Origin of the sequence: Acidovorax sp. LjRoot129 (assembly GCF_964253765.1) — a bacterium.
Classification (GTDB): domain Bacteria; phylum Pseudomonadota; class Gammaproteobacteria; order Burkholderiales; family Burkholderiaceae_C; genus Acidovorax.
The window spans coordinates 113,706-169,461 of sequence record NZ_CAXUSE020000002.1; the positions used below are offsets into that span (position 1 = coordinate 113,706).

Genomic DNA, 55,756 nt, shown 5'->3' on the forward strand with positions numbered 1-55,756 from the left:
TCCGATCAGTCGCCTGTCGGTCAGTCCAAAGAGATCGGAGACAGCGGCACATGGTCTGTAGCTGGCCTCGACTACGGCGTTTTGCATTCCGCTCAATTGGTTGCTGTTGCGCGTTCCGTTCCTCCCATCGGCGTGACTCTTTTCACTCCGCTGGAATTCGCAAGCGCTGCGTTTGTGTTGCCTGTGCAGTCGCCCTTGTCGGTCGTCGCAACAGATGGCACGCGGGAGAACGACGTTCAGGTAACTTGGCCAGCCATCGCTACGGGCAGCACTATCCGCTACCGGGTGTTCCGTGATGCCACAGAGATCACACCGAGCAGCGGCATCACCGCTCTGGAAGTGGTCGACGTCCCACCGGTTCGCGGCACCACTTACAGCTATAGCGTGAAGACGCTGATCAACAACGTAATGAGCCAGGCTGATGTGTCTGACACAGGCTTCGTCCCTGCTTGCCGCGCTGCGCGTTTGATTGGTGCCTCCATGGACGCGAGCATGTCGGCGATCAACGGCTTGGTGGAGAGCTGGGAATGCCTGCTGGGTCTTGCTGGTGTTGGCCGGATAGACGCTTTGGAAGCTTCGGAAATCCTTCTTGCAGGGCAAAACCCAAAGTACCGGCGATTCACTTTCCCGCTGCCCGCAGGTCTGGTGGACGGAGCTCACGTGATGCGTGCAACGCTCGACTCGGCGGGAGTTGTTATCAACGCATCGCGAACATATGAAATTCCTTTTGTGGTTGATCGGGCCGCGATCACGGTCAATAACTTGTCCATCCTCTATGACGGCTCACCGGCCCAGTCCGGCCTTGAAGCATCGTCCATCGGCCGCTTCGGCGTGAAGATGGATGGTGGCTCCGGCATCGGTTTTGCCGAAGAGTTGAAGTAGCACGAGCTGGGATCAACCACATGCCCGATATGAACGTTTCGCGCCGCGCCACACTCAGCTGCCTTGCAGGCCTGTCGCTCGCTCCTGCTTCAATGCTTTCCGTCGCCGCTCCGGCCCAGCCTAAGGGCGGGATGACTGAGCTGCAGAAGCAAATGATCACAGCCTTGCCAGTCTTGCCTTGGCTGTCGCTGGGTGAGACCACCATCACCCAGGTGAGGGCACCTATACAGCAGCTGATAGCTTCCCACAGAGGCTATGTCATGGTCACCGATGGCACTTCGGTTGAAACCGGTGGAGCCTTCATCAACCTTGCCTCATCCAGCAAGTTCGGACTGATGGGAGTGGCGGGCTGCAACATGGTCACGCTGGACTTTGAAGGTTCTCGCAAAGCTCAGCTTGTCGCATTGACCGTGGACCGCGGCTGGGCAAACAAGAACGAGGCCCCGTTGCTGGACAGCCTGACCAGCCGGTACGCAAGCATCACTCCACCCGTAACTGTCCGAGATGGCGATTCCGAGGCCTCCGACAAAACCATGCTTTTCGACATTGGCCGTTTCGTTGTCGAAGCCCAGGTGCCGCAACACGGCACTTTCCTGACGGTGACCTTTACGACGAAAGAGCTTCTCAAAAAGCTTCGGACCATGGACGGCACCGTAAAGATGCTCTTGCCATACCTGAAAAACTCTGTTTCCTGAACTCAATTAATTGACGTGAATTGCAAATACACCGCAATCGGTCATACAATTACTAAAGCAACCTTCTGAGCAAATCAAAATGCAATTGTTTTCCATCAACATGATCAAAATTCGCACCGCAGCATTGAGCTGTTTCGTCGCCCTTGCAGCAGCCAGTACGCTCTTTGTGAGCGGAGGTGCGTCAGCCGCGCCCCCCGCAGAGAAGGCGCTGAGCGTCGAACGGAAGGCCGAAACCGAAGCCCTTGCAGCCAAATTGCGCAAAGCAATGCCTGGCCTGGTGATCGACGCTATCCGGCCCGCGCCAATACCTGGCCTGTGGGAGTTGGTTTCCGGTGGGGACGTTGCCTATTTCACGGCCGATGGGGTGTACATGATCCAGGGCACGCTCTTCAACGTGCAGGATCGGCGCAACATCAGCGAAGAAGCGCTGACTGTAGGCCGCGCGCAAGCCCTGGCTTCGATCTCAAAAGCTGCTCTTGTGGTCTACCCAGCGAAGGGAAAGTCCAAGCACACGATCACCGTTTTCACCGATCCATCGTGCCCCTTCTGCCAGCGCCTGCATGCCGAGATTCCCGCTCTCAATGAGCTGGGGGTGACGGTGCAGTACGCTCCTTACGCACGGTCTGGGAACGGCACGCTGACGAATCGTCAGATGCAGGAGGTTCTCTGTGCTGACGATCCAAAATCATCCATGGAATCGTTCATGGCGAGCCCCAACAAAAACTCCTCTGGTGGTGACTGCAAGGGTGCCCAAGAGTTGGTTCTGGTCTCCAAGGTCGCCAATCAGGTTGGCCTCAAGGGTACCCCGCACATCGTGACCGATTCCGGCAAGTCCATGTCCGGATACATGCCCGCCAAAGAGCTGCTCGCTACCCTCCAGGCAAAGTAAGCAGCTGCCCTTTTTTTAGACTCCCTCCGCCTCGCAAGAGGCTTGCCGCTCCTTGGGGGCGGTTTTTTTTGGGCGGTAAAAATTACGCTATGTAGAACTGCTTATATACAAATTGTTTGATCGTATGCAAAAATGTCACATATGAAATCGGCTACTAATACGTCTTTAGCCGCATGTGATGAACTGACCTTTTCGGTCCCAACTGATGTGTCTTTCGCTGATCTCCACCTGCGATGGCATGGGGGTGGGATCATCCACTTTGACTGGTTTCCCATTGAGCGCCTGTGCGAAGCCTCTGCCATTAACGCAGAGCTGATTCGCAACAGTGGTCCTGAAAACGTGGCCAAGCTCATCAACTACTGGTACATCGTCCATCGCCTCAACGGTGGCGCACCAGATCCAGTCAAAGAGGAGGCCATGAGTCTCGTGGCCACGGGCCACTGGGGAGAGATCCAGTTCATCCATGCTCCCGGCCATGCCTAATCCATCGTCAACCCATAAAAAAGCCTCATGGAAATGAGGCTTTTTTTTGGTCTGGAAGAACTACTTCGCTAGCAGCATCTTCTTCCACTCAGACGCGCCTAGCGGCAGCATGGCGTTGGTCATCTTGCCACCGGCGCCCTCATAGAGCAGGGGCAGGGTATCGAGCTTGGCCAGCAGCGCCTGCGTGCTGTTGTTGTCGAGTTTGAAGATGCCGGTCCCGAGCATTTGCTTGGTCGCAGCGTCAGCGGTCAGCTTTCGTGGCTGCAGCCACGCGGTTTTCTCGGCGTTACGCGCGTATTCAATGGCCCGCTCGATGCCGTCCTTGCTGGCAGCGTGGGAGCCGTAGGCGATAGCCATCGCTGCGCCTGCCGTTTCGCTCTTTGCGTTGCTCACAAAGACGAAATTGATGGTCCTCGGGTTCTCGCCCGCGGCCTTCAGGGAGCGGTGCAGCTGAACCACGTTCAGGAAGCTGTCTTTGCCTGCCTGCGGGCCCAGGTCAACGACAAAGGTCAAGGGGGACGCCTTGGTTTTGCCTCCAGCCAGCTCGATGCTGTGCATTTCTTGAGGGCGCAGGGCTTTGGCCGGGGTGTCTTCAAGCTGGCCGCGCAGGTACCGTTCAAGGTCCATGCTCACGTCTCGGCCGCGCTTCATGTCAATGGCCATGCCGATGAACAGATATTGCTGGGCCGGGTCGGAATAGAAGAAGTAAAGGGTCTTCTTTCCGTCAGGGAAGTCGTCGTTGTACTCGGTGCCCTCAACCACGTAGGCGTCGAGCCCAGGGAAGGCGTTTGCAACCTTGTGGATGACCTTGGGGTTTTCGATCCTTACCTTCGGGTCGCTGCCCAGCAGCTCCTGCAGCCTGCGCGAATCCTTGAGCCATTCGGGCAAAGCTTCAGGTGCTGGAGCGGTGATCTTCGGGGCCTTGCCGTTCGGCCCACTGAAAAAATCACTGATGTTGCCGGCGTTCGCCATGCCCACATTGAAAGCTAGGAAGGAAGCGAACAGGGTGGCAGCGAAAGTTTTAGAGCGCATGGCGATCCCCTTGAATGATGCGGCTGGTGATGCCGTTCATGAGCAACAGCATGTGTTGGGGATTGCCCTGCACATGGTCTGGGTTGATCACGTAGCGACCAGCGATTGCGACCGAAGGCGTCGCTGTGAGTTTGTAGTTTTTGACCACGTTGGCATGAGCAGGGAGCCGGGCTTCGATACTCTTGCCCTTTGTACGCACGTACTGTTGAATGTCCTTTGCATTGGCTCCAGCCTCAACCAGAGCGCGCAGGACGTAATCCATGTCCAGGTTGGCCCGAGGCGGCAGGGCATTCTCTGCATCGCCTTGAATGGCCATGTACATGGAGTAGTCGAAGGCGGGGAGGGCTTTCGGAGCCACAGCCTGGCCAATCATTCGGCCCATGACCGCGGCGATCAGCTTGGGGTTGTCGCCGTTGGTGATGACCGGGAATGCCTCAAACGATAAAGAGGCGGGCAGGGTGGCACCCCAGCCGATCAGGCCGTTGTGATATCGCAGGCAGAACGGGCAGTCGTAGGTGAAAAGAAGTCGGACCTTCTTGCCGTCCTCGGGGATAGGGTTCTCCAGGACGTCGTACGGCTTGGCGTCGGGATTGGCAGGGCCATTGTTTGGCTTGAGCGCTTGCGCAAAGCTTGGCGCTGCTACAGACGCCAAAAGGGAGAGCGCGAGACGGCGTTTCATTGGGATTCCTCTTCAGTTTCGTCAACGGAATGAACCATTGCGGAGCCGGTGACGGCCATGGCCTCACCAACGGTTGTAACGCCCTGAGCGACCAGCCTGTAGGCGTCGTGCGTCAGGGTTCGGTATTGGGGTTGCAAAGCTGCAGCTGCCCGCAGTCCCTTCAAGTCGCTTCGCTCTACGGCAAGACGAACTTCAGGCGATGCGACAACGATTTCAAAAACGGGGGTTCGGCCAGACCAACCGTCGCGGCATTTGGAGCATCCGTCCGGGTTGTGGGTGTAGATCGTCCCGATGGCACTGACTTCTTCCGGGCTCATGCCGCAGGAATGAATCTGCTTGCTGACGTAGCTGTCTATTGGCTGGGGAATGCGGCAGTGTGGGCAGACCGTTCGCACTAGGCGCTGAGCAAGGAATCCGGCCAGCGCAGCTGATAGCGCGTTGGGATCGACGTCGAGGTCGAGCAATCGATTGAGCGTGATCGTGGCGGAATTGGCATGCAGCGTGGACAGCACAATGTGCCCAGTGAGAGCGGCTTGTGTGGCCAGGCCAGCGGTCTCGGCGTCCCGGATCTCGCCAACCAAGATCACGTCCGGGTCTTGCCGAAGCATCGACTTGAGCGCTTTGGCGAACGTCAGTTGGCGATTGGTAGCAGCCTGGACGATCCCCTGAATGCGGAATTCGATGGGATCTTCAATGGTGATGATCTTGACCTGCTCGGTATGCAGCTGCTGCAAGATTCCGTACAGAGTCGTGGTTTTGCCCGAGCCGGTGGGTCCGGTCACGAGAAAGAGCCCCATCGGCTGGGCGATGATGTGTCGGATAGCGGCACGAATGTCCTCCGGCATCTTGAGATCGTCGAGCTTCATGAGGTGAGCCGACTGATCCAAGAGCCGGCACACGATGGATTCACCCGTACCCAGAGGCAAAAGACTCACGCGGAGATCAATAACGCGGTCATCAACTTCGAAGGAGAACTTGCCGTCGAGTGAAGACATGCGCTCAACCAGCGACATGCGGCACTTCATTCGGATTTTCCCGTTGAATTGGTCCGACATGGTCTTGCTCACAACGTCGATCAGCGAGAGTTCTCCACGGTTGCGAAAACGGATCAAGCAGTCAGCGCCGGTGTCCTCGAAGTGAACGTCGCTCACGCCTTCTCGCGCTGCACGCAAGAACAGGTTGTTTAGGTACTCCACAGCTGCTCTGTCGTTGCCACCAGTGGAGATGAATTTCAGAGGCTCATTGGAGACATGCTGCGCACCGCCCGAGGAGGAAACCTCGCGCATAGCCAGAACTCTGTTATCGAATGACATGGGAATTGACTCCGTAATTACCCTCCTATTGTCTTTGCAGACTCAAGTCAAGTCAATAAACTGAACTGTAAGTATCAGGGTGTTTCGTAGAGACAACGCAAGAATAATTGCAACTGTGCAATTGCTAATTGCAATTAATGCAATTACAATCGAATCATCAGTTCGGAGGCTTGAGCCCCAGTGGCAGGAGATGAAATGGACCAACCAAAATACGGCTCCGGTGCCGACGGCCCAGCGGAGTCGAGCGTTCTCAGCCAGATACTTGGAGTGGCACAGCTCAGCCGCCTGGAGCGGGTCCAGCGCGCAACGCGTGTTCGCGAGTTGACGACCCGTCTATGCAACCTTCTGCCAGCGATGGGCGAGGACGAACGGGCTTCCTTTGCGGAGCTGGTCGGCCTGGTTCGACAAGAGCACGTGGCGGCCTGCGACGCGCAACACGGCGCCATGGAGGCTGAGTCAGCGCAGGAGACGCTGGCCACCGTTCGCTTAGAACTCGAAAAGCTGCGTGAGGCCAATGCGAAGATGCATGTGATTGCGCTCAGCATGCAGAGTTCGCATGCTCAGGGCCGTGAGGCTGAAAAACCAAGAAGCTCACCAGTGGCCATCCTCACCAACTGGATCAAACGATTTCAATCCAACAAGGGATAGTCAATGTCGGTACTCGCAGTGCTCACGAAAGAGCAAGAGGATGGTTCGTTTCTCACGAAGTGGAGCTGGAAGCAGCAGGCCACGGCGCGGCCCCTGGTCGGCACCATTCGAGTGACCGTAGATTCCGCTCACCGGGAAGACCGGGATGCTCTCGCCGAACTTCAGGCCCTCTACCACTTGCTTGAGGTGCGCAATGTTCAGGGGTCGAATCGCATGGGCAATGGCATCACGGTTGAGGTGACTGCAGGCTCCATCCGTAAAGCATTGCTGAAAGGCTCTCTCAAGGTCAGTGGTACCGGGAAAACCGTGAAGCCCCATGTTGCTCAGTGCGCGACGTTCCTAGCCACCAAATACTTTGAAGCCAGCTTCGAGGTTGGGCGCTGGCGTGATGAGGAGCCCCGCGCGGTGGAAGATGAAGTGTCGGTCCACCTGGGACCTCAATTCCCCAAGATCCATCTCCGTTGCGACTTCCTCGGCGACGAAGTGTTTGTCAGTCGACATGCAATGAACCGATATGTCGGGCGCATCAGCGAGGGACTTGATCGCTATGCAGAAAACGATCTTTCGAAGCTGCCTGATTCACGGTGGACTGCCGCATGGGTGTGGTTTACAAATGTCTTGCAACACAAGGACCTGCGTACCGCTGATTTGCTTCCAGAGAAGCAACAACAATTCTTGTCCAAGTACGGCTCGAAATGCTCGTATCTCCTTTTTCAGGATGCAGGCGCAGTGCTCGTTTTGCGCAAGGCCCCGATTGGCTACGACACATTGACGGTATTGCGCGTAAGCCCATACACACCGATTCTTGTAGAGCAGCGCTACGTCGTCGGGCAGAAGATCGTGAGCGCACGCAACCACAGACCGTCACGCCAAAGGTCCAACGGCGAGGGGAAATAGCATGCAGGAAAGCAAAGTGCTGGAATTCTGGCAAGCGGTGGAAGCACTGACTCCGCAAGATGCGTTCCGGGTCAACTCAAGCGACTTGGCCAACCCAGTTTACGGAGTCAACTCAGACTCGTTTGCAAAGTTCCCCTGGGAAAATGAGAAGCACCTCGGAAAGCCCATCGATCAGGATTCGGTATGGGTGTACGAAGCCCAGTGCGGTGTCCATGAGGCGCATGAGCTAGGCCTATGCGTTCTTAAGGCAATGGGCAATGTGCGCACCCACGATGATGAAAACAGAGGCGGAACGTCCCGTGTCTTCGACATACGCTTCGATGCAAGCGGCATGCCCTTGCCGCAATCATTCTCTTTGTCTCTGTCTGCCTGGGCGTCCGGCCAGCTGATCGCTCATGGGGGCGATGTTGAAGCCCTCCTTGCTGGTGGAACTTGGTCCGAGACTCAGCTGCCGGAGCCGGGTTCCGATGCGGCGTGCCCTCAAAGCGGCTTCGACGTGTTTGATCGGGTTTCCATGGGGCTCGTCCAATGGATAGCTGATGAGGTCGCGCAATTTGTTGAAGCCGGTACCCGCCCGACAGTAGCTTGGCTGAGGGAGCTTGTCGATCTGGTTGCAGGCGTAGCTCATCTTCCGCTTGAGCTTTTCGATAGCCGCGCTTTTGTTCGCATCCGGGGCTCGCGGGTGAGGGCCAAAAATGCCAACGAGAAAGGCCAGTTTGTCGAAGGCCTCGGAAGCTTCTACGCATCCGACCTGAAGATGATTGCTGCTGCGATAAAGCGTGGAGATATTGGCGATGGCATGCGACAGTTCATGAGCGCGGGGCAGAGTACCGTGGCCCCGTCGCGAGTGGATGTACGCGATTCAGCAAACAATCCCTACCTTGCAAAAGCGCTCTCCCCAAGCAGGATGCCACGAGGGCGCTGGCCTTCGGACCATGCTCTTGCGTTCAGTCAGCAGTTGGCAGTGAACGAAGTGTTTGCAGAGCTGGGAAACGGTGCTGGGATCTTTGCAGTGAACGGGCCTCCGGGGACGGGAAAAACGACGCTGTTGCGGGATGTGGTGGCATCGGTAGTCGTCAGACGAGCAATGGTGCTGATCGAGCTTGGTGATAAAGCATTCGGTGCGAAATCTGTCGTCAAGCTGGGCGATACGGCTGTTCCTTTCTACCCCCTCAACCCTAAGCTGCACGGATTCTCGATAGTGGTCAGCTCGGCGGGAAACGGTGCCGTCGAAAACGTCACCAGAGAACTGCCAGGTATCGAGGCAGTTCCGACCCGCGTTGCTGCGCAGAAAACGTACTTTCCCGAGATTGCGAAGGCTGTCTCAGGTAAAGACGCATGGGGCTTGATAGCCGCGCCGCTGGGTAACCGTCGCAATAGAACAGACTTTGTATCTCGGTTCTGGTGGGGCGAGAAAGCGACGGCCACCAAGAGTGCAGTGCCGGCGATGCGCGATCACCTCAAGCACCAACTGGGAGATGCTGCAGCAGGCACTCGGTGGGTCAATGCAGTCGCCAAATTCAAGATGGCCGTTAAGGTTGAAAGCGCCCAACGTAAGCGTGTCGAGGCATGCGCTGCTCTGCCAGGGCGGATTGCAGACTCCACCTTGCAGATCCAAGCCACCAAAGTGACCAAAGCGGGGCTCGACAGAGACCTCGCGCATTCCGCGAAAGAGCTTTCTTTCGCCGAAGCCGCGCTCAACAATATGCGTTCGGAGTTCGATAAAGCGCTGGAGCGCAAGCAAGTGGCTCAGGACGCATATGACCGCGCCCATGCGGAGAAGCCGTCGCTGCTAACCAATCTGTGGAGCATGGGCAAAAAGGGCGTGGCCTGGCAAGCAACAGCTCAAATCCATACCTCTGTCCTTCATGCATCAGGTGTGGATTGTTGCCGCCAGCAATCGGACCTGAGCGCAATGGAGGTGCGAGTTGCGCAGTCCAGGATCACCCAGAACATTCACACCCTCAAGCAGGCAACGCAGGATCGGCTGATCGCTCAGCAGCGTGCAGAATGTCAGACCCTCGAAGATGATCTTGATGAGTGCATCCAAGAGTTCGGGAAGGCCTGGCTGGACATAGAAGCGGACAGCAGCGAGCGCGAGCATATCGTCCCTTGGGGTGATGATGAATGGCTGGCTTCTCGTGAGGGTGTGTTCTTGGCGGCGCTCGACGTGCATCGCGCCTTTATCGAAGCAAACCCAGCGCAGATGACTGCCAATCTCGCTCTCGCATGCGATTGGTTGGGCGGTAAGCGTGTCCCTTCCGAGCTGGTAACGCTTGCCCTCGATTCGCTTTGCATTGTCGTGCCAGTGGTGTCAGCCACGTTTGCCTCGATCCCCCGCATGTTTGCCAATGCGCAGCGTGAAGCCATTGGGTATTTGCTAATAGACGAGGCGGGCCAGGCCCAGAGCCCTCATGCGGCGTGCGCCATATGGCGTGCGCGTCGCACTGTGATCGTGGGTGACCCGCTGCAGTTGGAGCCCGTGTTCACGCTGCAATCTGCTGTGGAGTCCGAGCTTGCGCGCCACTTCGCCGTCAAAGAAGACTGGATGCCAAGTTGGCACTCGGCGCAAGCGCTGGCGGATCGTTCCGCGAAGTTGGGAACAATGCTCGGGCAAGAGGGCGACCGCCTGTGGATCGGGAGCCCACTGCGACTACATCGTCGTTGCGCACCGACCATGTTCAACATCAGCAATTCGGTCGCTTACGGGGGGCTGATGGTGTACGCGGGGAAGGGCGATCAGGATCTACCGTGGCCCCGAACAGCATGGCTGGATGTAAAGGCCGGTACTAGCGAAGGACACTGGGTCGATGCAGAGGGGGAGCGCTTGCAAAGCCTGCTGGCTCAATTGCTTGACCTAGGCGTAGGTCGTGACCAAATTGCGATGATTTCCCCATTTCGCGACTGTGCTGCCCGACTGCGCCGGATCGCACGAGTCTACGAAGTCGACCAAGGCAAGGTCGGGACCATCCATACAGCGCAGGGCAAAGAAGCCGACGTTGTCATCCTGGTGCTTGGCGGCGACCCGAGGTCGGACGGGGCGAAGGCATGGGCCGCGTCAAAGCCTAACTTGCTGAACGTAGCTGTATCGCGTGGGAAAAAGCGCCTGTACGTCATTGGGGACGTAGACCTGTGGCGCAAACAGAATCACTTCTCTGTGATGGCTGAAATGCTGCCGACAGAGGCGATGGAGGCTGTTTAGGTCTTTGAGCCCAGTTCGGGGCTCGGAGGGGCGGGAAGCTCATCATCGAGCTCCATCGGCGCAGTCAGAATATCTTGGAAGTCGGTAGCGCGGGAAAGCTCTTCCCGCATGACTGCCGCACGCTTTAGGGCTGCATGCTCTCCGGCTTCGACGCTCCGCAGGATGAAGCCGCGCGACAGAACCAGATACTTCTCGGGGTCGAGATGACGTAGGGCTTCGAGAGATTCGCAAAGCTTTTCCAATACGCCATCGCTGGTGCTGTAGCGCTGCTCAGGAACGAGACTCACTAGCATCGGCCCTTTGCCTGTGAGCAACCAGCTCACGTTGAGCCCCTTTTCGCAAGCCACGGTAAGGATCAGCCCGCCTGGTGCGTTCAAGCCGATCTCGTACTTGCGAAGAACACCGATGTTGACACCCAGCAACGAGGCCATCTCTGCCTGCGTTTTTTCCAAGCTGCGGCGCCACTCACGTAAGCGTTCTCCGATGGCTTTTGTTACTAGTTTAGGGTTTTCCACAAGGTCAATCGTACCTATTTGCAATGTTCTTTTGTTGCAAGAGTGCAAAAAGTGTTGATTTCCAGCGCTTTACGGTACACTAGCCGCAACAGGTTGTAAAAAGAAGAGGTTCCATTGTGACAACAAAAGACGTAGCTGCCATCAACAGAATGTTCCTCATGAATGCCCAGAATCTTGCCCGCAACGGCAGCGAGGCCCTGGCCTCTATGGTGACTGGTCTTAAAGAGCCGATGCTCAAGAGAATTGCCGTAATGAGCCTGGAGGAGATCGACAAGCTCTCATCCGTATTGCCAATCACGGTTTTCACGATGCGCCTGGATGAATCTTCGATGGAACAGGTCTTCAATGCCCCCACGGCTCTCGCCGGGGCTCTGAGTGTCACGCATCTGGCCCTCTCCGGCCGCTGAACTTTCCCAATAGTCATGGTGATCGCAAAACTGGAGCAGATGCTCCTGGCTCGGGACTTGATTCAAGCAAAGCTCAGACTGTCGATAGTCGCTGCTTTGACTGGTGTCACCCAAGAGCCACTGCGAAAGATGTGGAAAGAACTCCACGGGGAAAGATCACCAAATGGCAAGTTGCCTGAGTCTGCATTGTCCTTCGTGAACAACGTGCAGATGGTGTCTAACCTGTCAGCGATAGTTTTGCTTCACCAAAAGCTGCACAAGACCAAAGAGTTAACGCCCACTACTTTGCTTGCGACCTGGAACACGCACGTGGCACTGCTTGGTCCCATCGACATAAATGCCGCCTATTACGTCTTGAGAGACGTGCGCTCAAATATGCTGACCGTCATGCAATGTAGCAGATGCGAAGTCAGTTACATCTACGACCGTGAACTCAGCCTGACGTCACGCTGCCCATACTGCAAAGGCGAGTGATGCTTCATGCAATGGATCAAAAACCTCTTTGCTCCCAAGGCGCCCACGTCGAGTGCGGCCATACCTCTTTCCGCAGCCTTTGAAATAGAGGTTCCACGCTACCCCCCTTTCATGAAGGGCCTGCCGGTAGTGGAGCCAGAAAAGCTGCTCGCTTCCCAAGCTGAGATCCTTGCCCAGTACAAGCGAAGCGTCATTGTCGACGCCGAGCAGTACGAAAAGCACTACATGGGAGCGCTGCGCCGCTTCGCCTCCTACGCTCATTTGGTGCCAGCTTCCCAGGCCCATCACCACCGGGGGGCAGGGGGCCTGCTCCGACACTCTATGGAGGTGGCTCTTGGGGCTCTACAAGGCGCCGACAAGATGTTGCTCAATGTCGGCAAGACACCCGCACAACGCCGCGCCATTGAACCCCGTTGGCAGCTCACAGCATTTCTCGCTGGGCTGTGCCATGACGTTGGCAAACCTGCCACCGATATAACGATCATCAACAGTGACCGCAACCGGACCTGGAAGCCGCTCACCGAGGATCTGTACGTCTGGGCCAAGCAGGCCAAGATCAACTCTTACTTCATCGACTGGAAGGCTGGGCGCGGCAAGCAGCACATTGCGCTTTCGAACCTGATCGCTGAGAGGATCATTGGCCCAGAGTCCTTGCAGTGGATCGAGGAGGGCGGGACCGACCTGGTGGTTTGGCTGATGGAAGCACTCAACGGAAGTCCGGGAGCTGCCAACCCGCTGTATGACCTGGTGATCCGAGCTGACCAATCCAGTGTTGAGCGGGACTTGAAGTCGATGGGCGTTGCAATGGCTGGCTATGAGGTCGGGGTGCCCGTCGAGCGCCATCTGACAGACATAATGCGGCGCCTCATTAAAGAAGGCGTCTGGCAGATCAATGAGCCCAGCGCGCGAGTCTGGAACATTGAGGGCGGGATCTACCTCGTGTGGCCTGCAGCAGGCGAAGAGATAGCGCGCAAGGTTCGTGAGGACGGCGTGCCAGGGTTCCCGCGCACCCACGACGGCATTCTCGACATGCTGCGGGAGCGTGGGCTTGCTTTCATACGCGAGGGGGAGGGCGACCGCTTCTGGAAGATTGCCCCAGCAGTGCTTGAGGCAAAAATTCCAAACATCGCGTTGCATTGCATTCGGCTGCGCGACGACACGCTGATTTCATCGGTTCCTATTCCGGTGGTCGCGGGCAAACTTCGAAACGGTGAAGATGAGGCTCCTGTTGAAGAGGATGCTTCGACGGGACGAGGCGCGCTGAATTTGCTGGCGCCTGTCCAGGTGCAGGTAGCCGCGGAGACTGCAGCTGGTGCACCGCAGATCCAGGCGAGTCCAGATGCAGAAGCTCTGGCGCAGCACACCTCAGGATCTGCGGAAGCAATTATCTCGGCTCATCAGTCGCAGGGGGCTCTTGAATCAGAGGCAGCGCGGATCGTGAAGCCAGCGCTCGCAGAATTTATTGTTGATCAGGCAACTGGCGAGATCCTCGGCATCAAGCCTGGTGACCCGACAGCAAAAAAACAGCCCAGTCTGCGCGAGCTGCCGGCAGGCGAAGTTTCCGAAGCGAAGCTGGCGATTTCCAAGCCCTCGGGGCTCAAGATCAAGTTGACTGCGGGAACAGCTGCGGATGAGGGTGCGGGACCTGCCCCGAAACTGGAAACCCCGGCATTGCCAATTGAAGACGCTGGACCAGTCGGGGCTCCGAGGCCAAAGAAGGCTCGCAAGAAGAAGGATTACTCGAAGGAGCCCGAGCTTAAATTCACGGGCTCTGTTGGTGAGTTGTTCCTCGCGCTGGCCGATGATCTCAAGACTGGGGTCAAGAAGTGGGGTCTTGACGTCCGGGTGGACGACGAGGAGATGGTCTTGCTGCGCTGGCCTGCGTCTTTTGCCAACTATGGGTTATCGGGCAAAAATATCCTGGACGAATGCACCAAGAACGAATGGATCTGGGTAGACCGGGACACTCCGGCCGTAAGGCTGGTGGACTCCACGTTTGGCGGTGAGGACTGCAAGGCGCTGAGGTTAATGCCCGAGCCTGGTGACGCACTTCTATTTCATGCGAGATACAAGCCTGATGTGCACGGTGGACCGGCAGTGAAGATGGTTGCTCCACCCTCAAAGGAGGCCGAGTATGCCGATCCTGAACCTGTATTGAAGCCACATTCCGAAGCAGCAGAGCAAGAGAAAGCCTCCATTCGATCAAAGGAGAAAGCTCCTCAGGAAGGGCATGCAAAGCGAGCAGATTTAGGAAGTCAATCGAAGGTCGCGAAACCGCAAGGGGCTGAGCTTGACACATCTAGCAAGCACGCCAAAGAACGGACCGGCAGGGCAAGACAGGATAGCGCTGCGGAAACAAGGGTCAAGGCCAAAGGCGACGTTGCGGTTGAGGTTGAAAAAACCGCAGCAGCGAGTCCTCAACCGACAACCACAGTGGATGCCGGCACCGACGGCCGGGTGGCTGCGTTGCTCAGTGCTTTGGCTTCGTGCCCACAAATAAAAATGGAAGAAGGCTGGCGCTACGTGGATCGCGGAGACCTCAAAAGGATCGCGTTGGAGACAGGTGCCGCAAAGGACCGCAAAGACCTGAATTTGCTGATTGAGGAAAACGCCAAGACATTGCAGGTCAAAGGTTCAACCTTGCGCTACCAGATCGCTACCTGAGAGGAATTGGATTGGACGACTTCGGCGGGCGATCTAAAGCCCTGCCTCCTCAATGAAGCGTGACTCCATTCCTTCTTCCATGGCGCTGGAGATGACGAGGCGGGACCGTGCGCGAGTCATCCCAACGTACATCAGGCGGCGCTCTTCCTCTTCCGTTGCGTCCGTGTGAGGCAAATTCCCTTCTTCGCAGCCGACGATCCACACGTTGTCGAATTCCAGCCCCTTGGAGGAGTGGAGAGTGATGAGGTGCACGGTCTCCGGATCTTGCTCTTCTTCCTTGCCCTGAGCGCGCTGCAGGCGCTCTAGGCGCTGCGCTAGGGAGCCCTTGACGCCGCGTTCTGTGAGGTTGGCTTTCACCGCGTCGAGCATGTTCTTAAGCCCCTCTCGGGAGTTGTCGCGCACAAAGTCGATGACGCCACATATCGCGAGATTCACTCGACCCATGTCAGCCTGGTAACGCCAAGAAATTATGCCTTCTCGGAGCGCGTGTATCTTCTTCCTGGCGTGGTCGTCAGGAGCGGAGTCAAGTGCCAGGCCGAGCTTGTGCATGCAATCGCCACGCTGGGTATTGAAAGTGCTCAGCCAAGAGATTGAAAGGCCGCAGTGAGCCAAGCACTGGCTGGCTCCTGTCCACGAATTCGCGTTGAGGGATCGGAGTAGGGCAAGAACGACTGCCCCGATACCGTGTTCCCAGAAGCTCTTACCTCCGCTGCGCTTGGTCGGGATGCCGACGCTGTTGAGGCTCATTTCAACTGAGTCAAGCATCGTGTTGGTGCGGGCAAGCACTGCCCACTGCCCTCGGACCTCGTAAGCGTTGAGCTTCTCGCCAATGGACTTGGTTTCATCATGACGGGTTGCAAGGCGGCATACGATGATTTCACCGTTGACCTCTTTGTGGGCCTTGATGTTCTTGTTGGCGCGATCCTGGTTGTGACGGATGAGCTTTGCCGCGTGGTCCAGGATATTTGGTGCGCAACGGTAGTTGACTGGCAGCGTCAGTTCGACCGAATTGAGTGCAGTTGAAACAGCGACCAATCCCTTGTATCCGAGCGCCATGCGAAATGAATAAAGGCTCTGGTCATCATCCCCGACGAGGGTAACTTCGGTGCCGTTGCCGGCGTGGGAAAGAATCCATTCCTTCTGGATCAGATCCATATCCTGGCTTTCGTCCACCAGGAGCCATTTGCATGGAAGTGGGGGAATGTGTCCATCACGCATTCCACGCGCCGAGCGCAGCAGAATGTCTGAGAAGTCCATCATGTTGTCAGCAGCCAGCGCCTGCTCGTAGGCACGGAACGCCAACTCTATGCCGTGGTTCTCGAAGACGTGACCGTCGATCACAGTCTTGGCTATGTCGATTTCCTTGAGAAGCTCCTCATAGGTGGTCTTGGCGGCAAATGACTTCCAGCAGCCTTTGAGGATTGCGTGTCGCTCGCCCTCATTGATTAGCCGTGGCATCTTCCCATGGTTGACGCGGCGCTCTTGCTCAAGGGCGAGGGAGTGGAAAGTTCCAATGGCCAGTCGGCGGGCGTGCTCTTGGCCGCAGGACTGAACGATGCGACTGCGGAGCTCATTGGCAGCATCGCGCGTGAAAGTGACGGCGCACAGCCGACCAATCTCGTTCGAGTTGATCAGGTGTGCAGCACGGGTGGAGAGAACGCGGGTTTTGCCAGAGCCAGGACAGGCCAGAACTGTAAGGTGCCCCGGAGTTGTGACGGCCCGCGATTGAAACGGATTGAGTTCCAACGGATCTGCAAATCTTTATGCGGCTTCAGTCGCGACGTGTTCCGTGCTATCGGCTTGAACCGCTTGGGTTTCGCCGGCGCCGTCCGTCGTTTCCAGAGTAGAAGTTGAAGGGGCGTTCGCAACGTTAGGGTCGAGCACGGTGCCCACGCGTGGGTCGGTCGCGTCGCGAGCCCCGGCACGTTGAGAAGATGCCTGCGCGCGGTAAACCAGGGTGCGCACACGGTTGACCAGGCGCATGATTTGGCGCTTAGTCTCGAAAGGCACTTGGCTGCGCGAGCGATCAGGAACCAACTTCATGAGCCACAGCTTGTCGAGGAGTGCGCACAGGCTGTCCAGCTCGGTAAGCAGCGCATGGAAGCGGTATTCGCGCGGAGACAGGATTTTCAGCAGAAATTCCTTGGGCTTCGTGTACTCGATCTCCACGCTGTCCATGTCAATGCCGTGCAAATCAGCGGTGGCATTGAGGCGGACAGACGTGGCCTTGATGGACTTCAGGCATTCCTCCATGAGGCGGTCAACCTCGGCATCTACGACCACGCACTGATCTTCCGGTTTGAAGTTGCGCATGGTCTCGGACAGCGTGATCATCGCTTCGGACCAGTTCTTGCCGGTGCGTTCCAGCACGTCTTGTGCATGATGGCTTTGCAGCACAAGCTTCTTGGTCATGAAGACAATCGACTGGTTGTCGCGTTGACGAAGCTGGCGCTCAGAACGCTCGATGTACCACGGCGTTCTTTCCTTCTTCGGCGCATTGGCTTCTGCGGGTTTTTGAGCAGGAGCTTTTTTGACTTCTTGCACGGCGGGCTCGGCCGCTGCGACAGATGCCTCGCCAGTGGCAGGTGCGCCCTCTTTCTTGGCCTTGGGTTTCTTCGCCTGAGGCTTCGCTGCCTCCGCAACGGGGGCTGCGCCGTCGGCGACTGCGAGTGATGGGTTCAATGCATCCGCTTGTGATGCAGCAATATCGTTGGGCATAGCCGCCATAAATACCTCCAAAAAAGTGTGGGACAACGGTGAATTCATGGTAGCCATCGCGTACTAGCGAAACACCCTCGAAAAGCACGCAAAATCGGCACCTTTCGAACCCCTGCAAACTTTTTGAAAAAAACGATGTTGTGCTGCTTGACTTGCGCTCAGCGGTCTCGGTAATATCGAGGCTCCTTAGAGTGATGCGCGTAATGCCTTCCTCTTCAATGCAGAGCTGGTCTTCATCAACATACCCAGTAGTTGTGCTTCGTGCTCAACCAGTCGGCTTCAAGCTGTCTGTGAATTCATAAACTTGAACGCCCCGCGCGTTCCTTGATGCAAAAGCATCTTTTTGGAGCGAGGCTCCCAACCCCCACACTGCGGGAAATTGCAGTTGGATTGGGCGCCGTATAAGACCTGAACTCTCTCCCGTTGGGATTGAGCTGGGCTACACGCTGCAATCTGTGCCTCTTTGGCATCTACCTAACTGAAGAGTTGACCCCAGAAGGGCTTCTCTTCCCGCCCTGCGTGATGCAGGCCGGTATTTTCACACTCGATAAAAACTGACGCCGTATTGGAGTCTGAGTTTTGTCGCGTGTGCAGAACATTGTTCAACCATCCTGGTTGTGCAGTGCAAGTCCTCACTATGTGAGGTTTTCAACATCCTTGGGATACATCAATCCCAAGGGGATTGGTGTGCTCAAGGGTTTTCCTTTGGAGTTCATCATGATCGTTGTTGCTGCTTGCTGTGCTATTGGTGGTGTGTTGTACAAAACTGGTTTCGTGACAGCAATTGCTGACATGATCAGTTAATCAAATTGAAAGCCATTCCCTAACTTCGGTTGGGGAGTGGTTTTCCATTTTGTGGTCACCCCGTAGGCCAGAGAGTTTTCCTTTTGAAAGCTCTGTGGCCTGCGGGGTGCCACTGACAAATTTTTGTCATGTAGCACTCGTGGGTTCATCAACCTTCGAGGAGTCTTCATGTCTGTAGCTATTTTTTCCATGTGTGTGTTTGCTGCTCTCGTCATCGCCAAGCCCGTTATCGCTACGAAGCGCAGGGTCTGGGGTTAAGGAGCAATCGAATTATGGGTTACCAACACACTTTGCAGCGAATCTTCAATGCCGTCTCTTTCCGCGATGCAGGCACTCTGCACAACACTTTGCGTGAGCAGGGAAACACCGTTTCCCCGCAAACGCGTAAGCAAGTGCAGGACGCTCTGCGAGCGGCCGGAATGGTTCAGAAAAAAGCTGCGTAGGATCAACCCGCCGCTGCCTCAGTGCAGTGGCGGGAATCTTCTAAATGCCCTCTGGTTGAGGTCATCTAAAAGATTTGTCCATCCCTCGGTAATCGAGCGATGTCAAAGTGGTTAGCTGCCCCGCCGCAAGGCAAAAAGCATTCGCAATCACGAAAGTGATTTTTTCAACCCTCAAGGGGCACCACGCCCTCTGGGGGAATGGTGTCTCCGTAAAAGGAGATCCCAATGAAAGATCTGGAAAACTTCATCGCTCTTCCTGCTCAGGAATCGATGAAAGAGGTTGAGGTGTTCATTGATATTCCAGCTACGGAATACCATTCGGACCCAGATGTAGTGGGGCACTCTGCCTTGCTGCGAATTCTGCGTTCGCCAGAACACTTCAAGCACTACACAACCGCACCCTTCAATCCCACGCCGACCCTCAAGTTCGGCACAGCACTACATTGCGCATACCTTGAGCCTGAGCGATTTTCTACCCACTACAAAGTGGCTCCGAAACTCGACCGGCGCACCAAGCAAGGCAAAGTGGAAGCTGAGGAATGGGAAAAACTCATGGCCGACACTGGCTGCGAGTTGATCGACGCGGAGGACATGGCGGCTGTCAATGCCATCTTGTCAAAGCTCAACCTTCATGCAAGAGCTGCATCCCTGAAGATCAAAGCGGTCACGGAAAAAAGCTACTTCTGGACGGACGATGAAACGGGCATCATGTGCCGCATTCGTTGCGATCTCATCGTTATTGATGAGGACGGAAGAATAGTTGCCATCGTGGATTTGAAGACCACGACGGACGCGTCAAAAGATGAGTTCAAGCGCTCTATTGGAACGTACGGATATGACGTACAGGCTGCTTTCTATTCGGATGCAGTTGAGCGTGCAATTGGACGCTCAGTGCCCTTTTACTTCCTCTGTGTCGAGTCGGCCGCACCTCATGGTGTAGCTCTCTACAGGATGGGCCAAAAGAGCATTGAGGTAGGCCGTACCAAGTACCGAATGGCCCTGCAATTGCTGCAGTGGTGTCGGGAAAATGATAGTTGGCCAGGATATCAACCTTTCGGTGAGGAAGAGGAGATCGACCTTAGCGAATGGAATATTCGACAAGCTCAAAGTCAGATCGGTTTGACAGCCTGACGATGAGCGGCATTTTTTGATAATTTAAACCCAAGCGGGGGACCACCCCCGTAATGGGAAGGTGTCTCCGCGTCAAACAGGAGTTTCACCATGAGCCAAACACTTTTGCACATCCGCAGAAACGCAGCCCAGGCGTCCCAGCCCTTGGCAGCACTCAACAACATCCCCTTTCCCGACCTGCTGGAGCAAAGCCGTGAGGCAGTGCTCAAGGCTCTTCCCAAGCATCTGGGTGTCGAACGCATCATGCGTATCGCTCTCACAGCATTTCGGAGAAATCCGGCGTTGGAAGGGTGTACGCCCCTGAGCTTGCTGGCTTCCGTGATCCAGGCCTCCCAGTTGGGGCTTGAAATCGGGCAGAACGGCGAAGCATTCTTGGTCCCCTACGGCGAAGAATGCCAGTTGATCCCAGGCTACAAAGGCTTGATGAAACTGGTTCGTCAGTCTGGATACGTCCAGGACATTTATGCCCAGGAAGTGCGTCAATCCGATCTGTTCAAAATGTCTTTTGGACTGAATCGGGAACTGATCCATGAGCCTCTTTGTCACGACGGCGGGTTTCCCGCCACCGATGATGAACGGGGTGAGGTGATCGGGTTCTACGCGGTAGCAGTGTTGCCGACAGGCTTGCGCACATTTGTCGCCATGAGCATTCACCAGATCAACAAGATCCGGAATGAAAGCCGTGGGTACCAATCTGCACTCGCCAAAGGCAAAGCGACCCCATGGATCGACCAGTATGTAGCCATGGGCCTTAAAACGGCACTTCGCTCACTTTGCGGGAAGCTCCCCATGTCCAGTGACATGCACACAGCATTGGCATTGGACACGGCTGCAAACCTTGGCGTCAGCCAGGGGTTGACGCTGAGTCAGGCCGCTGACGGGGCTTACGAGCCACCGCCGTTCCAAGCTGCTTACGAAAGTCAGCAGATGGCTGCAAGAAGCGAGGCTGGTCCACCAGCAGCTGCTCCAGCCCAGGCCAGACAGGCTGCAGGACCGCGCCCAAGCTTTGTTCCACGCCCATCGGCTAGGCAAGCTCAAGCACCGGTTCAAGGCCGTGATCCCGCCGAGCAAGCGACCGCACCTGAGGAGTCGCCGGCACCTGTGCAAGCGAAGTCTTCACCGCCAGCTCCAGCTCCAGCCCCAGCACCGAGGACTGCCACGAAACAGCAAAAGGCACCGTCGCCTTTGCAAGAAGTGAAGTCCAAGATGGAAAAGGCTAAGCAAGAGAAGGAACTCAACGAGTTGTATCTGGAAGGGCAGAAGCTCTGTTCAGGCCGCGACATCGACGAGTTGAACTTCTGGTACGAGACCGCTCTGCGGCGCTTCGAAGATTCCAACCGGTTGATTTGAAGCTTTTAAACACCCCAGCCTCGGCTGGGTGTGTTTTTCAGTGAGCACTGAAAAGTGCTCAGCGAAAAGCACAGTTTTATCTTCCAGTCGTAATGACTGAAAGTAAAAGAGGACGCCACCTCAAGACACTTGGCACTTATATCAACCCACTGGGGGCTTGCACTCCCGTGGGGATGCATGCCTCCTCATTCATAGGAGATCCGCATGTATTTCACCCAAAAGGCTGTACCAAATACGAAAGAAGGCATTGCCGCTTTTCTGTCGGGACACCCACGTTATTCGACCAATTCATCCATCAATACCATCACCACTTATTCACACAACGTGAAGCTGCATCGTCTTGGCCTTACCCGCACTGAGTGCGACAAAGCCGAGTCAATCATGAGTGTTGATGACTACTGGGACGAATTGAACATTCCCCTGAGGTCGTTCCAGAAAGACATGAACGGCGCGTACCAGATCCTCCCACAGGGCCGTCAACATGGGCATTTGGTGCTCTTTGAAGCAGAGGTTTATGACCCCGGCTACAAAAGCACTTGCACGCGTTGCGGTCAGCTGAATTACCAGGCTGTCACCTCAAGTGCCTGCCTGTGCGGCGTGTGTCGAGCCCCGAGAACGAATCTGAAAAAGCCACTTCTCTGGTCCCGCACACTGGGTTCAGGCATTGATCACGGCGTCAGCCGCGAGGAAATGCTTGACTGGTCGATGGACAAGCTTCGCAACCGACTCGATCTGGTTCGAAGTTTCGATGAGGCTTGCGATACGACGCGCCTCGCGTTCATTCAACTTCTCAACGAATTCATGATGGTCGAACAGACTGTGATGATTCCTCAGAAGGTACGGCGCCTTGAGCGCATTGTTTGATGGGGCTGACCGCCCCCTTTCCGACGGTGATCGCGCGTAGTGCGCAATACACGTCAATCCCAGCGACTCAACACCCGCTGGGTGGAAAGTTGCGCAACCAGGAGAAAGCATGTTGTTCGTCAATGAAATGCGAGTGCTCGGATATTTGGGCAGCGAGCCAGAGATCCGAACCTTTCCAAGTGGCGACCGCATCGCCACGTTAAGCATCGGAACCACCGACAAATGGCGTGATCGTCAAACTACGGAACTGCGAGAACACACCGAATGGCATCGCGTGGTAGTGCGCGAGAAAGGATCGGTTGAGTATCTTGAGAAATACGCAGAGAAGGGCAGTCCTTGCTATGTCGAGGGAGCAATGCGGACCCGCAAGGTGCCCGCTAGCTCTCCCGGTACGCAAGACCGAATCTTCACTGAGGTGCATGCGACGAAGGTGACCGTCTTCCCAAAGTTGGGTGATAGTTCACGCACGAAGGACAGCGGTTCTGAAAAACCCGCCGCCCCTGCGCCTGCACCTGACCTGGCAGCTCAACGTCGGCCCTCACCTTCGCGCCAAGCTCCAGCAGCTAGCGCCAACACCCAGCGGCACGCGCACGTTACCCAGAGCAATACGCAAGGGTCGAACCGTGGATACCCAGAATCGCAGTTCGACAACGACGATGCGCTCAACGGGGCTCCACTGCGCTTCTGAACTAGACCCTCCGGTCTAGCCGCTTCACTCAGTCCCTTCCGGGAATCCCCGGTTGGGGGTTCTCGGTTGGTTCACCCCATTCCCTTGTCGGGGCATTCCCAAGTGTCCTCTCGGGCATTTGGGTATGCCCCGCTTGGGCGTACTAAGGAGAGTCGAATGAGAACCAGAGAAAGATCGCCGGCCGAATGGCAAGCGTACTGGGATGAGCGCTGGCGAAAGGCCAAGGAGACTGCTGAGGGGCGCTGGGATTTCGTGTTCCAGTCCCTCGCACCCTTGCTCACCCCTGCGCTTGAAAAGCGCTCAAAAGGGCACGTAAGCTGCCCTGTCCATGGCGGAACTGACGGGTATCGAATGATGCCTTCCTACGTCAAGGACGGACGCTCGCTCTGCAACACCTGTGGTAATCACGGGGACGGCTTTGCGACGCTGATGTGGGTCAACGGCTGGACTGCTCGCGAGACGATGGAAGAGGTCATGAAATTGCTGACGGGTGATAAATCCGGTGGCGTTCTACTACCTCGAATCGCTCAAATGCCGCCCAACTTTTCGGCCCCTGCGAAGGACAATGAAGCCCTTGTGAGGTCACTCAACAGAGTGATGGAAGGATGTGTGCCCCTGACGCATCGCAGTGCTGAACCTGGCAGGCTGTACCTGGCCCGCCGGGGGCTCAAGCGGCCCATGACAGGCGGACTTTTCTTCCACCCAAGGTTGGCATACCACAATGGCACAGAGATTACCGGGTATCACCCCGGGATCGTTGCTCCAGTGTTGTCCCCGACCGGTAAACCCGTCACCTTGCACCGCACTTATCTCGATGAGAGCGGCAACAAGGCAGATGTGGATTGCGTCAAGAAACTGATGGGGTATCCGGATGACAGAAACATCCACGGTGCCGCCATTCGTCTTGCCAAACCTGGCAAGGTGCTCGGAGTCGCTGAGGGCATCGAGACGGCTCTAGCAGCTATGGAGGGTTCAGGATTTCCAGTGTGGGCAACGGTAAATGCCACCCTGATGGAGTCTCTGGAGATACCAAGCTGTGTTGAGACACTGATCGTGTTTTCGGACAAGGACCTGCCTACCACGCAGCATCCGAAAGGGCATGGCCAAGAAGCAGCTCGCAAGCTTGTTCAGCGAGCTTGGGAGAAGAACATCAAGGCAATGGCCATCACACCGCAAGGTGAGATTCCTCAAGGTGAGAAATCACTTGATTGGATGGATGTGCTTCGAGTCCACGGCGCAGGCGGCTTTCCAAGCCTCCCATCCGTACGCCTTGCCATGCTGAAAGCCGCGTGAGGAATGCGACATGAAATACGGTCGCGTCAACCTCAACCTGGTCGATACCACGCCGGGTGCCGGTGGCGCTTTCTCTCCACCTAAAGGATTTACCGGCGAATACCGGAAATTCATGGTGGGGCAGCTTGCGATTGATCCGGGCGTACGACAGCATGTCGCCTGTGTAGCTCGTCGTTTGCCAGCACTCCAGCCACCCGAATTCGTTGGTCCCTATGCGGGCTCAGCGATGAGGTTGGCCTGGTCAGTGCTCAGACGGCTTAGCTCACCTATTCGGGGAGATTCCGATGAATGAAACTCGCCCCCTCCGGGGCGGGCTTTCCAGATCACATGGTTGTCGTGTGATGCGGAAAGTTTTTGCTATCTCGCGTCTATGACCGGGATTCAAGTTCTTTGCTGGAGAAATAAACACCAGCCGTAGCCAGCGGTTCACCCCGGCTGGCCTGTGTTGCTTGCAGCACTGACGACTCCGTGTGTGGGTTGGAACTCTTTGGCCCTTTCAGGGTTTCCCCAAGCCCCTCATTGCGGGTGGCTTTGGGAAGCCCTGAATGGGTTTGTTCTCAGCCTCACACACAAGATGGAGTCAATCATGGAAATGGAAACTGTCACCCGCATGGGTGTTGAATTGCAAGATTGCTCGCGTGCAATCCTTCTTGAAAAGTACGCGAGAGACAACGAATCCACTCCGGAACAGGTGCTGGACAGAGTTGCGAAAGCGCTCGCGGAAAACGAGGTTGAGCCGGACTCGCTGGAACCCGTTTTTCGTGAAGCACTCGACTACACCGTACTTGGCGGGCGCATCAATGCGTCTGCGGGTGTGAAGGGTCTGAAAACTACCTGGGCCAACTGCTTTGTGCAGCCCGTATACGACTCGCTGAATGAATCCCACGAGGGACAACCCAGCATCATGAAAGCTGCGGCGCAGGCATCAGAAACCATGCGTCTCGGCGGTGGTGTTGGATATGACTTCAGCAAGATCCGTCCGAAAGGCTCGTGGATCGAAAAGACCAAGAGCTATGCCAGCGGTCCGCTGAGCTACATGGAAGTGTTCAACGCCATGTGCGCGACGGTCATTTCTGCTGGTGCGCGCCGAGGCGCACAGATGGGCATCCTTAGGTGTGACCATCCGGACATTTTGGACTTCATCGTTTGCAAGCGCGTTGATGATCCCGGCATGGCCGCGGATCGCAAACCGTTCAAGAACTTCAACCTTTCGGTTGCAGTAACTGATGAATTGATGAACGCCGTCTGCCATGACGAGCAGTTCGAACTGGTGCATAGCGCCAAGCCGTCGCCCACCCAGATTGCTGCAGGGGCAACCCAACGCAGTGACGGCCAGTGGGTGTACCGCACCATCCGAGCAAAGGAGCTGTATGAAAGCATCATGCGTGCGACCTACGCACGCGCGGAGCCTGGTGTGGTCTTCATCGATCACATCAATTCAGACAACAACCTTCGCTACTGCGAGCAGATCGAGGCTACGAACCCTTGCGGCGAAGAGCCGTTACCGCCTTACGGATGCTGCGATCTGGGCCACCTGGTGCTTTCGCGTTTCGTCCGGACTTCGGTATGGGAAGGGACGCCGGATTTTGACTGGGAAGGGTTCCAGAGAATCGCACCCGTCGTTGTCCGTATGTTGGACAACGTCCTGGATCTGACTCCCTGGCCATTGCCTGAGCAGCAGCAGGAGGCAATGAACAAGCGTCGCATCGGGGTTGGCATTACTGCATTGGCAGACACTCTCATCATGATGGGACTGCGGTACTCATCACCCGAGGGCCGCGATTTCGCCGAAAGAATGATGCGTACCCTGCGCGATACCGTGTACGAGGCCTCTGTGGAGCTGGCACTCGAACGTGGGGCTTTCCCACTGTTCGATCCGGACAAGTACCTGGAGGGCGTCTCAATCAAGGGAGAGGGCACTTTCGCGAGCCGACTCCCTGAAAGCCTCAAGATGCAGATCCGCAAGATCGGCATCCGCAATAGTCATCTGCTGGCGCTTGCGCCGACTGGCACGGGCTCGCTGAGCTTTGGTAACAATTGCAGCTCCGGCTGCGAGCCAGTTTTCAGTATGACTTATCAACGCAAGGTGCTGCAGGCCGACGGCTCCCACAAGGAAATCGAGTGGGCAAATCCGGCGTACTTGCTGTACCGCATGCTCAATGGCTCCAGTGGGCCGCTTCCAGACTACTTTGAGACGGCGCAGACACTCGATGTGACGGCCCACCTTGAAATGGTCAAGACCCTGGCCCCATACGTAGATGCTGCGATCAGCAAAACGGTCAATCTGCCCGCAGACTACCCGTTTGAGGACTTCGAGTCGCTCTACATGGATGCATGGATTGCGGGGCTCAAGGGCCTCACAACCTACCGGCCGAACAGCGAAGTAGGGCAGATCCTTGTGTCGACCGACACCGCCCCTGGCCAGCCGGCAGCAGAGCCAGCTGAACCGGAGGAAGTGGACCCTGACCGTCGCCTGCGCATTGCGTCTCTGCCTGCAAAGGTTATGAACGCACTTCGCTGGTTGGACCGGCCTCACATGCCGGATGGGAACCCGGCATATACCTACATGGTGGAGAACCCTCAGGGTGACTTCGCTGTAATGGTCGGGCACCATGAGGCGGACTACATCCACCCTTTTGAGACTTGGGTCAACGGTGCCGAGGCCCCACGCGGCCTTGGAGCTATCGCCAAGACTCTCTCGATGGACATGCGATCCTTCGATTCAGCGTGGTTGAGGCTCAAACTGGAGACTCTGCGCTCTTGCGTGGGCGAACCGTTTGGTATGTCCATGCCTCCCACCGGGGAGAAGCGCGACGTGCCGGGTGTGGTCTCTGCCTTCGCACAGATTGTGCAGTACCACACGGAGAAGATCGGGTGGCTCGACAGCGAAAGCACCAGCGATTTGATCGACTCGATGATGTTCCGCAAGGAACCCAAGGCGGGTCCAGAGGGGACGCTTTCCTGGACGGTGGACGTCAAGAACCCAGCGACAGGCGATGACTTCGTGTTGTTCGTCAAGGAGCTGGAGATGCCCAACGGATCGAACCGTCCTTACAGCGTGTGGTTTGCAGGTGACTATCCTGCTGCCTTCGACGGGCTCTGCAAGCTCCTGTCCATCGACATGCGAATCACCGACCCTGCATGGATTGGAATGAAGCTGCAAAAACTGCTTACGTACAAAGAGCCGAAGGGAGACTTTCTGGCAAAGGTGCCTGGCAGCACAAAGCAAGCCTCTTATCCGTCCACCATCGCCTATGTCGCGCATCTCCTGATGTATCGCTTCCAACGGCTGGGTATCTTGCCGGAAAGCGGCAAACTCTTGGGCGCGACTGACTCGATTCCCGAAGGGGAAGCTCATCAAGCGGCAATGCGCTTTGCAGTGAAGCCGATGAGTGGCAAAAAATGTCCGGAATGTATGCTGAACTCTGTTGCAAAATACAACGGATGCGATCAGTGTGCGAGCTGTGGCTATACAGGATCATGCGGTTGAATAACCCGTGATCCGGAACCCTCCGCTGCAACAGTGGCGGGGGCTTTTCTAAGAATCCATGTGGGTCTTTAGAAAAGTCTGCTTTTTTAGCCCTCGCCGTAATGGTGTGGCTTTAAGAGGTTGCTGTTCCTCGCCGAAAGGTGAATCAGCGTTAGTCACGTCAGCTCATGTTGGCGTTTTTTACCCTGTGGGGGCATCTACCCACACGGGAACGGTGCCTCCTTTTTTTTGGAGTGCATCATGGACAAGTTTTTGTTTTTCTTGGCGCTGGTTGGTTCGATTGGTTATGTGTTCGACCGCGGCCTCAAGCTGATGGGCTTCATCTCTGAAAAGATGCGAGGCACACCGGCAGCAGCACCGAAACCCAAAAATGAGACTGGTTCCAAACAGGAACCGTCGCTTGAGAGTGCGAAGAAAGTCGATGATCAAACGAAACAGTTGATCGACCTTCTCAGCACTCAAAACGAGGAAATCCAAAAGCTGTCTAAAGTCGTAGCAGACATGTCCGCTCGACTGACAGCCGTTGAGTCCTCCAAGCCTCGCGCAACGCGCAAGGTTCCTGCCGCCAAGCCCCCAGCTGTACCGGTAGATCTGCCTTCGACTCCAGGTATGGGATTCGAAGGACTCCCCCCTGTTTCTGGAGGTTTTGAGCCCGTCCACTGATATCGATGTTCATGCTTCCGCATGAGCTTAGCTTTCAGTTGACTGCCCCTTGTGAAGCTTCGGCTTTGCAGGGGCTTTTTCCATGTGCGTTGATCCAGCGCCCATCGATAAAGACAGTTTTTCACCCTCGCCGTAATGGCCGGTAAAAAGAGGCCGCTGCACTCGTCGAAAGACAACGCAGCAACACCGCACTGACGTCTCGTCAGTGTTTTTTTAGTCCAGCGGGACACTACTTCCGCTGGAAGGGTGTCTTCGCTTTTTGTGGAGTCATCATGGAAAAGAAAGAAGTCACCCGACCCGACTGGTTGATGCTGCTAGAAACGATTCTCACTCAACCGGGTAAACTAGGGGACTATTACTGGGCTTTTCACAAGTACAGCTTGGGCAACCAGGCGCTGGCTGTGGCCCAGTTGTGCGAACGTGAGGTGGATATTGGTCCAATCGCCTCATTCAACGCGTGGAAAAAAAAGGGTCGCTCGGTAATGAAGGGACAGAAGGCAATTGGCCTGTGGATGCCCATTACCCTTAGTGGGAAGTCATCTGCGGATGAGAAAGCCACTGTTGTCGAAGACGGAATGCCTCGCCGCATCTTTGTCATGCGCAACAACTGGTTTGCATATTCGCAGACTCAGGTTGACCCCCGCGCTGAAGAGCAGACTGAAGCCGGATCTGATGAAGAAACGGAAACTCAGCCCTTGTGGAATCAGACGCTGGCCCTTGAGACATTGGGCATCAGCATGATTCCCTATCGGCAGGTCGACGGGAACATGCAAGGCTATGCGCAACCCAAGCGCAAGGCCGTCGCCATTTCTCCTGTCGCTGCACATCCATTGAAGACCCTGCTGCACGAAATTGCGCATGTGGTTATGCATGGAGAGGACGAGGAGTTTGTTTGCGGGGTCGATTTGGACAGAGCCGTGAAAGAGGTGGAGGCGGAGTCAGTCGCGTTTCTTTGCAGCGCGGCGTTGTCCTTGCCTGGCCTTGATGAATCTCGGGGCTATGTTCAGCACTGGCTTGGCCACGCTGGATCACGTGATGTTCTGAAGAAGAGTGCGGGGCGCATCTTCTCGGCGGCTGATCGCATCCTCAAGGCAGGCTTTCCGCAAGCTGCAAAGGTTGCTGCGGAGCCAGCTACTGCGTAAGCCACATGTGAAAGGGCGGCGTTCCTTGAACGTTGCTCACTTACTTAAACCCTCCGGGTCACGGCCCGGTGGGCGGTGACTTGGTTTTTTTCTTGAAACACCATGATCTCTTTTCAAAAAAAACGCGAAGCCGGATTGACCTACGTTAACCCGCTTCCAAATGGGTTGCATGTTTATGTCACGCCGCGAGTGCCGTTCGGCCAGCGTGTGGCACGCATTTTTGAGCGTGTTCTGACGCGCCAAAACCCCTTGAACTCCTGACCTCATCCGACCCCACCGTTTGCTAACGGTGGGTTCGCGATGGAGCAGGTGGTTTTGGAGTTGTCCCTCTATAAGGGACAACCCCAAAGCCAAATGGAATGGTGCACTTTTTGTGCGGCTTTTGGTGAGCTCTGATGTCAAGCCGATACGATGGCGGAGGATGAGTTGTCTGCGTTTTGTGTGAGTGGAGAATCCCAATGGCCAAGTTGATAACCATCCCGATTTCTGATGCCCCCCTTGCTGCGCTTGATTGGGCTTCTGCTGTATCGCAGGGGATGCCGTTGCGCGAGCCTGTCAACATGTCTGACAGCAAGATGCGGGAGCGAGTCCTCCCCTTGACTCTCTGGGATACCGTCAACGAGTCTGACGAAGATAACCAGCGTGTGAACGTCTATCCGATCAAGGTGGTCCGCTATGGAGTGGACGGCACCACCGGGGCAGCGCTGCCGTCCATCACCTACATCGACCACACGGGCAAGCGTCTCCGAAACCGGGTCACAGAGTTCTTTGAAACTGAGCTGGAGGCGAACGTTGCCAAAAGCCAAATGCTCTTTGGATTGTTGTCTGACTGGTCACCAACCACCAGGTGGGAAAGTGCCGGCGTGCTGATCGACGCTATCAGACCATCGTTTGACTGTCTGGCCGATGGGACCGTGTTGGCGAAGGCCAAGGACAACAAGGGGGCGGTCTATGTTGGCGCGGGAGCTGACTACAAAATCGCAGTAACGCGGTGCTATCTTCATGGCCGCTTCGGACATAAAATGCCAGTGCTCGACACCATCATTGCCGAACTCGACCTGGAGCTCTAATTGGGCGCCGGTGAGAGCGAGGTGAGAACGATCAAACGAGTTTTTGGTGTGGGGCTTTCAACCGAGAGCCACCACCCCAAGAATTTGTCGATGCCAGCTATGCTTGCGTCACTTAACTCCGTACTCGGGAGTCTAAAAACGCAGTAAATGAATCGCGAGGCAACTCGTGATTTTTCTCACCCACCAGGGCTCTGTCCTGATGGGTAAATGGCCCCAACAAGGAGCCATTGGTTTTATGAACCTGGGGCCTCGATCTGCTGATTGAGCCCGCGACAGTCGTGTCGTCATAGCCCAACCCTGCCGTATTGGCTGGATGTTGGACATTGACGGCGTTTTGATTTCACCCACCGGGGCACTTAACTCCGGATGGGGAAGGTGCCCCATTTTTTTTGGAGCATCTTCATGCAAATCACTCAGCCAGTAGGCCGCTTCCTCTTGTCCCGTGCGGACCTTGAAAAGCGTTTCCACGATCACCCGAACAGTAGCTCTCATGACCTGGCCAACCAGTTCAAGACGGGCGTGCTGGATGTGCAGCTCCTGCTTGATGCCGGGCTGCAGGTTCCGGACGTGCTCGGTGAGTGCTCGGTGGTCGGTGTTCGTTTCTCAGCAAGCACCATGAATTTCTCCTCACGTCGACGTGAGTCGGTATTCAGCGTGTATGACGCACACGGCAATCACCTCGGCCACTACCTCAGCTCCGCCTTCAAGGCGTTGATGGTGTAAGCCGCTTTCAATTTCAACCCCTGGGGGACAACTCCCAGGCGGGGGTGTCTCCCTTTTTCCTTAGGAGATACCCATGTCGAAATTCCCCAACGGCTACACGAAAACAATGGTCGATGCCGCCGAGGAGCTGTTCGTCGCAATGGCACTGGAAGAAACGATTCGACCAGTAGTTGTCGCGTATGAGCAGGAGATTCTTGATCGGCTGCAGCTCAGAACTGATCCGCGATATGCGGTTCACGGGATTGATCGTGTGGTTCTGGATCGACGACAAACCTATCTGCTCAGCGCTGAAGACCAGGCCACGTTCCTCAACGAAACGTACCTGGCCTGCCAAAAAGCAAAACTCCGTGTCGCCGCTCCTGAAAACTGTCCTTTATTGGAGGCTGAGTTCGTGCGGATGAAGAAGGAGAACGCCTTCCTTGAAGCTCTCGCAGAGCACCCGGATCTGGGGCTCTTTAAGGACTACCGGGAACTATCGCTAGAAGAGCGATCTCGCGCTATTGAACTGAGTCTGCGCTTGCTGGCTCCGTTCGTCAGCGCTGTACCCGACATTCTTGACGGTGTGATCAGGAACGCGTCTGGAAGTGGCACTCATGAGTAGTGGCCGCCATGGACTTGAGCACCCCGAATATGTCGAGCGTCACAAGGCGCAGTGGCAATCCCAAGGTGTCTCGCCGGTATCGATGATCGTGGTCGAGTATTGGGGTGATGGTGATCGCGCATTTGGTGGCAACGCCGATGACCGAGCGCTGGGTCCCAACGGAGTCATTCTCTCCACGCAGGATCGACTCTCAACCGAACCCGCCGTCTTCGGCAGCATTGATGAGGCCCACGAGGCAGCAAAACGGATAGTCAATCGACGTCCCGATTCGCTGCTGGGGGCTTCTATCAGCTGGCGATAGAACGAACGAAACCCCGTGCTTTGCGCGGGCGTTTCTCAAAGCTCTCACAAGAGGGTTTTGACAAACGATTTTCGACACCCATGCGTAGTGCATAGGTTCAAAACTCCGAGCTGACGGAGCAAATTCAGCAAACCTTGTCGCCCTTACAAGCGACTTTTACCAACCTCCCTGCGGAGCGCCCCTCCGTATGGAGGATCGGTGCGCCTCGGGGTTTTTCCCGGAGGCAGTTATGAAGATCAATGCCATCGCACAAGTGTGCATGTGGTTGCCTGGGTTCGCCCCAGAAGAAGATCCGTTAGTGGTCCTTGGGCCTCTGTCTTCCGCAATGGAAGCAGCCCAGCAAGACTCCACAAAGCCTGTGCCAGCCACTCTGTGGCCTGTGCTTGAGGCAACGCATCATGCATCGGTCACGACCAGTGTCCCGAAGTACGACGCAAACATCGCCGCCATTCGTCTCCTGCGCAAGCTGGAGACAGAAGGGCGGGGCGCCGACGAGCAAGAGCAAGGCCTCCTCAATCTGTACACGGGTTGGGGTGGTTTGGTGAAGGCACTGGACGGCGCTACAAGCGATACGGCATGGGCCGCTCGACACGAAGAAGTCAAATCATTGCTGACACCGGCCGAGTTCGAGTCGGCATCTCTCAGCAGCCTCAATGCCTACTACACACCAGTGATGGTGGTGGAGGCTATGTGGTCAGCTGTCCAGCGTCTGGGTTTCGACGGCGGCAACGTCCTCGATCCTTGCACTGGTGTGGGCTACTTCCTCGGCGCAATGCCGCAGGAGCTGGCACGCAAGAGCCGCATCACCGCCGTTGAAGTCGACAGCCTGTCGGCGCGTATGGCGAAGGCCATGTACTCGCAGTACGGCGTGAGGGTAATTGAGAGTGAAGTTGAAAAAGCAAACCTGCCCGCAGGAGGGTATGACCTCGTTATCGGCAATATCCCATTCGGAGCAGAGAAGTCAGCAGAACTGCGCAACGTCCCGTTCGCCAACTACAGCCTGCACAACTACTTCATTGCGAAATCACTGGAGCTTGTGCGGCCAGGGGGGCTGGTGGCGGTCGTCACGTCCACGGGAACTATGGACTCGTGGACCAGTGGGCATCGCGCCTACTTGAGCAGCGAAGCGAAGCTGGTGGAAGCCATCCGCCTGCCACGCGACACGTTCAAGGAGATCGCAAGCACGTCGGTCACGACGGACCTGTTGATTTTTCAAAAGCGTGTCTGCAAGGCGCCGGATGCCAACGAGCCTCAGTGGCTCGAAAGCAGGGTGCTGGAGCGATCCTCGCCCATCTGCGGCGACTGGAACAACCGCATCAGCGTCAATGGGTACTTTGCAGCACATCCGCGGTCTGTCATCGGGAAGCTCAAGGGGGTCACAAGCCAACACGGGATGTCCGTCGTTTGCGACTTCACTGGGGATCTCAAGGCAGCACTGATGGAACGTGTCAATGAGCTGCCAGAAGGTATCTACAAGCCCCGCGCAGTGAAAGCTGCGAACCAGGGGAAGAAGGTAGCTGAAATCACGCTGGAAGAGCGCCGTCGCCCAGGCCTGGTCATCATTGATGGCAAGGTGTACGAGGTAGATGGCGACAAGGCTAAGCCATATGGCAAAGCCGGCAAGTCTCTGGACCGCTTGGTCAGCATGATCGAAGTGCGAGACAGTTTGCGCAGCCTCATAGCCGCTCAGACAGCGACTCACAACGAAGATGTGTTGGCCAGGTTGCGAATCAGCTTGAACATCACCTACGACAAGCACGTACTGGCCTTTGGGCCTGTCAATGCAACTGCAAATCGCCGCGCCTTCAGCGTGGACCCTGACTTGCCGTTGTTGCTGTCGATAGAGGATTGGAATGCTGAGACGGAGACGGCAACCAAAGCGCCGATTTTCGAGCGCAACACCATGGGGGTGACTAAGCGGGTAGACCGGTGCGAAAGCGTCGAGGAAGCCCTGCAAGTCGTCCTTGGTGAATCTGGCCGCGTAGTGCCCACCCGAATCGCTGAGCTTGTCCGCAAGGATGAGCAAGTGGCGATGCAGGAACTGGCGGCGTTGGAGCTGGTGTACCTCGACCCGGAAACGATGAACTGGGATTCGGCTGACAGCTACCTGTCCGGCAACGTGCGGCGAAAGCTGCAGCTGGCGGAACTGGCTGGTGACGAGTACGAGCGAAACGTCAAAGCGCTGCAAAGCGTGATGCCTCGTCAGCTTGAACGCGGAGAAATCAATGCGCGGTTGGGCTCGACGTGGATTCCAGCCAGGTTCTATGTGCAATTCATGGATGAAACCTTCAAGTGTTCGCACAACGAGGTGCAGTTTGATGAGCGCGTAGGGGCCTGGACGGTGAAAGCCAGTCATAGCATGAGCTACGGGGTGCTTGCAACGCAGACATTCGGCACCAGCCGCGTGGACGCAGCAACCCTTCTGGAGCTTGAGCTCAACCAACGCAAGCCGACGATCTACGACAAGACCATTGATGGTTCAAGAGTAGTCAACCCCCGAGAGACGGTGGTGGCGCGCGAGAAGCAGCATCAGCTGAAGGAGGCTTTTGTTCATTGGCTATGGAGCGAAGAAAAGCGGGCGGAAACACTCGCTGCGCAATACAACCTGCTTTACCGCTCGGTAGTAGTGCGCAAGTTCGACGGCAAGCACCTGGTGCTGCCGGGCATGTCCAATGCATATACCTTGAGATCGCATCAGCGAGATGCTGTGTGGCGGGTAATTTCCAGTCGGTACAACACGTTGCTAGCCCATGCGGTTGGTGCGGGAAAGACTCTGGAGATGATCTGCGCCGGTATGGAGCTGAAGCGGCTTGGCCTGGCCAAGAAGACGATGTATGTAGTACCTAACCACATGCTGCTCCAGTTCGCTGGGGATTTCCTGAAGGCATATCCGCACGCGAAGGTTCTGGCAGCGTCGAAAGACGATCTGTCGGGTGACAAGCGCAGGCTGATGCTGTCGCGCATCGCAGTTCATGACTGGGATGCCGTGATCGTGACGCACTCGACCTTTGAGGGAATCAAGATAAGCGATGACTACATGAAGTCGTTTATTGAAGAGGAACTTGATGTCATCGAGACAGCTATTCGTGAGTTTGGTAGCAGCGGACGGGGCTCTATCGTCAAGGAATTGGCGCGGGCGAAGAAGGCGTGGAAAGTAAGGTTGGAGAAGAAAAGCAAACAGTCTGAAAAAGACGATATGCTGACCTTCGAAGATCTGGGAATTGATCAGCTTGCATATGATGAGATACACGTAGCCAAAAATTTATACAAGTTCACGAAGATGGACCGCATTGCCGGGTTGCCAAACAGCAACTCACAGCGCGCGTTCGATGTTTTCGTCAAAACTCAGTACGTCATGCGAAAGCGTGGCGATGGCAAGGGGCTTATCGGAGCAACGGCAACGCCGATCAGCAATTCCACGGCGGAAATTTGGACCATGATGCGGTTCATGCAGCCGCAGATGCTCGAAGAGTTTGGAGTGCAACACTTCGACTCGTGGGCAGCAAACTTTGGCGAGACAGTCACTGCGCTTGAATTGGCGCCAGACGGGGCTGGGTATCGCATGATGAGCAGATTCAGCCGTTACATCAACGTGCCTGAGCTGATGTCAATGTTCCGCCTTGTTGCGGACGTCCGGACTTCCGAGATGCTGGATCTGCCGGTGCCAACTCCAGTGATGGAGACGGTGTCTGTGGAGCCCTCACAAGACCTTCGCGACTATGTTGCGGTGCTTGTGAAGCGCGCGGAGAAGATCCGAAACGGTGGTGTAAAGCCTTCGGATGACAACATGCTCAAGGTGACCGGTGATGGCCGAAGGGCCGCACTGGATGTGCGATTGGTGGGTCTGCCGGCGCCAGCCGACAAAAGCGGAAAGCTCTACGAATGCGCACGCAAGGTGCATTCAATCTGGGAGCAATACGCTGAAAGCAAGGCCGCTCAGATCATCTTCTGTGATCTGTCAACGCCGAGCGCGACGGGTGGTTTCACCGCCTACAACGAAGTGAGGTCTGAGCTGATCGAGCTGGGTGTGCCAGCCGATGAGATCGCTTTCATCCATGACTACGAAACTGACGTCCGCAAGGAGGAACTGTTTCAGGCGGTGCGTCTCGGGACCATTCGGGTTCTGATGGGAAGCACATCCAAGTTGGGGATGGGAACGAACGTGCAGGACCGATTGATTGCTCTTCATCACCTGGACCTCCCATGGAGGACCAGCGACATGGAGCAGAGAGTCGGCCGGATCGTGCGTCAGGGCAACATGTTCTCGAAGGTTTTCATCTTCACGTATCTCACGTCTGCCAGCTTCGACGCGTACATCGCGCAGCTGTTGGTGACCAAGGCTAAATTCATCGCGCAAGTGATGGTTGGCAATGACGAGATTCGCACGATGGAAGACGTAGAGGCAGCAACCTTGTCGTATGCGGAAATGGTGGCGATTGCCTCTGGTAACCCCCTGGTGCTCGAACGGGCAGGGGTTGACGCTGAACTGACCAAGCTGGCCGTTTTAAGGCAGTCTTGGGAAAGGCAGCAAATGTCCAATGCGCGGGAAATCAAAGCCCTGCCGGATTGGATCAAGAGTGCAAGCGACGCGGTGAGCAACATCAAAGCCGACATGGCGATGGTGAAGAACTACGAGTTCGCTGGAGGCACAGGCATGAAGGTATTCGGAAAAGCGCAGCAATGCGTCTCCGACGCGGTACATGCAGTCGGTGCAGCCATGATCAACGCGCCTATCGGTTGGTCGGTGATTGGCTCGTTCATGGGGCTCAGTGTGTCGATTCAGAGATCTGGCGAGGACAACTACAGCGTCAGGCTCCAAGGATCACACACCTACGATGCAGCAGGTGCATCGAAACCGCAAGCCGTGCTTACGCATGCTCAACACGTCGTTGATGACCTGGCGGCAACGCTGGAGTCAAAGATCGCCCGTGTTGCGTACTTCAAAAAGCAATTGGTCGACCTTCAAGTGGAAGTTACAAAGCCGTTCGACCAGCAAGAACGATTCGTTGCGCTGCGCAAGCGGCAATTCGAGATCGAGGCTGAGCTGGAGATCACGACCGGCGACATGGCAGCAATGGACGAGACGGAGCAATCCGAGGAAACCGCTGCAGCCTGAACCATGACCCCTTTCCACGCACCTTCGGGTGCCTGGGAAGGCGGTTTTTTCAAGCGTCCTGATGGAGGAGGGCGCTTCAGAAAATCGATTTTTACTGTCCCGCGTAATGCTGGCAGCGAAAGAGGCGCTGACCTCACCCAACCGGGTATTCAGCAAACCCAACCGGTTCACCGGTTTCATCAACCTGCGGGAAGAGCATTCCCGCAGTGGGGTGCTCCGTCTGCATTTTCTGGAGCACACCATGACTATGAAAATTCGCCAAGAAGATCTGCTTGCGCTGCGCAACGCGGTGCAGCCATTCGACACAGTTGAGCGGCGCGCGGCCTATGCCGCAGGCAATTTTCCCCGCGCTGAGCTTTGCAAAAACCGCGATATGCGATATCGCTGGGATTTGCTCTACATGAGCCGTCTTCGGATTGGCGACGGCGCTGGGATGGATGGGGATCTAAACCTGTACAGCTACCTCGATGACACCCACATCGATTCGGCGCTGCGCAGCTTCATTCCTGCGCTGGCAGCTTGACCTTAAAACCTCGCGGGGCTGGACCCTTCGGGGCTCAGTCCTGCTCCAAGTCGGAGGTACAAATGTTGAAAGACACAAGCGGATCAGCGGACGCTGGAACATCTCTCACTCAGGGGGACATGTTCCGGGACGAGTACGACACCCAGCTGGCCACACTGCCTCAGTCAAAGGCGCACACCGATCCCATCGATGTACTTTCGTACGACCGGTATGTAGTGATGTTCAGCGGGGGGAAGGACGGGGTAGCGTCGTTTCTGCACTTGCTGGAGAACGGCGTTCCTAAAGACCTGATCGAGATCCATCACCACAACGTTGATGGAGAAGAGACGGGCAAGGATGGCCTGATGGATTGGCCGGTGACCGCGGATTACTGCAGAAAGTTCGCACATGCCTTTGGTGTGCGCTTTTCGCAGAGCTGGCGCATCGGCGGATTCGAACGGGAAATGTTGAGAGAGAACCAACCCACGGCCCCTGTATCGATCCCTTTCCTCGTGGATGGAAAACGCATGGAGGTAGGGGGGGAAGGCAAGCCCAACACACGCAGGAAATTTCCTCAAGTGACAGCATCGCTGAGTCAAAGGTGGTGTTCGAGTAGTTTGAAAATCTCCGCATCCGATGCGTGGATCTCAAATGACCCTCAGTTCCTTGACGGCCGCACCCTGGTTATCACCGGCGAGCGTGCTGAAGAGTCCAAGGCCCGTTCCAACTACCACGAGTTTGAGCCCCATCGGAAAGACAACCGCAACGGCGCACGCGTCAAACGGTTTGTTGATCACTGGCGCCCGGTACACAAGTGGAAAGAGGAACAGGTCTGGGCGATCATGAAGCGCTGGAGGGTGGTACCTTTTGTCGCATACATGATTGGCTGGAGCAGGGCAAGTTGCCGATCCTGCATTTTTGGCAACAAGCACCAGTGGGCAACCGTAAAGCTGATCGCCCCAGGACAGTTCACGAGGATTGCGAACCACGAACGAGAGTTCAAGGTAACGATTCATCGAAGCTTGTCTGTGGAGCAACTGGCTGCTGCCGGCACGCCCTATCCTGCGGCATCAAACGCCTACTGGGTGGGTATTGCAAATCAGCACACTTACACAGCCCCGATCTTCACTGACAACTGGGTACTTCCCGCAGGGGCTTACGGCGACAGCTGTGGGCCAACGTAAACGAGTTAGTTTTTTCGACCCTAGGGGGCATCATTCCCCCTCGGGGGTTGGTGCCTCCTTTTCACTCAAAGGAATCATCATGAACGCAGAAACTCTGGCTTTGGCAAGCATTTAGCCCCCCTGAGTAATTCAGGCGCTGAACCTCCGCTGCAGGAGTCTAAAACGCAGCACCGGATCGTAGATCCATCACGGACTGGGCAACCAGTTCACCACCAACCCACGCGGGGCATATCGACCGCAGGGTTGTGTGCTTCGTTTTCTATCGGAGCACACATGATCAATGAACTTGAACATATCAAACTCGGTTTTTCAGAATTGCCGGTCGTTGACTCGTCCAGCACTTGGCTGAAATACCATTTCGACAACGCTGGGGCCGCTACCGTCACCTTTGCCAAGGAAACAACACATGGCGGGGAACCCCAGTGGCGACGTATTGACGGCACCTGGGGCCTTTGTGGTCGCTCTCTTTATGGGGACTTCAAGAAGGGGGCAGCATGGGAGATCCACAGCGAACAGCGTCTTCTTCGCGGCAAAAAAGTGCTTGTTGAAGCCTACCTGGCAGCACTTCACAAGCTGCCGGTCAGACAAAGTTCTGAGCTTGGACACTTCCGTGCAGTCGCCCACAAGCGTCTGGACGAAAACGGGATGGCGTACATCGACAGCTACTACGGTCACGATTGGGACAAATCTCAATGGAAGGTATTCAAGGACGGCGATTCGGTCGCCTTCGAGATTCCCATCACCACGCGAGAAAACCTCACATTTTTGTCGCAAGTAAGCGGGCCTTCCGAGTTTTATCTCGTCAAGACCGGCGCACCAGTCGAGATCGGAGCGGCATGCTCCAACCTTGAGCTCTTCGCATAAGGGGGCACAGCATGTCAGTTCAGATTTTTTATGAACTCCGCGCCGTGCGCATCCTCGGAGATGCACTGAGCCGCGAGCAGGATGTATTCGTTCTGTGTTTCCTCTCTGGAGATTCACGCACATACACCTGGGCCGGCAAGAGAGAGAAACGGTGGACCAGCCCCGTGCTGGGTACCTACGACGACGTGATGGCTCATCAGTTGACCTGGGTGGCCAGCGAGATGTATTGGAAGACCAATGGGGCATCTGGATGCCTTAGGGACTTCCAGTGGCTCACTAAGGCGCGTAAGGCACTTAACTCAGCAATCATCGTGACGACACTCCCAAGTGATGCCCGAGCTTTGGCTGTGGACGGTCTAGTTCTCACGCCGCATCGTCGGTGTGAAGGCATGACCGTTCGGGGGGCCATTGATGCCTCGTTGAGTCTTCGCGAAGAACCTGACAACCAAGGCCGCTCCGACTGGGATGTGTTTTTGGTCGAAGGACCCGGTTCAAACTAATTTTTCTTAAACCCATGCGGGGCTCTCCCCGTCGGGGTAGTGCCTCGCTTTTTCAGGAGTTCTCAATTCATGAATACAGCACAGCACGTTATCGGCTACGCCTTCCCCACGAGCTCGCTCGCAAAGAGGCTTGGCTTCAGCAGGACCGGTTGCTTCACCGTAGAGGTTGCTGGAACGGTTTCCCCAGTAAAGACTTTCAGCGAGGCGAAAGCTTGCGTCGAGAAGCTGGGCACAACACCAGGAAGATGGTCATGGGACCATCCGCTAAATAGGCACTTCATCCGAATGCCTTCAAACGCTAGCGGACAAACGTGCACGCCTATGACGGCATAGCTCTTCATCCCTCGGACACAACGTTTGACCGATTGACGGAGGTTATGTCCATCACCAAGAAGCTCCCACCGTGAGGTGGGGTGCTTTCCGAAGCCTCCAGTTGGCGGCTCCGGTAAGCATTTAGCCCACCTGAGTAATTCAGGCGCTGAACCTCCGCTGCAGGAGTCAACAATGCAGACCCGGTCGCAAGACCTAACCCAATGGCTGGGCAACCAGCTTTTCTTCAACCCATGCGGGGCACTTAGACCCGCTCGGGCTGTGCTTCGTTTTTTCCGGAGCACAACATGAAAGCGTACGAAACCACCAAGATCGGTGAGAACAAGGGTCGACCACGCATCTGGCTGGAAGGCTTTAAGGCACTAGCTGCTGGATTCCTTCCCGGTACGCGCTTCAACGTCCGCAAGGATGAAGAGCGGACCATGCTGATCTTGGAGCACAACAAGTTCGGTGAACGTATCGTTTCTCGCAAGCTGAAGGGTGAAAAGGAGATCCCCATCATCGATATCAACTCCTCGGAGGTGCTGTCGATTTTTGAGGGCTTCAACAGTGTCCGCGTCATCGTGCAAGGCTCTCGCATAGTCATCCTTCCGATGGCCGTCGAGATCGCCAAGCGCGAACGACTCGAACGAGTCACCGATAAGCTCTCAAAAGGGGAGCCGCTGAGTGTCGGGTCTCTAGCCCATGGCGGCGGTGTGCTTACGCATGCGCTGCATACGGGCTTGGATGAAGGCGGTGTGTCGACCACGCTGGCCTTTGCAAATGAGATCCGGGCGGAGCTGCTGGAGCATGCTCAAGGGCACAACGATGCCTGGAGTGAAAACACGATTCCTCTGGCGGCTCCAATGCAAGAGGTAGCGTTCGATTCCTGGCTCATGGAACACCTTCCAAAGGTGGAAATCATGGAGGCTGGCATCCCATGCAGCGGCGCGTCGGTCGCTGGCCGTGGACGCAATGGCGCAGGCCATGCCGAAGCCCATCCGGAGGTCGGCCACCTGATCCTGGCATACCTAGCGATCCTCGCAAAGGTGCAGCCGGCAGTGGCCCTCTTAGAAAACGTCCCGGCCTGGCAGAACTCTGCGTCGATGTGCATTCTTCGCAATCAGTTGCGTGACTTAGGGTATGCAGTTCATGAAACGCATCTTGAGTCTCAAGACTGGAACGCGATAGAAAGCCGTTCTCGCCTGTGTGTGGTGGCTGTTACCGAAGGTCTTGAATTCGACTTTGCCTCGCTGAAGAGGCCCGAAAGGGCTGAGCGGCGAATTGCAGAGATCCTTGACGATGTTCCTGCCGACTCTGAACTTTGGTCCTCTATGCAGGGGCTCAAAGAAAAGGAGAAACGGGATCTAAGCGAGGGCAAGGGATTCAAGATGCAAGTGGTGACCGCCTTCAGCACCAAAAGCTCAGTTATCGGGAAGGGCTATGCGCGCATTCGCAGCACTGAGCCCAAGCTGCAACACCCAACCAACCCTGATCTGCTCCGGCAATTCACGGTTGCTGAGCATGCGCGTCTCAAGCAAGTGCCTCCGCATTTGGTTGCTGATCTTGGACTCACGATTGGCCATGAGGTTTTAGGCCAAAGCATCTGCTACGAACCCTTTCGGGCGGTAGGTACGGCAATCGCGGCCACCCTGCGCAGCTTCAAACAGGCTTTTGCCTGCGAACCAGAACCCCTGCCGCTTTTCGCGGCGTGAGTGCTGGAATTTCGTTCTAACCCGCGTGGGGCTCTCCCACATGGGTAGGCCCCATGCAATCCACCTTCACAGGAGAATCGCATGTCCAAAGAACTTTTCAACGCACGAGAGCACCTGGCGGTTGTTGCCGAATGGCTCAGCTACCAGGATGAGTCGCTCTCATTCGGCCTGGTCAACGCGTACGACGCGCTGCGTCTCTACGACCATTCGCACTCGAATCCTCATCTGGGGGAGATGGCGGATGAGTGGCTTGAGCAGGACCGTATCGCGGCACTGGGGTATGACCCGCTTGAAACGCGCGAAGCCCATGACGGCCGATGTGTTCAAGATACCGGGGCAACCAAGGCCCACGCCGCTCTAGTTGCTGCACGTCAGCTGCTGGCCTCAGTGGCATTCGTCGCGACAGAGGGCGACACCGAGAGCGTGCTAGCGCTGATAGACGAAGTGGTTCACCCCGCAGTGGATATCAGTCAATAGGCACGCCATGAAAGGCGGGTTGAGGCTACAATTTGTAGTACCAGCTTGTCGAAACACTCCCACCATGTTGTGGGGGGTTTCCCAAAGCGCACAGAGTGTGTTTCGGAAAACCAAGCTTCAGCCGATCAGGTGAATTCCTGGCGGCCCACCCCTCAGGGGGTTCTCCAGATCGCCGTGTTCACCACGCGGCCTGGATCACAGACGCAGATCTGTTTTGACTGACGGTCAGCCAATTCGGTTGCTGACTTGGGGCTCGGCCCCGATGAGTGGTTTGCGAAGTATCTCGACGCGACGCTCGCCCCCCCTCCCGCTTCAAGCGATTCATTCCCTCCACACGGCCATTGCGCGGTCTATGCGCTGCCACGTCATGAGCGAGTCCAGTTCCCCAAACGCATCTCTGAAGGTGCATCTGTGAAACCTGATTCCCTCATCATGGCTACGCCATGAATGGATGCTCCGACCTGCAGGAGTTAAAGCAAGCAGAAACCGCTACTCCCTATGGAGTTATCAACCATCCATTACGGGTGCTATCCGTAATGGATACGCATTTGTAGTGGGCTTTTCTCAAAGGAAAAACCATGTCGAATGAATCGAAGATCTATACCTCTTTCAAGGCCAAAGCTGCAAACGGTGCAGAAACTGGCGTTAAGAAAACGGACATTTTCCGTGTACCTCCCAAGGATCTGCTCCACGAACCTGGGTTCAACGAGCGAGACTACAACGATCCCGATGTAATCGCCCAGATTGAAGGCTTCTGTGCAGCTTTCATGGCAGGTGAGTTCGTGCCGCCGTTGGTTGTGCGAATTGATCCCCTGACTGGACTGTTCTACCTGGTGGACGGCCACCAGCGGCAAAAAGGCGCCCTCCTTGCAATCGAGAGGGGGTTTGAAATCGAGCACCTCGATTGCATCCCCTTTCGAGGGAACGATGTTGATCGTGTGGTCGTTCAACTCACTTCCGAGCGAGGCTTGAAGCTCAAGCCTCTTGGGATTGCTTTGAACTACCTCAAGCTGCATCGCATGGGCAAAAAGAACTCAGAGATCGCTGCTCGCGTGAACCGAACAGTGACCCACGTCGAGTCGATGCTAGTTCTTGCGACTGCAAACGCCGATGTTCATGAGCTTGTGAAAGCTGAGTCGGTCTCAGCAAGCGGAGCCATTGAGGCTGTGAAAGCCCACGGCGAAAAGGCCGGCGAATTTCTCAGTGGCAAGCTTGTTCAAGCGAAGGCACAGGGGAAGTCGACCGTCAAGGCCTCCGCCATCAAGGATTGGGCGCCACCTCGCAAGATGGCGCTCAAGATCTACAAATCGGTCAATCCCTTGTTCGATGTTGTCGCAAAGAATCCGGAGCTGAACAAGCTTCTCGATCCGGATTCAGACTTCAATCCCGAAAAGCTGCAGGGGAAAATGGTGCAGCTCTCTGCTGCAGCGGTGGTGGCGCTGTGCCGTGAATTCAAAGCCGCCCAGGCAATGAGTCAAAAGCGCGGCCAAACAGAAGAAGCTGCTTCGAAAGACGATGCAACAGATTCTGAGTAGCCAATTTGTCATGAAGGCTCTCCCGCGTTCCTTGGAGCGCGAGGAGAGAGTTTCTATCCCGCACGGGCCACGCCCGTCGGGCCGGATCGTCCTTGTAAAGGAAGACCCTCAACGGCAACTATGCCGTCAAAGATGCCGTAAGGCCTCTTTGCAAGACCTCACTCTATGGGTGCTTGCAAAGATGCTTTAAGCGATGCTGGGTAATCCAACATCCTTGATCCTCGTGGCCACCGAGTTCAACGTGGCCATTTCTCGCAGAGTTTCCTCTGCTACCTCAACCCTGACGGGCACCACGCCCGATTTGGGGCTCGTGTCTGTCTCTCTGGAGTCAGAAATGAAAGAGTATTGCTTTGCTTCGCAAGTTCGCGAAGGTGATGTGTTGTGTTTCTCGAATCCCGCGTCCAATGTCCGTATCGAACGGATCAGCGAGGTTCATGGCGCCGGCACGGTGGGGCTTCATGCCAACGACGATACCTGGTCAACCTTCTACAAGCCGACTGACCGCGTGCGAGTTATAGCCTCCGACCGCTGTTCTTCGGAGGCCACCAACGATGCTTGAGTTTTACTACTCGACTATGCAAGGTGGCAAAAGTACGGCGCTCTTGCAGCGCCGCTTCAACCTGCTCTCCATCGGAAAGAGGGTCGCTGTTGTCACAAGCAACTGCGATGACCGCTACGGCCTGGGCAAGGTGACCTCGCGCATGGGGCCGCAATGTGATGCTGCAATGTTTGATGAGACGACGGTTTTCCGCGCGAGGGACTTCCTTGACGTGCACGAGCTGTTCATCGACGAGGCACAGTTCCTCAGGATGGAGCAGGTGCATCAGATCCATCGAGATCTGAGCGTAGGCATCAGTTTGCGCGTTTCGTGTTTCGGACTCCGAACGGATTTCATTGGTGAGCCTTTTGAAGGTGCTGTTGCGCTGCTCAGCCTTGCCGACCAACTCCACGAGATAAGCACCCTGTGTCGTTGCGGCCGTAAAGCCACGATGAACCAACGGATCGATTCTCAGGGGCAGGTGGTGCGTAAAGGGCCGCAAGTCGAGATTGGAGGCGACAGCCGTTACCGTCCCGTCTGTCCTCATTGCTTTTACGCTCCAGACTCACCTCAACCAGTCACTGATTTCCATCTTGTTTAACCCGTGCGGGCACCTATTCGCCCGCTGGGCTGGTGCCCGTCTTCCATAGGAGATAGGGCATGTATTTAGATTTCGCGGACGAAGTCGACCAAGAACAAGTCGACGAGGTCAAAACCCTGCCAGTGAGGCCTGAGCCAAAAATCATCGACGTGCCTGCACAGACGTGGGAAGTCGCTTCCAAAGCGTACTGTGCACCGCGTTTGGCAGAAGCCAAAACAGGTGACGTAGTGACTGTGCCCACGTTTGAACATTCAGGATTCCTTCACGCCGTCTTTGCCTGCCGCTACGGGGGCTATACCGGTGTGTATCTTGTTGAAGCCTGGCAGTTGATCCCTCGTCGGGTCTACAGCGGGCCAATAACACCCAACGTTCACTGGTTGGACTACGACGAGTCGGTACGGGCGCGCGGGGACTACACAGGCTTGCTTGTGAAGGTCAACGGCGTTGAGATGGTCTGCGCAAAATCCGTTCACTTCAATCGGACGGTTCCGACCGTAGCACCCATATCCCTCGCAGCTGCCGTCTCGTTTGACATGGGCCAGCGGCAATGGGGATGGCGCTCTATGAAGTACGACCAGGCCAACGTCAGCTGGGGGATCTTCAACGGTCACCCGGTGGTTGTCTATGACGCAGGTGATGATGAAAGGGTTGCGATGCTTTTGTGGAAACACGAAGGCCGTACCGAGGAGTACCTCTTGCCCAGTTCGTTCGACCTGACGAACCTGACCTTTGTCACGCCTCCGGAAACAATCGGGGACGAGACAGACAGCCCAGAGCCAGAGTTGCAACAAGCGGCTTTGTTCTGAGCGATAGGAGACTGAGCCGCAAGGCTCAGCGCTTCCTCAAGTGCCCGCGGCGGGCATTTGAGAAAACGATTTCCAACCTCTCAGCGTAATGCTGTTGGTCAGAACGGTGTGCTCGCCGTGTCCAGCTGGACAAAGTAGCAATGCACGACGCAAGTCGTTTTCGTACCTCTTAGGGCCTTGACCCTAAGGGGCTGGCCTCTGTTTCCACAGGAGCCATTTTCTATGACCACAACACCTCTGACGAACGATCCACGGTTACCCAAAGATCAAGTCGTCAAAGCCCTCGCTTCGTGTGACGAACATTGCAGCGAGGAACACATCTTCTATTACCCCACTATCGAGTCATTGGCGCAGAAGGTGCGCAGCTCGAACGTATGGAGTGCTGGAGAAGTTTTTGTTTTCGTCGAGTCCCCAACGCGTTTCATCGTCATGATGCAAGTCGCACCCTCCAGCTGCGAGATGTTGACCGTCTCCCAGAGCGGTTTCTGTGATGTGCTGACCGCATATCGCATTGATCATTCGGAGCTGGTCTCCATGCTCACGGACGACCTCTCACGTCCTGAGCGCTGACTGTTCAGCGGCAACAGGTTCGATTCAATTAACCCTGCCGGGGCTTAACCCGCTGGGTTGGTCCTGGCTTTCTCATAGGAAATGCCATGTCAGTAGATTTCGATACGCCCAATGGGCCGGGTCTTGTTGAGCCCCAGCTTGACCCTTACGCGCTTCGCCTCGTGGTCGATCTGGACGAACGCGGGAGCTTCCGCGCTCACGTTGAAACCAGCTCAGGGAAGTCGGTGTTTTCATTCAGCAATGAGTGTGAAGATGGCAGCACAGATGTGCTGTGGTTGGTAGACATAGGCTACATGCGCCATGCGCGCGATGTTGACGGACTCCTCGATTACCTGCAAAGCGCAGGCCTGGTCGGAGCAAACGCCACATTGACGCTGGAGGGCTGAACCATGACTCTGTTGACTCCTACTCCCCGTGAAATCGAAGCGGATCTCAAGCATCGTCCCAATGAGCGAGCTCACATCGAGCGCCTTTATGCGACACGAGACCGCTTGATTGATCAGCTGGCCCGCCAGGGCCGAGTGTCAGCACCGGATCTCGACGCTCTTGATCGCTTGGGGCGCTGCAGGATTGCCAACGAACATTGGCAAATCTGCGAGATTGAAGCGCGTTCGCGGCTACTTGATGATGAGCACCACCAGGTGCGATCTTGTGCGTGGGTTGCCAACCAGGCGACTCTTGGACGGGTTTCACCCCCTGCAACGTGTTGAACTGGGACGCTGCTATGTCGTCTTCATTCAAAACGATGCCACACACGGTCCAAGGTGCTAAGTACCCTCGGACTATTCATGCGAAGGAGTCGCCCCCAGTTGCGTGCCTCTTTCAGTTGGGCGACCGCGTGACTCATACCAACGAGTACGGCGTAGTTTTCCTCAACAGGCTGGTGACCGGCTACTGCGATTCAGTCGAGAACGGACGATTCGTCTACCTTGACCACGATTGCTGGTGGTTCCCAGTGAATCCAGCGGCGCTGACCCTTGAGTCCCGCGCTTGTTGAATTGCCATCACGGCATTGACCCCCACACGTTTGCGTGTGGAGGTTTTCTTGAGCGTCTTGTGAGGGTAGGGGGCTCAAGAAAACCAGATTGAATCCACCAGCGTAATGCTGATGGTCATAGGCCTGCTTGCCTGTCGATGACAAAAAGCATACTTCACTGAGCAATCGGTGTTTTCAACCCTCGACGGGCACATGTCTGCCCGTAGGGCCAGTGCTCGTCATTCTCTATAACGGAGTGACTAATGAGTACGAAATTTCGCGTCTTAGGCGCACATGCAAACGGAAACTTCTTTGAAATAGACGTGGACGCCTGTGACGGACAACGTGCTTTCGGAGCTGCTTCCTTGGTGCTGCGGGAGGCCGGTGAGGAGGGCAATGCTGAGTTCTTTGCAGCTCTTCCAGCTGACGCTGAATACGACTTGCCAGGCGATTCGGTTGTGTATCTCGACACTGTCCTCGATCCTGAGCAGGCTGATGTGTTCATGACCCCTGCTGACCGTACCCGCATTGGGTCAACTAGCACCCCCCCGGCGAAAGCCATTTCCGCAGAAACCAAGCCATCCCTAGCGGATGGTGAGGTGCTTGGCCTAGATGCTGATGGTGGCTTAATCCAATGGAACGCCACGGCTGGCGCTCCCTACAACTCCGGGCAGACAGTCGACGAGTTCGGCATCAGCAATTTGTCTGAGGCTGAGTCGAAGGGACTGCATTTGCAGGGAAACGTGGAGCGCGCAGTAGCAGTGAACAAGCTGACCGAGGCCGTGCAAACGCACCAGACCGCTCAAGTCGAGCGCGACACCGAGCTTCTAGGACGGAAACAAGCTGCTATGGCGGAGAGGGCTTTTGAGGCTTACAACTTTGGTGAAGGCGTGGCTGTAGCGGGTGTTAGCGGCTGGGAGTATTACGCTGCAGGGCATGAGCGAAGTCGTGAGGTCTATGTGGAAAATGTCATTAATGATGGCAAGGAAAAACGATCCAACCGGCTGGGTTTCACGGTGCGATTTGCCCCTCAAACAGGGCTTTTAGCCGAGGCCTATGCGGAAGACGCAACGGGCTCTGCTTTCGGGTGCATGCCAGATGGCCAGGTGGAGAAATTGAATGGCCCACAGGTTGCAGAGACGGTCCTTGGCGAGCCTGCCGGGGAGCTACTCGGCGGTGATGGGAAACTGAAATGGAGCGACTGTAACCAATGACCGCAATTAAACTGCCGCTTAACCGGCAAATTACCAATTACAGCCCGAACCACACAGAGGAACAGGCTGCTTACGAGCGCATGCAGATCGTGGGTTTCCTGATCGCAGAGACCTTAATGCAAATGCCACGGGGGACCATGGCTGTCGGCATACAGGGGCACGCATTTTGGGTGTCGCCGTTAAATGGCATGGCAGATTTATTCTGCACACCAGACTACGAGCCACTTATGGCCGATGACTTGAATGTTCGTGCGGTGTCTGACTTTGAAGGGCAGAGCGCGGGCGATCTTGATCAGTGCCGCCTTGCTATGGAGCAGTGGCTGAGTGAACCGGTCTTTATTGATCGTGACGCTGGACTGCTTGATGCAATGGTGGCTCAAACGTATGGAGATTCACAACCTCCTGGCATGTAAATACCAATATTTCGAAAGCCCTCAATCGCAAGATTGGGGGCTTTTTCGTTTGTGCTGTAGATCCCAATATTCCTTGATGTCGAGGCGGCATGCGGCCTGGGTTGCTGAAATCGCCGCCCCAAACCAGCTCATGACCAACTAGGTGGCAGCAGTATCCGGGGCACCTTCGAGGTGTCCCACATCCAGTCTGACCATGATCGCGAGCCGTCCAGATACCTGTTCTCTCCCATGTGCAGAGCGCCAGAGGCAATGCCGGCCCCAAAAATCGCCAGAGGAAGCCTCAGGAAGGGCTTAGAGAGATCAGCGGGGTAGACGATCACCCTCTGTCCGCTCTCATCGCCTACAGACCCATCAAGGGGGCTGCAGGGCATGTCATCCATGGCCTGGTGTATTGCGGCTTCTGAGGGCAAGCCTTGTTCCGCGAGATGCCGCATCTTGCTTTTCGTCAACGCCATAAGGTGAGAACTGCGCACCAGCCACGAGACTGAAACGCCACTGGCCCTGTAGCGCGCTGTCCTGCTCCGGTACTCGTCCCCATGCTGTTGGGCCAATTGCACCTCGACAGCAAGAGGTCCGCGTGCCGTCTGTACCAAAACGTCTGCCTGCCATTGCTCGCCTGATGGCGCAGCTCCGGGCTGCTCGACCCTGGCTTGGTAGCCAGCGGCCCGCATCCCGAGCACCAGCTTGATCTTGGCCATTTGGTGCTCGATGGATTCAGGGGCTGTAACCCCAGCCATGCCTGGCGCCGCAGCAAAGAACTGAAGACCGCGCCCGCTGCGCTTGAGCACGGCTGGTGTGCGGTCGCGGCCGATGACAAACGTGCCCATGGGGAGCTTACGCCACTGGGCCCAGACATCTGAGGGCGTGGTGAACGACTCGACTTCTAGGCCTGTGGCCGCCACGATAGCGATGAGGGTCATTCGGGGATTGTCCAACAGGCCCATGCCGGGCCGTTCCAGGGCTATTCATCCGAAGGTCTGGAAGGATGCTCAATCCCCATTTTTTCAAAGATAAAACGGACACCAAAGGAATCGCGAGGGTGCAGCCGTAGGTACTTGCGCCCCCAGGCCTTTGCTGTCCGATCTTGCTCAAGCAAGTAGGCGCATTCAGTCCCAACGGAAAGGACAGTCATGTAAGGTTCGTTCTGAATCCCATCACCCACCAGTGCGGGTTCGATAAGGCCAACGAAACGGCTGGGCATCAGTGACTCCAAAGCCGTTTTCACGGTCTTGCACCTCAACAGTGCCGATTTGGCCAGGTCGGCGTCTGGTTCGCTAGAGGGCTCCGCGAAGACCAACATCATTTCGTGTTCGAGCCGCGCCAGCTCAGCTTTTGAGAGAGGGTCGTTCTCAAAGGCCGAAGACAGGTTTATTAGGCTCATCAGGATTTGCGTGTGTTCCTCAAAGCTGCGTCCATCTTCACCGCTTGTGACCAAGTGAGTCACGATGCGTCGCATTGCAAGGCCCTTTTGGGTCAACCGGAACACTCCCTCCTTTTCAGGTCTCCCGTAAAGGATAGAAGCCTTGCGGACCTCGAAAGTCATGTAGTCAGTAACCGGACTAGCGTCGATCTTGGAACTCAGCCCTTGGACAACCGATTCAAGCTGCTGCTCAAAGTCCATATGCGCGCGTCTGGCTTCTGGCCTTGCGAACAGCTTCAGATCGGAGGCGCTAAGGTGCCCAGTACCGGCGATCCCAGGACCAATAAAGTCTGAAATCGTGATGTCTGCGATGTAGTCCCGACGATCAGCATCTCGGGCGTCGATGTCCTCGTCAAATGGCCCCGGCACAGGTCTTTGCTTGAGATGTTCCTGAACAGCATGGAGATCAGGGTAAGCATAGATCCTGGCCAATGCTTCCTGGCTAAGCTGAAGAGGAAGGGCGTATGCGCGCTGGAGGTCTTTTGCAGCGCGCCGAAATGCGTCAATGGACGCGGGGACGAAACGGGAAGGCTCGAACATGCCTGCTCCAAACCAATCGACCACTGCTCACTTCTGCTGCGGATGCGGAGAACATGCTGGCGTAGTTCACCTGCAGCCGAAGCGGGCGTTGGTCGGGTTGAGAGAGGTAAGCCACGATCATCAAACGCCAAATCCACCTCACAGTTCTGCGTGTCTGCTGTGCAGTGCCAGCGCAACGGGTGGTGGGACCGTTAGCTGCAATATAACCCAAACCCATACGCTCAATGCGTGTCTTGGTTGTTGCTGGGGCGGGGCTGTCTTGAGGTTAAATGTTGCGATGGCGCACATCAGAGGGCTCTTAGCCAACGCACATCGAATGCTGTCCGAACCCATTGTCCAGATGTGGCCGGACGAGTTGCTCCAAATAGTTGACGCAATGGTAGTCAACATGCCCGAGGGCGCTTCGCCACCTGCGCTCCCGTGTACGCCATTTCGAAAGCTGCGAGTCGTTTTCGACGTGATGGGGCAGGGAGCCAAGGACATACAGTTCTGGGATGGCGACTGCATGCTGCTTTCGATCCAACGCAAGCCATTCGGCGGCAGGCTTAGTGCCAGTTCCAAGTTACTCTACGTTGCGTGGCGTTGCCGCCTACCAGGTAATCGGAGAAGGCTGCTTGACGAGTGCGCCCTGATGTGCGGCATTGAGTTGGGGCTTGCCGTGCGCAATGGGGGCGAATTGATGATGCTGCGCCACCGCAATGAAGTGACAGGACTACCGGACTGGCAAGTTTGGCCGTCAAAGAAGGGGATGGGGATCGCACGCAAGGGCCACGGCACTCGTGTCGTATTCGTTGATCCGGTATCACGCGAGTATTGAGCACTATGGGTGTGACCGTGCCCACTATGCGACTTTCCTTGATGTTGAGTAATGGTGCGGGATATGATCGAAAAAGAGCCCGCGTGGCTGTCTCTCTGCATTTCGCCAATCCCATCGAATTACAGAGAGCTACATGACCGAGATCACCCGCGCCAAGACCCTGCACCAGGGTCAATTTACCCGCCTCATCAAAATCACCCAGGCCACCTCTCGCTACCCGGATCGTGATGTCTTGGTGCTCATGCTGGGGCATCACTGCGCCATGCGAATCACAGAGATTTCTCGGCTGACTTTGTGCATGCAACGGGCAAGCTACGTAGCGAAATCAGTATGCGCGAGGCGATCACCAAGGGGTGTCGCCAGCGATGCGCATACCTTGCATCCAAACCCGCGATTCAGGCCCTGGAGAGCTACCTACATTACCGGATCGAGCGCAGTATCGGCACCGTGCTCGGGTCAGGCCCATACAGGGGGCTATTACCACACCAACCGCTGATCTACAGCGGCCGGGGCGACGGCATGTCGCAGAACACCAAGAGGCGGGTGCTGGAGACAGGTGAGCAGCGCGACTACAAAGCCTGCGACAGCCTGCAGGCCCATGTGACGAAGCTGTACCAACGCGCAGGCATCAAGGGCGGATCAAGCCACTCTGGGCGCCGCACGTTCGCGGGCAAGGTGTTGGCAGTCACGGGGGACATGGAGACCGTTGCGCATCTCCTTGGGCACACGAGTATCGACTGTTCCCAGCGCTATGTGGACGTGGATCAGGGCACGCTCCAAGCAATGTTTGCTGACGCCGTTTAGGCTTCGATAGAATGGTGTGCATGAACACTGATGATGTACCTTCCGCCAATCCGAACAATGAGCGCCTGCGGTTGCTCGTTGCAGGCGCAAGCCTCACCCAGCCAGCCGCCTTGGCTCTCTTCAACCGCGAAATCAAGGTGCGACCACTCTCCGAATCGACTTGGAAGGGTTACTTCTGCGCACCGGGCACAACTCGCTACCGGGGCTTTGCGCCCGAACTCCTAGTTCATGCCGAGAAGGTCTTTGGGCCTTTGCAAAAATAGGGCTTGCGCATGGTGTGCATGCACACTACAATAAATCCATCATGAGTGAACTTGCATACCGCCTTTCCCTCCAGCAGCGCGCCCTGGCACGCGACTGGCTTTTCATGAATCCCGAGATGGATAAGAGAGCTCGGCAGAGGCACTCAGAATGCGCGCAGCGCTTGGCAGCGCGCCTGATCGCTGGCGATTACTGAAAGGGTGTCTCAATCATGGCAATGAAGACATGGAACGTGCGCGTGCACCTCATGACGGGCTCGGTGCATCTGGGTCAGGTGGGTGAAGAAAGCGAAGAGTTGGCGCGCTGCGCCGCGCTGTCTAAATTTGGCATTCCCGAGGATGAGGACACCGAGCCGAGTCGGCGCGGCATTCGTGTTGATGATGATTTCGATGTGAGTGCTGCATGAGCGGCTTCACGATCCCACTTGCCCGACGTAGCCGCTGCGATGCCAGCGGCAAGGAGTACACACGCTATCCACGTCGTGGTCAGCCAAATGACCATGGCATGCTGAACTGCCCAGTGTGCGGCAAGGGCATCACACTGCGCCCTAAGGAGACGGGCGGCAATGCGGTTGTGATCCCGCGTCACCTTGAGCGAATTGTCGGCCTTTGAGGCCAAAGGAAAGCATGCCTGATTTCAATCTGAGCCGGAAATCGTTGAATGCCGTCACCGATGTTGAGCTGGCCTTCGGAACAACCAAGCTGCTACCGCCTTACGAGGTGGTGCCGGATGAATTTAAGAGCGGCAACAGCTACACAAAGTTGCTCGATCACTTGTTTGCAGGCCAGGCCTTGCCCGAGGGCGAGATCGTCTTCCGGAAGGGGTTTGATGACGCCGAGGCTCCGGCACTCTTGAATCGGGTGGTTATGGCTCACCTGCGCTCATTCGAGCCCAAGCACGAGCACAAGATCGCTGGACTGGGCTATCTGGTTAGCCAGGTATGTGAAGTTCGTTTGGCCTGAGAGGAAAGACAGATGAGCAAGACTCTCGATGCAATCCGCAAGCAGTCGTGGATTTCTGCAGTCGATGACGAGCGTGGAATTGGCAACTCGATAATCGTCACGCTCAAGCGCGAGTGGGAATTTTGTAGTGAAGACCGCGGCTGTGGCGTTAAGGGCTTTGACACAGTGGCCGAGGCGCGGTCGGGTTGCGCACGGCGCGAAGTGCAATTGTCTGCACCGCCAAGCGCGAACTGAAGGGAAGCATCGTGATCAACCTCAGCGAAACCGCCTACGAAATCTTGCGTGATGCCGTGAATGTCGCGCGAGAATTTCAATGCCTAAGTCTTGCTGCTTTGAAGTCGCGTTTGGCAATGCGTTGGCCGGGCCAAGAGAAAGAGGTGACTGAAGCAATCCAGTTTTGGGCAAACAGTGTGCGTGAGCGTCACCCTGGCGGTGTCACCCGCAGTTGAAGGAAAGCGACTTATGGCCGAACTGAGTATTGACCAGGCGAAGCAGGTTTACCGAGCGGCTATCGACGCCAAAGTGAGCGACGCTGAGGGCGACGACTGGTGGATGGCAGTCACCAAAGAAGTGCGCGATGTTTGCGCTTCCAGGTCCGTTAAAGCAGGGGCTGCTGTGATTGAGTGGTGGCATCACGACTGGTCGGCTGTTGGCGACACGTCGAAGGCGGCTGCTCAGCGTATCCGCCAGGCAGCGAAGAATATATGAGAGGAAATCAAACATGCTCATTGATCTGAAGGTGTCCCGTCATCCGAGTGGCAATCTCACCCTGATGCGTAAGGATCAAGGTGATCGCGATTATCGGGACTGCGAAGCGCCACTGCGTTTCAACTCAGACGCCGCCGAGTTCTATCGCGCAGTGGCTCACACCCTCCACGTACTGCATCGCGAGGGGCATAACGTGTCCTACGCTGATACAGCTACGAACTGATCGGGAACCACTGTGGCATACGAATTCACAAAACTGAAACTCGCTACCGAGCGCAAGGCTCGGGTCAAGCGCTTGGTCGTCTCTGGACTGGCAGCTTGCGCCGGACTTGCATTTGGAATAGCGAACAATGATATGCAGAGCCTGTTCGGGATCTTCTTTGCAAGCGCAACGGCGATGTTCCCTGCCATTGCCGTGTACTACTTGATGACGTAGGAAGCCAAACAATGCGACTGAAGTTTCAAAAGGGTATTGGACTCATGAGTGCTTTGCTAGTCATCTTCGTGGTGGGAGTCGCTGCGACAACTTTGTATGGGACGTGGGGTCCGATTTACGAAGAAACGTGCGTTGAGCCATCAGCTCAGCAGCTTGAAGGGGCCAAGAAGATCAATGAACTAGTCTCCAGCCCTTTTGGCGGCGAGTACAAGCCTCAAGCGAAGTGCTCCAAGGTGCCTGTTCGTTGAGTCAAAGGAAATCATGCAGGTCAAGATCAACAAGCGCAGCGCTTACGCTCCAATCCGTTACGAGGCTACTCGCCCCTATGCCGTTTCACTGGGCAAGGCTTACCTGGCCGAATATCAGAAAGGCGATGCAGCACGCACGCAATTCGTTGGCGGCAAGCTCCTTCAATTGCTCAAGGCTG

The 55,756-nt window shown here is 56.1% G+C and carries 60 protein-coding genes (2 of these 60 only partly in view); 52 read left to right on the forward strand and 8 right to left on the reverse strand.

Annotated elements, in window-relative coordinates:
• From ACSQ3Q_RS25065 to ACSQ3Q_RS25080, 4 genes are all read left to right on the forward strand, one after another.
• Positions 1–882: the final stretch of a hypothetical protein gene (locus tag ACSQ3Q_RS25065; protein WP_436137181.1), read on the forward strand. The gene continues 2,055 nt to the left of window position 1, outside the view; the window shows 882 of its 2,937 coding nt (coding positions 2,056–2,937); the start codon falls outside the window, past its left edge; the stop codon is at positions 880–882.
• A gap of 20 nt (positions 883–902) precedes the next feature.
• Complete coding sequence (locus tag ACSQ3Q_RS25070) at positions 903–1,577, forward strand: hypothetical protein (RefSeq protein ID WP_436137182.1); 675 nt, start codon at positions 903–905, stop codon at positions 1,575–1,577.
• 79 nt (positions 1,578–1,656) lie between these two features.
• On the forward strand, positions 1,657–2,466 hold the full coding sequence (locus ACSQ3Q_RS25075; RefSeq protein ID WP_436137183.1) for a DsbC family protein: 810 nt from the start codon (positions 1,657–1,659) through the stop codon (positions 2,464–2,466).
• A gap of 207 nt (positions 2,467–2,673) precedes the next feature.
• Positions 2,674–2,949 carry a hypothetical protein gene (locus ACSQ3Q_RS25080; RefSeq protein WP_436137184.1) on the forward strand — a complete coding sequence of 92 codons (276 nt, stop codon included), beginning with the start codon at positions 2,674–2,676 and terminating at the stop codon, positions 2,947–2,949.
• A gap of 60 nt (positions 2,950–3,009) precedes the next feature.
• Here ACSQ3Q_RS25080 and ACSQ3Q_RS25085 read toward each other — a convergent pair whose 3' ends face one another.
• The 3 genes from ACSQ3Q_RS25085 to ACSQ3Q_RS25095 are packed head-to-tail and all read right to left on the reverse strand — an operon-like array spanning position 3,010 to position 5,973.
• The gene (locus ACSQ3Q_RS25085; protein WP_436137185.1) at positions 3,010–3,981 is read right to left on the reverse strand and encodes a hypothetical protein; all 972 of its coding nucleotides are present in this window, start codon (positions 3,979–3,981) and stop codon (positions 3,010–3,012) included.
• Positions 3,971–4,660, reverse strand: a complete 690-nt coding sequence (locus tag ACSQ3Q_RS25090) for a hypothetical protein (RefSeq protein ID WP_436137186.1) — start codon at positions 4,658–4,660, stop codon at positions 3,971–3,973. Before ACSQ3Q_RS25090 ends, ACSQ3Q_RS25085 begins: the two co-directional genes overlap by 11 nt.
• On the reverse strand, positions 4,657–5,973 hold the full coding sequence (locus tag ACSQ3Q_RS25095; RefSeq protein WP_436137187.1) for a GspE/PulE family protein: 1,317 nt from the start codon (positions 5,971–5,973) through the stop codon (positions 4,657–4,659). Before ACSQ3Q_RS25095 ends, ACSQ3Q_RS25090 begins: the two co-directional genes overlap by 4 nt.
• Before the next feature lie 195 nt (positions 5,974–6,168).
• Here ACSQ3Q_RS25095 and ACSQ3Q_RS25100 point away from each other — a divergent pair, with 195 nt between their 5' ends.
• The 3 genes from ACSQ3Q_RS25100 to ACSQ3Q_RS25110 are packed head-to-tail and all read left to right on the forward strand — an operon-like array spanning position 6,169 to position 10,720.
• Positions 6,169–6,621, forward strand: coding sequence for a hypothetical protein (locus tag ACSQ3Q_RS25100; RefSeq protein ID WP_436137188.1), 453 nt, complete (start codon positions 6,169–6,171; stop codon positions 6,619–6,621).
• Between the two features lie 3 nt (positions 6,622–6,624).
• Positions 6,625–7,518, forward strand: coding sequence for a hypothetical protein (locus ACSQ3Q_RS25105; RefSeq protein ID WP_436137189.1), 894 nt, complete (start codon positions 6,625–6,627; stop codon positions 7,516–7,518).
• Position 7,519: 1 nt separating this feature from the next.
• On the forward strand, positions 7,520–10,720 hold the full coding sequence (locus ACSQ3Q_RS25110) for a DEAD/DEAH box helicase (protein ID WP_436137190.1): 3,201 nt from the start codon (positions 7,520–7,522) through the stop codon (positions 10,718–10,720).
• Here ACSQ3Q_RS25110 and ACSQ3Q_RS25115 read toward each other — a convergent pair.
• Complete coding sequence (locus ACSQ3Q_RS25115; protein ID WP_436137191.1) at positions 10,717–11,235, reverse strand: helix-turn-helix domain-containing protein; 519 nt, start codon at positions 11,233–11,235, stop codon at positions 10,717–10,719. The two genes, ACSQ3Q_RS25110 and ACSQ3Q_RS25115, sit on opposite strands and share 4 nt — an antisense overlap.
• A 116-nt stretch (positions 11,236–11,351) precedes the next feature.
• On the opposite strand from ACSQ3Q_RS25115, the gene ACSQ3Q_RS25120 reads away from it, so the two are divergent.
• The 3 genes from ACSQ3Q_RS25120 to mobH are packed head-to-tail and all read left to right on the forward strand — an operon-like array spanning position 11,352 to position 14,780.
• Positions 11,352–11,642: a hypothetical protein gene (locus tag ACSQ3Q_RS25120; protein WP_436137192.1), complete on the forward strand. Its 291-nt coding sequence runs from the start codon at positions 11,352–11,354 to the stop codon at positions 11,640–11,642.
• An 18-nt stretch (positions 11,643–11,660) separates the two neighbouring features.
• Positions 11,661–12,116 carry a FlhC family transcriptional regulator gene (locus ACSQ3Q_RS25125; protein WP_436137193.1) on the forward strand — a complete coding sequence of 152 codons (456 nt, stop codon included), beginning with the start codon at positions 11,661–11,663 and terminating at the stop codon, positions 12,114–12,116.
• 6 nt (positions 12,117–12,122) lie between these two features.
• The gene (gene mobH, locus ACSQ3Q_RS25130) at positions 12,123–14,780 is read left to right on the forward strand and encodes a MobH family relaxase (RefSeq protein ID WP_436137194.1); all 2,658 of its coding nucleotides are present in this window, start codon (positions 12,123–12,125) and stop codon (positions 14,778–14,780) included.
• A gap of 33 nt (positions 14,781–14,813) precedes the next feature.
• Here the strand turns inward: mobH and ACSQ3Q_RS25135 are convergent, their stop codons facing one another.
• Positions 14,814–16,526, reverse strand: coding sequence for an ATP-dependent helicase (locus ACSQ3Q_RS25135; protein WP_436137195.1), 1,713 nt, complete (start codon positions 16,524–16,526; stop codon positions 14,814–14,816).
• A gap of 15 nt (positions 16,527–16,541) precedes the next feature.
• A complete protein-coding gene (locus tag ACSQ3Q_RS25140) occupies positions 16,542–17,534 on the reverse strand; it encodes a hypothetical protein (RefSeq protein ID WP_436137196.1) in 993 nt (330 codons plus the stop codon).
• 1,436 nt (positions 17,535–18,970) lie between these two features.
• On the opposite strand from ACSQ3Q_RS25140, the gene ACSQ3Q_RS25145 reads away from it, so the two are divergent.
• From ACSQ3Q_RS25145 to ACSQ3Q_RS25290, 30 genes are all read left to right on the forward strand, one after another.
• A complete protein-coding gene (locus ACSQ3Q_RS25145) occupies positions 18,971–19,876 on the forward strand; it encodes a PD-(D/E)XK nuclease-like domain-containing protein (protein ID WP_436137197.1) in 906 nt (301 codons plus the stop codon).
• A gap of 90 nt (positions 19,877–19,966) precedes the next feature.
• Positions 19,967–21,226 (forward strand): recombinase RecT, encoded by a 1,260-nt coding sequence (locus tag ACSQ3Q_RS25150; RefSeq protein WP_436137198.1) that lies wholly within the window; start codon positions 19,967–19,969, stop codon positions 21,224–21,226.
• A gap of 204 nt (positions 21,227–21,430) precedes the next feature.
• Positions 21,431–22,090, forward strand: coding sequence for a hypothetical protein (locus ACSQ3Q_RS25155; RefSeq protein WP_436137199.1), 660 nt, complete (start codon positions 21,431–21,433; stop codon positions 22,088–22,090).
• Between the two features lie 109 nt (positions 22,091–22,199).
• A complete protein-coding gene (gene ssb, locus ACSQ3Q_RS25160; RefSeq protein WP_436137200.1) occupies positions 22,200–22,778 on the forward strand; it encodes a single-stranded DNA-binding protein in 579 nt (192 codons plus the stop codon).
• 156 nt (positions 22,779–22,934) lie between these two features.
• The gene (locus tag ACSQ3Q_RS25165) at positions 22,935–24,071 is read left to right on the forward strand and encodes a DUF7146 domain-containing protein (RefSeq protein WP_436137201.1); all 1,137 of its coding nucleotides are present in this window, start codon (positions 22,935–22,937) and stop codon (positions 24,069–24,071) included.
• Positions 24,072–24,081: 10 nt separating this feature from the next.
• Positions 24,082–24,363, forward strand: coding sequence for a hypothetical protein (locus ACSQ3Q_RS25170; protein WP_436137202.1), 282 nt, complete (start codon positions 24,082–24,084; stop codon positions 24,361–24,363).
• A gap of 294 nt (positions 24,364–24,657) precedes the next feature.
• Positions 24,658–27,561 carry an adenosylcobalamin-dependent ribonucleoside-diphosphate reductase gene (locus ACSQ3Q_RS25175; RefSeq protein ID WP_436137203.1) on the forward strand — a complete coding sequence of 968 codons (2,904 nt, stop codon included), beginning with the start codon at positions 24,658–24,660 and terminating at the stop codon, positions 27,559–27,561.
• A gap of 240 nt (positions 27,562–27,801) precedes the next feature.
• Positions 27,802–28,224: a hypothetical protein gene (locus ACSQ3Q_RS25180; RefSeq protein WP_436137204.1), complete on the forward strand. Its 423-nt coding sequence runs from the start codon at positions 27,802–27,804 to the stop codon at positions 28,222–28,224.
• A 272-nt stretch (positions 28,225–28,496) separates the two neighbouring features.
• On the forward strand, positions 28,497–29,366 hold the full coding sequence (locus ACSQ3Q_RS25185) for a hypothetical protein (RefSeq protein ID WP_436137205.1): 870 nt from the start codon (positions 28,497–28,499) through the stop codon (positions 29,364–29,366).
• Positions 29,367–29,468: 102 nt separating this feature from the next.
• Positions 29,469–29,627, forward strand: a complete 159-nt coding sequence (locus tag ACSQ3Q_RS25190) for a hypothetical protein (protein ID WP_436137206.1) — start codon at positions 29,469–29,471, stop codon at positions 29,625–29,627.
• Positions 29,628–29,824: 197 nt separating this feature from the next.
• Entirely contained in the window at positions 29,825–30,436 is a 612-nt protein-coding gene (locus ACSQ3Q_RS25195) for a hypothetical protein (protein WP_436137207.1), read from the forward strand.
• A 402-nt stretch (positions 30,437–30,838) separates the two neighbouring features.
• Positions 30,839–31,159 carry a hypothetical protein gene (locus ACSQ3Q_RS25200; protein WP_436137208.1) on the forward strand — a complete coding sequence of 107 codons (321 nt, stop codon included), beginning with the start codon at positions 30,839–30,841 and terminating at the stop codon, positions 31,157–31,159.
• 73 nt (positions 31,160–31,232) lie between these two features.
• Positions 31,233–31,760: a hypothetical protein gene (locus tag ACSQ3Q_RS25205; protein WP_436137209.1), complete on the forward strand. Its 528-nt coding sequence runs from the start codon at positions 31,233–31,235 to the stop codon at positions 31,758–31,760.
• Positions 31,753–32,061, forward strand: a complete 309-nt coding sequence (locus ACSQ3Q_RS25210) for a hypothetical protein (protein WP_436137210.1) — start codon at positions 31,753–31,755, stop codon at positions 32,059–32,061. Before ACSQ3Q_RS25205 ends, ACSQ3Q_RS25210 begins: the two co-directional genes overlap by 8 nt.
• Positions 32,062–32,290: 229 nt before the next feature.
• On the forward strand, positions 32,291–37,177 hold the full coding sequence (locus tag ACSQ3Q_RS25215) for a DEAD/DEAH box helicase family protein (protein ID WP_436137211.1): 4,887 nt from the start codon (positions 32,291–32,293) through the stop codon (positions 37,175–37,177).
• Positions 37,178–37,238: 61 nt separating this feature from the next.
• Entirely contained in the window at positions 37,239–37,700 is a 462-nt protein-coding gene (locus ACSQ3Q_RS25220) for a hypothetical protein (protein ID WP_436137212.1), read from the forward strand.
• 62 nt (positions 37,701–37,762) lie between these two features.
• Positions 37,763–38,863: a phosphoadenosine phosphosulfate reductase family protein gene (locus ACSQ3Q_RS25225; RefSeq protein WP_436137213.1), complete on the forward strand. Its 1,101-nt coding sequence runs from the start codon at positions 37,763–37,765 to the stop codon at positions 38,861–38,863.
• Between the two features lie 273 nt (positions 38,864–39,136).
• On the forward strand, positions 39,137–39,727 hold the full coding sequence (locus ACSQ3Q_RS25230) for a hypothetical protein (RefSeq protein ID WP_436137214.1): 591 nt from the start codon (positions 39,137–39,139) through the stop codon (positions 39,725–39,727).
• An 11-nt stretch (positions 39,728–39,738) separates the two neighbouring features.
• The gene (locus ACSQ3Q_RS25235; RefSeq protein ID WP_436137215.1) at positions 39,739–40,227 is read left to right on the forward strand and encodes a hypothetical protein; all 489 of its coding nucleotides are present in this window, start codon (positions 39,739–39,741) and stop codon (positions 40,225–40,227) included.
• A 617-nt stretch (positions 40,228–40,844) separates the two neighbouring features.
• Entirely contained in the window at positions 40,845–42,251 is a 1,407-nt protein-coding gene (locus ACSQ3Q_RS25240; RefSeq protein WP_436137216.1) for a DNA cytosine methyltransferase, read from the forward strand.
• Between the two features lie 81 nt (positions 42,252–42,332).
• The gene (locus tag ACSQ3Q_RS25245) at positions 42,333–42,728 is read left to right on the forward strand and encodes a hypothetical protein (RefSeq protein ID WP_436137217.1); all 396 of its coding nucleotides are present in this window, start codon (positions 42,333–42,335) and stop codon (positions 42,726–42,728) included.
• A gap of 578 nt (positions 42,729–43,306) precedes the next feature.
• Complete coding sequence (locus tag ACSQ3Q_RS25250; RefSeq protein WP_436137218.1) at positions 43,307–44,263, forward strand: ParB/RepB/Spo0J family partition protein; 957 nt, start codon at positions 43,307–43,309, stop codon at positions 44,261–44,263.
• 223 nt (positions 44,264–44,486) lie between these two features.
• The gene (locus tag ACSQ3Q_RS25255) at positions 44,487–44,822 is read left to right on the forward strand and encodes a hypothetical protein (RefSeq protein WP_436137219.1); all 336 of its coding nucleotides are present in this window, start codon (positions 44,487–44,489) and stop codon (positions 44,820–44,822) included.
• The gene (locus ACSQ3Q_RS25260; protein WP_436137220.1) at positions 44,815–45,402 is read left to right on the forward strand and encodes a thymidine kinase; all 588 of its coding nucleotides are present in this window, start codon (positions 44,815–44,817) and stop codon (positions 45,400–45,402) included. Before ACSQ3Q_RS25255 ends, ACSQ3Q_RS25260 begins: the two co-directional genes overlap by 8 nt.
• Before the next feature lie 59 nt (positions 45,403–45,461).
• Positions 45,462–46,208 carry a hypothetical protein gene (locus ACSQ3Q_RS25265; protein ID WP_436137221.1) on the forward strand — a complete coding sequence of 249 codons (747 nt, stop codon included), beginning with the start codon at positions 45,462–45,464 and terminating at the stop codon, positions 46,206–46,208.
• 222 nt (positions 46,209–46,430) lie between these two features.
• On the forward strand, positions 46,431–46,778 hold the full coding sequence (locus ACSQ3Q_RS25270) for a hypothetical protein (protein WP_436137222.1): 348 nt from the start codon (positions 46,431–46,433) through the stop codon (positions 46,776–46,778).
• Between the two features lie 86 nt (positions 46,779–46,864).
• Entirely contained in the window at positions 46,865–47,164 is a 300-nt protein-coding gene (locus ACSQ3Q_RS25275; protein WP_436137223.1) for a hypothetical protein, read from the forward strand.
• A gap of 3 nt (positions 47,165–47,167) precedes the next feature.
• Complete coding sequence (locus tag ACSQ3Q_RS25280; protein ID WP_436137224.1) at positions 47,168–47,488, forward strand: hypothetical protein; 321 nt, start codon at positions 47,168–47,170, stop codon at positions 47,486–47,488.
• Positions 47,489–48,017: 529 nt separating this feature from the next.
• On the forward strand, positions 48,018–48,968 hold the full coding sequence (locus ACSQ3Q_RS25285) for a hypothetical protein (protein WP_436137225.1): 951 nt from the start codon (positions 48,018–48,020) through the stop codon (positions 48,966–48,968).
• Complete coding sequence (locus ACSQ3Q_RS25290) at positions 48,965–49,381, forward strand: hypothetical protein (protein WP_436137226.1); 417 nt, start codon at positions 48,965–48,967, stop codon at positions 49,379–49,381. Before ACSQ3Q_RS25285 ends, ACSQ3Q_RS25290 begins: the two co-directional genes overlap by 4 nt.
• 128 nt (positions 49,382–49,509) lie before the next feature.
• On the opposite strand, the gene ACSQ3Q_RS25295 is transcribed toward ACSQ3Q_RS25290, so the two are convergent.
• A complete protein-coding gene (locus tag ACSQ3Q_RS25295) occupies positions 49,510–50,301 on the reverse strand; it encodes a competence protein CoiA family protein (protein ID WP_436137227.1) in 792 nt (263 codons plus the stop codon).
• Positions 50,302–50,342: 41 nt separating this feature from the next.
• Positions 50,343–51,341: a hypothetical protein gene (locus ACSQ3Q_RS25300; RefSeq protein WP_436137228.1), complete on the reverse strand. Its 999-nt coding sequence runs from the start codon at positions 51,339–51,341 to the stop codon at positions 50,343–50,345.
• Positions 51,342–51,657: 316 nt separating this feature from the next.
• On the opposite strand from ACSQ3Q_RS25300, the gene ACSQ3Q_RS25305 reads away from it, so the two are divergent.
• The 12 genes from ACSQ3Q_RS25305 to ACSQ3Q_RS25360 all read left to right on the forward strand — a co-directional run.
• Positions 51,658–52,158: a hypothetical protein gene (locus ACSQ3Q_RS25305; RefSeq protein ID WP_436137229.1), complete on the forward strand. Its 501-nt coding sequence runs from the start codon at positions 51,658–51,660 to the stop codon at positions 52,156–52,158.
• A 330-nt stretch (positions 52,159–52,488) separates the two neighbouring features.
• Entirely contained in the window at positions 52,489–52,962 is a 474-nt protein-coding gene (locus ACSQ3Q_RS25310; RefSeq protein ID WP_436137230.1) for a tyrosine-type recombinase/integrase, read from the forward strand.
• A 20-nt stretch (positions 52,963–52,982) separates the two neighbouring features.
• Positions 52,983–53,225, forward strand: coding sequence for a hypothetical protein (locus ACSQ3Q_RS25315; RefSeq protein WP_436137231.1), 243 nt, complete (start codon positions 52,983–52,985; stop codon positions 53,223–53,225).
• A 41-nt stretch (positions 53,226–53,266) separates the two neighbouring features.
• On the forward strand, positions 53,267–53,419 hold the full coding sequence (locus tag ACSQ3Q_RS25320; protein ID WP_436137232.1) for a hypothetical protein: 153 nt from the start codon (positions 53,267–53,269) through the stop codon (positions 53,417–53,419).
• 21 nt (positions 53,420–53,440) lie between these two features.
• On the forward strand, positions 53,441–53,629 hold the full coding sequence (locus ACSQ3Q_RS25325) for a hypothetical protein (protein ID WP_436137233.1): 189 nt from the start codon (positions 53,441–53,443) through the stop codon (positions 53,627–53,629).
• A 220-nt stretch (positions 53,630–53,849) separates the two neighbouring features.
• The gene (locus ACSQ3Q_RS25330; protein WP_436137234.1) at positions 53,850–54,185 is read left to right on the forward strand and encodes a hypothetical protein; all 336 of its coding nucleotides are present in this window, start codon (positions 53,850–53,852) and stop codon (positions 54,183–54,185) included.
• A 12-nt stretch (positions 54,186–54,197) separates the two neighbouring features.
• A complete protein-coding gene (locus ACSQ3Q_RS25335; RefSeq protein WP_436137235.1) occupies positions 54,198–54,419 on the forward strand; it encodes a hypothetical protein in 222 nt (73 codons plus the stop codon).
• An 11-nt stretch (positions 54,420–54,430) separates the two neighbouring features.
• Positions 54,431–54,634: a hypothetical protein gene (locus ACSQ3Q_RS25340; RefSeq protein ID WP_436137236.1), complete on the forward strand. Its 204-nt coding sequence runs from the start codon at positions 54,431–54,433 to the stop codon at positions 54,632–54,634.
• A gap of 13 nt (positions 54,635–54,647) precedes the next feature.
• On the forward strand, positions 54,648–54,893 hold the full coding sequence (locus ACSQ3Q_RS25345) for a hypothetical protein (protein ID WP_436137237.1): 246 nt from the start codon (positions 54,648–54,650) through the stop codon (positions 54,891–54,893).
• Positions 54,894–54,906: 13 nt separating this feature from the next.
• Complete coding sequence (locus ACSQ3Q_RS25350) at positions 54,907–55,116, forward strand: hypothetical protein (RefSeq protein ID WP_436137238.1); 210 nt, start codon at positions 54,907–54,909, stop codon at positions 55,114–55,116.
• Between the two features lie 12 nt (positions 55,117–55,128).
• Positions 55,129–55,329 carry a hypothetical protein gene (locus ACSQ3Q_RS25355; protein ID WP_436137239.1) on the forward strand — a complete coding sequence of 67 codons (201 nt, stop codon included), beginning with the start codon at positions 55,129–55,131 and terminating at the stop codon, positions 55,327–55,329.
• Between the two features lie 261 nt (positions 55,330–55,590).
• On the forward strand, positions 55,591–55,756 hold the start of the coding sequence (locus ACSQ3Q_RS25360) for a hypothetical protein (protein ID WP_436137240.1). It continues 956 nt past the right edge of the window; the window shows 166 of its 1,122 coding nt (coding positions 1–166); the start codon lies at positions 55,591–55,593; its stop codon lies beyond the right edge, outside the window.

Bases quoted from the DNA above. Each gene is read 5' to 3' on its own strand.
- ACSQ3Q_RS25315 (WP_436137231.1), top strand. From the start codon at position 52,983: ATGAACACTGATGATGTACCTTCCGCCAATCCGAACAATGAGCGCCTG.
- ACSQ3Q_RS25215 (WP_436137211.1), top strand. From the start codon at position 32,291: ATGAAGATCAATGCCATCGCACAAGTGTGCATGTGGTTGCCTGGGTTC.
- ACSQ3Q_RS25165 (WP_436137201.1), top strand. From the start codon at position 22,935: ATGAGAACCAGAGAAAGATCGCCGGCCGAATGGCAAGCGTACTGGGAT.
- ACSQ3Q_RS25175 (WP_436137203.1), top strand. From the start codon at position 24,658: ATGGAAATGGAAACTGTCACCCGCATGGGTGTTGAATTGCAAGATTGC.
- ACSQ3Q_RS25100 (WP_436137188.1), top strand. From the start codon at position 6,169: ATGGACCAACCAAAATACGGCTCCGGTGCCGACGGCCCAGCGGAGTCG.
- ACSQ3Q_RS25185 (WP_436137205.1), top strand. From the start codon at position 28,497: ATGGAAAAGAAAGAAGTCACCCGACCCGACTGGTTGATGCTGCTAGAA.
- ACSQ3Q_RS25195 (WP_436137207.1), top strand. From the start codon at position 29,825: ATGGCCAAGTTGATAACCATCCCGATTTCTGATGCCCCCCTTGCTGCG.
- ACSQ3Q_RS25200 (WP_436137208.1), top strand. From the start codon at position 30,839: ATGCAAATCACTCAGCCAGTAGGCCGCTTCCTCTTGTCCCGTGCGGAC.
- ACSQ3Q_RS25230 (WP_436137214.1), top strand. From the start codon at position 39,137: ATGATCAATGAACTTGAACATATCAAACTCGGTTTTTCAGAATTGCCG.
- ACSQ3Q_RS25110 (WP_436137190.1), top strand. From the start codon at position 7,520: ATGCAGGAAAGCAAAGTGCTGGAATTCTGGCAAGCGGTGGAAGCACTG.
- ACSQ3Q_RS25095 (WP_436137187.1), bottom strand. From the start codon at position 5,973: ATGTCATTCGATAACAGAGTTCTGGCTATGCGCGAGGTTTCCTCCTCG.
- ACSQ3Q_RS25225 (WP_436137213.1), top strand. From the start codon at position 37,763: ATGTTGAAAGACACAAGCGGATCAGCGGACGCTGGAACATCTCTCACT.
- ACSQ3Q_RS25270 (WP_436137222.1), top strand. From the start codon at position 46,431: ATGACCACAACACCTCTGACGAACGATCCACGGTTACCCAAAGATCAA.
- ACSQ3Q_RS25190 (WP_436137206.1), top strand. From the start codon at position 29,469: ATGATCTCTTTTCAAAAAAAACGCGAAGCCGGATTGACCTACGTTAAC.
- ACSQ3Q_RS25285 (WP_436137225.1), top strand. From the start codon at position 48,018: ATGAGTACGAAATTTCGCGTCTTAGGCGCACATGCAAACGGAAACTTC.
- ACSQ3Q_RS25325 (WP_436137233.1), top strand. From the start codon at position 53,441: ATGAAGACATGGAACGTGCGCGTGCACCTCATGACGGGCTCGGTGCAT.
- ACSQ3Q_RS25335 (WP_436137235.1), top strand. From the start codon at position 54,198: ATGAGCAAGACTCTCGATGCAATCCGCAAGCAGTCGTGGATTTCTGCA.
- ACSQ3Q_RS25345 (WP_436137237.1), top strand. From the start codon at position 54,648: ATGGCCGAACTGAGTATTGACCAGGCGAAGCAGGTTTACCGAGCGGCT.
- ACSQ3Q_RS25210 (WP_436137210.1), top strand. From the start codon at position 31,753: ATGAGTAGTGGCCGCCATGGACTTGAGCACCCCGAATATGTCGAGCGT.
- ACSQ3Q_RS25250 (WP_436137218.1), top strand. From the start codon at position 43,307: ATGTCGAATGAATCGAAGATCTATACCTCTTTCAAGGCCAAAGCTGCA.
- mobH (WP_436137194.1), top strand. From the start codon at position 12,123: ATGCAATGGATCAAAAACCTCTTTGCTCCCAAGGCGCCCACGTCGAGT.
- ACSQ3Q_RS25090 (WP_436137186.1), bottom strand. From the start codon at position 4,660: ATGAAACGCCGTCTCGCGCTCTCCCTTTTGGCGTCTGTAGCAGCGCCA.
- ACSQ3Q_RS25145 (WP_436137197.1), top strand. From the start codon at position 18,971: ATGAAAGATCTGGAAAACTTCATCGCTCTTCCTGCTCAGGAATCGATG.
- ACSQ3Q_RS25295 (WP_436137227.1), bottom strand. From the start codon at position 50,301: ATGACCCTCATCGCTATCGTGGCGGCCACAGGCCTAGAAGTCGAGTCG.
- ACSQ3Q_RS25265 (WP_436137221.1), top strand. From the start codon at position 45,462: ATGTATTTAGATTTCGCGGACGAAGTCGACCAAGAACAAGTCGACGAG.
- ACSQ3Q_RS25245 (WP_436137217.1), top strand. From the start codon at position 42,333: ATGTCCAAAGAACTTTTCAACGCACGAGAGCACCTGGCGGTTGTTGCC.
- ssb (WP_436137200.1), top strand. From the start codon at position 22,200: ATGTTGTTCGTCAATGAAATGCGAGTGCTCGGATATTTGGGCAGCGAG.
- ACSQ3Q_RS25275 (WP_436137223.1), top strand. From the start codon at position 46,865: ATGTCAGTAGATTTCGATACGCCCAATGGGCCGGGTCTTGTTGAGCCC.
- ACSQ3Q_RS25290 (WP_436137226.1), top strand. From the start codon at position 48,965: ATGACCGCAATTAAACTGCCGCTTAACCGGCAAATTACCAATTACAGC.
- ACSQ3Q_RS25220 (WP_436137212.1), top strand. From the start codon at position 37,239: ATGGAGGAGGGCGCTTCAGAAAATCGATTTTTACTGTCCCGCGTAATG.
- ACSQ3Q_RS25350 (WP_436137238.1), top strand. From the start codon at position 54,907: ATGCTCATTGATCTGAAGGTGTCCCGTCATCCGAGTGGCAATCTCACC.
- ACSQ3Q_RS25070 (WP_436137182.1), top strand. From the start codon at position 903: ATGCCCGATATGAACGTTTCGCGCCGCGCCACACTCAGCTGCCTTGCA.
- ACSQ3Q_RS25170 (WP_436137202.1), top strand. From the start codon at position 24,082: ATGAAATACGGTCGCGTCAACCTCAACCTGGTCGATACCACGCCGGGT.
- ACSQ3Q_RS25075 (WP_436137183.1), top strand. From the start codon at position 1,657: ATGCAATTGTTTTCCATCAACATGATCAAAATTCGCACCGCAGCATTG.
- ACSQ3Q_RS25260 (WP_436137220.1), top strand. From the start codon at position 44,815: ATGCTTGAGTTTTACTACTCGACTATGCAAGGTGGCAAAAGTACGGCG.
- ACSQ3Q_RS25305 (WP_436137229.1), top strand. From the start codon at position 51,658: ATGCTGTCCGAACCCATTGTCCAGATGTGGCCGGACGAGTTGCTCCAA.
- ACSQ3Q_RS25280 (WP_436137224.1), top strand. From the start codon at position 47,168: ATGACTCTGTTGACTCCTACTCCCCGTGAAATCGAAGCGGATCTCAAG.
- ACSQ3Q_RS25235 (WP_436137215.1), top strand. From the start codon at position 39,739: ATGTCAGTTCAGATTTTTTATGAACTCCGCGCCGTGCGCATCCTCGGA.
- ACSQ3Q_RS25310 (WP_436137230.1), top strand. From the start codon at position 52,489: ATGCGCGAGGCGATCACCAAGGGGTGTCGCCAGCGATGCGCATACCTT.
- ACSQ3Q_RS25180 (WP_436137204.1), top strand. From the start codon at position 27,802: ATGGACAAGTTTTTGTTTTTCTTGGCGCTGGTTGGTTCGATTGGTTAT.
- ACSQ3Q_RS25320 (WP_436137232.1), top strand. From the start codon at position 53,267: ATGAGTGAACTTGCATACCGCCTTTCCCTCCAGCAGCGCGCCCTGGCA.
- ACSQ3Q_RS25155 (WP_436137199.1), top strand. From the start codon at position 21,431: ATGTATTTCACCCAAAAGGCTGTACCAAATACGAAAGAAGGCATTGCC.
- ACSQ3Q_RS25300 (WP_436137228.1), bottom strand. From the start codon at position 51,341: ATGTTCGAGCCTTCCCGTTTCGTCCCCGCGTCCATTGACGCATTTCGG.
- ACSQ3Q_RS25240 (WP_436137216.1), top strand. From the start codon at position 40,845: ATGAAAGCGTACGAAACCACCAAGATCGGTGAGAACAAGGGTCGACCA.
- ACSQ3Q_RS25105 (WP_436137189.1), top strand. From the start codon at position 6,625: ATGTCGGTACTCGCAGTGCTCACGAAAGAGCAAGAGGATGGTTCGTTT.
- ACSQ3Q_RS25150 (WP_436137198.1), top strand. From the start codon at position 19,967: ATGAGCCAAACACTTTTGCACATCCGCAGAAACGCAGCCCAGGCGTCC.
- ACSQ3Q_RS25330 (WP_436137234.1), top strand. From the start codon at position 53,850: ATGCCTGATTTCAATCTGAGCCGGAAATCGTTGAATGCCGTCACCGAT.
- ACSQ3Q_RS25205 (WP_436137209.1), top strand. From the start codon at position 31,233: ATGTCGAAATTCCCCAACGGCTACACGAAAACAATGGTCGATGCCGCC.
- ACSQ3Q_RS25085 (WP_436137185.1), bottom strand. From the start codon at position 3,981: ATGCGCTCTAAAACTTTCGCTGCCACCCTGTTCGCTTCCTTCCTAGCT.